This is a genomic window from Lachnospira sp. CLA-JM-H23 (assembly GCF_040096425.1).
Classification (GTDB): Bacteria; Bacillota; Clostridia; order Lachnospirales; family Lachnospiraceae; genus Lachnospira; species Lachnospira rogosae.
In genome coordinates, this window is sequence record NZ_JBBMET010000004.1 from 57,672 (window position 1) to 115,342 (window position 57,671).

General features: G+C 36.5%; 49 protein-coding genes and 2 pseudogenes (2 of these 51 cut by a window edge). 5 read left to right on the forward strand and 46 right to left on the reverse strand.

Annotated features, from left to right (window positions below; genetic code table 11):
* The 3 genes from aspS to WMO42_RS06370 form a co-directional block, all read right to left on the reverse strand.
* Positions 1-863, reverse strand: the 5' end (the start) of a protein-coding gene (aspS, locus tag WMO42_RS06360; protein WP_055176069.1) for an aspartate--tRNA ligase. The gene continues 931 nt to the left of window position 1, outside the view; the window shows 863 of its 1,794 coding nt (coding positions 1-863); the start codon lies at positions 861-863; its stop codon lies off the left edge, out of view.
* 73 nt (positions 864-936) lie between these two features.
* Entirely contained in the window at positions 937-1,569 is a 633-nt protein-coding gene (locus WMO42_RS06365) for an HD domain-containing phosphohydrolase (protein ID WP_055176072.1), read from the reverse strand.
* Positions 1,570-1,697: 128 nt separating this feature from the next.
* The gene (locus WMO42_RS06370) at positions 1,698-3,050 is read right to left on the reverse strand and encodes a DUF438 domain-containing protein (protein WP_349191808.1); all 1,353 of its coding nucleotides are present in this window, start codon (positions 3,048-3,050) and stop codon (positions 1,698-1,700) included.
* A 349-nt stretch (positions 3,051-3,399) separates the two neighbouring features.
* Here WMO42_RS06370 and WMO42_RS06375 point away from each other — a divergent pair, with 349 nt between their 5' ends.
* The gene (locus WMO42_RS06375; RefSeq protein WP_349191809.1) at positions 3,400-4,773 is read left to right on the forward strand and encodes an FAD-dependent protein; all 1,374 of its coding nucleotides are present in this window, start codon (positions 3,400-3,402) and stop codon (positions 4,771-4,773) included.
* A 288-nt stretch (positions 4,774-5,061) separates the two neighbouring features.
* Here the strand turns inward: WMO42_RS06375 and WMO42_RS06380 are convergent, their stop codons facing one another.
* From WMO42_RS06380 to WMO42_RS06405, 6 genes are all read right to left on the reverse strand, one after another.
* Positions 5,062-5,988 (reverse strand): NifB/NifX family molybdenum-iron cluster-binding protein, encoded by a 927-nt coding sequence (locus WMO42_RS06380; RefSeq protein ID WP_349191810.1) that lies wholly within the window; start codon positions 5,986-5,988, stop codon positions 5,062-5,064.
* Positions 5,989-6,139: 151 nt separating this feature from the next.
* The gene (gene hemZ / locus WMO42_RS06385) at positions 6,140-7,555 is read right to left on the reverse strand and encodes a coproporphyrinogen dehydrogenase HemZ (protein ID WP_116443868.1); all 1,416 of its coding nucleotides are present in this window, start codon (positions 7,553-7,555) and stop codon (positions 6,140-6,142) included.
* Between the two features lie 14 nt (positions 7,556-7,569).
* Complete coding sequence (locus tag WMO42_RS06390) at positions 7,570-8,199, reverse strand: MBL fold metallo-hydrolase (protein WP_055306710.1); 630 nt, start codon at positions 8,197-8,199, stop codon at positions 7,570-7,572.
* A gap of 87 nt (positions 8,200-8,286) precedes the next feature.
* On the reverse strand, positions 8,287-10,587 hold the full coding sequence (locus WMO42_RS06395; RefSeq protein ID WP_055306711.1) for a bifunctional (p)ppGpp synthetase/guanosine-3',5'-bis(diphosphate) 3'-pyrophosphohydrolase: 2,301 nt from the start codon (positions 10,585-10,587) through the stop codon (positions 8,287-8,289).
* Positions 10,588-10,598: 11 nt separating this feature from the next.
* Complete coding sequence (locus WMO42_RS06400; RefSeq protein ID WP_055176085.1) at positions 10,599-11,435, reverse strand: sugar phosphate isomerase/epimerase family protein; 837 nt, start codon at positions 11,433-11,435, stop codon at positions 10,599-10,601.
* A 192-nt stretch (positions 11,436-11,627) separates the two neighbouring features.
* Entirely contained in the window at positions 11,628-14,036 is a 2,409-nt protein-coding gene (locus WMO42_RS06405; RefSeq protein ID WP_349191811.1) for a hypothetical protein, read from the reverse strand.
* 192 nt (positions 14,037-14,228) lie between these two features.
* Between WMO42_RS06405 and nrdG the strand changes: the two genes are divergently transcribed.
* Positions 14,229-14,756 (forward strand): anaerobic ribonucleoside-triphosphate reductase activating protein, encoded by a 528-nt coding sequence (gene nrdG / locus WMO42_RS06410; RefSeq protein WP_349191812.1) that lies wholly within the window; start codon positions 14,229-14,231, stop codon positions 14,754-14,756.
* Between the two features lie 79 nt (positions 14,757-14,835).
* Positions 14,836-15,279, forward strand: a complete 444-nt coding sequence (gene dut / locus WMO42_RS06415; RefSeq protein ID WP_022502263.1) for a dUTP diphosphatase — start codon at positions 14,836-14,838, stop codon at positions 15,277-15,279.
* A gap of 157 nt (positions 15,280-15,436) precedes the next feature.
* On the opposite strand, the gene WMO42_RS06420 is transcribed toward dut, so the two are convergent.
* From WMO42_RS06420 to WMO42_RS06545, 26 genes and pseudogenes are all read right to left on the reverse strand, one after another.
* Positions 15,437-15,862 (reverse strand): N-acetyltransferase, encoded by a 426-nt coding sequence (locus tag WMO42_RS06420; protein WP_055306715.1) that lies wholly within the window; start codon positions 15,860-15,862, stop codon positions 15,437-15,439.
* A gap of 41 nt (positions 15,863-15,903) precedes the next feature.
* Positions 15,904-16,167 carry a hypothetical protein gene (locus WMO42_RS06425; protein ID WP_172678521.1) on the reverse strand — a complete coding sequence of 88 codons (264 nt, stop codon included), beginning with the start codon at positions 16,165-16,167 and terminating at the stop codon, positions 15,904-15,906.
* Positions 16,168-16,199: 32 nt separating this feature from the next.
* Complete coding sequence (locus tag WMO42_RS06430; RefSeq protein ID WP_055306716.1) at positions 16,200-17,543, reverse strand: MATE family efflux transporter; 1,344 nt, start codon at positions 17,541-17,543, stop codon at positions 16,200-16,202.
* A gap of 136 nt (positions 17,544-17,679) precedes the next feature.
* A pseudogene (rhuM, locus tag WMO42_RS06435) lies at positions 17,680-17,790 on the reverse strand (RhuM family protein); the annotation flags it as partial.
* Between the two features lie 626 nt (positions 17,791-18,416).
* Positions 18,417-19,280 carry an AraC family transcriptional regulator gene (locus tag WMO42_RS06440; RefSeq protein WP_349191813.1) on the reverse strand — a complete coding sequence of 288 codons (864 nt, stop codon included), beginning with the start codon at positions 19,278-19,280 and terminating at the stop codon, positions 18,417-18,419.
* A gap of 8 nt (positions 19,281-19,288) precedes the next feature.
* Positions 19,289-20,611 carry an MATE family efflux transporter gene (locus WMO42_RS06445; protein ID WP_349153579.1) on the reverse strand — a complete coding sequence of 441 codons (1,323 nt, stop codon included), beginning with the start codon at positions 20,609-20,611 and terminating at the stop codon, positions 19,289-19,291.
* A 700-nt stretch (positions 20,612-21,311) separates the two neighbouring features.
* A complete protein-coding gene (locus tag WMO42_RS06450; RefSeq protein ID WP_349153578.1) occupies positions 21,312-21,530 on the reverse strand; it encodes a hypothetical protein in 219 nt (72 codons plus the stop codon).
* 39 nt (positions 21,531-21,569) lie between these two features.
* Positions 21,570-22,292: a transposase gene (locus tag WMO42_RS06455; RefSeq protein WP_349153577.1), complete on the reverse strand. Its 723-nt coding sequence runs from the start codon at positions 22,290-22,292 to the stop codon at positions 21,570-21,572.
* A gap of 32 nt (positions 22,293-22,324) precedes the next feature.
* A pseudogene (locus tag WMO42_RS06460) lies at positions 22,325-22,651 on the reverse strand (recombinase family protein); the annotation flags it as partial.
* Positions 22,648-23,385, reverse strand: a complete 738-nt coding sequence (locus tag WMO42_RS06465; protein ID WP_349153576.1) for a hypothetical protein — start codon at positions 23,383-23,385, stop codon at positions 22,648-22,650. The pseudogene WMO42_RS06460 and the gene WMO42_RS06465, both read right to left, overlap by 4 nt.
* A 99-nt stretch (positions 23,386-23,484) precedes the next feature.
* Entirely contained in the window at positions 23,485-24,318 is an 834-nt protein-coding gene (locus tag WMO42_RS06470) for a hypothetical protein (protein WP_349153575.1), read from the reverse strand.
* A gap of 49 nt (positions 24,319-24,367) precedes the next feature.
* Positions 24,368-25,819, reverse strand: a complete 1,452-nt coding sequence (locus WMO42_RS06475; protein ID WP_349153574.1) for a toll/interleukin-1 receptor domain-containing protein — start codon at positions 25,817-25,819, stop codon at positions 24,368-24,370.
* Positions 25,820-25,861: 42 nt separating this feature from the next.
* Entirely contained in the window at positions 25,862-26,506 is a 645-nt protein-coding gene (locus tag WMO42_RS06480; protein ID WP_349153573.1) for an RloB family protein, read from the reverse strand.
* Positions 26,507-26,508: 2 nt separating this feature from the next.
* A complete protein-coding gene (locus WMO42_RS06485) occupies positions 26,509-27,771 on the reverse strand; it encodes an ATP-binding protein (RefSeq protein ID WP_349153572.1) in 1,263 nt (420 codons plus the stop codon).
* Positions 27,772-28,028: 257 nt separating this feature from the next.
* Positions 28,029-28,223: a hypothetical protein gene (locus WMO42_RS06490; protein ID WP_349153571.1), complete on the reverse strand. Its 195-nt coding sequence runs from the start codon at positions 28,221-28,223 to the stop codon at positions 28,029-28,031.
* Positions 28,224-28,692: 469 nt separating this feature from the next.
* Positions 28,693-31,347, reverse strand: a complete 2,655-nt coding sequence (locus tag WMO42_RS06495; protein ID WP_349153570.1) for a DEAD/DEAH box helicase family protein — start codon at positions 31,345-31,347, stop codon at positions 28,693-28,695.
* Positions 31,348-31,350: 3 nt separating this feature from the next.
* Positions 31,351-33,270, reverse strand: coding sequence for a site-specific DNA-methyltransferase (locus WMO42_RS06500; RefSeq protein ID WP_349191814.1), 1,920 nt, complete (start codon positions 33,268-33,270; stop codon positions 31,351-31,353).
* Between the two features lie 82 nt (positions 33,271-33,352).
* Positions 33,353-33,598, reverse strand: a complete 246-nt coding sequence (locus WMO42_RS06505; RefSeq protein WP_349153568.1) for a hypothetical protein — start codon at positions 33,596-33,598, stop codon at positions 33,353-33,355.
* 12 nt (positions 33,599-33,610) lie between these two features.
* On the reverse strand, positions 33,611-35,266 hold the full coding sequence (gene rlmD, locus WMO42_RS06510) for a 23S rRNA (uracil(1939)-C(5))-methyltransferase RlmD (protein ID WP_349191815.1): 1,656 nt from the start codon (positions 35,264-35,266) through the stop codon (positions 33,611-33,613).
* Between the two features lie 188 nt (positions 35,267-35,454).
* Positions 35,455-35,718 (reverse strand): hypothetical protein, encoded by a 264-nt coding sequence (locus tag WMO42_RS06515; protein WP_022502282.1) that lies wholly within the window; start codon positions 35,716-35,718, stop codon positions 35,455-35,457.
* A gap of 72 nt (positions 35,719-35,790) precedes the next feature.
* Entirely contained in the window at positions 35,791-38,298 is a 2,508-nt protein-coding gene (locus WMO42_RS06520; protein ID WP_349191816.1) for a UvrD-helicase domain-containing protein, read from the reverse strand.
* A 265-nt stretch (positions 38,299-38,563) separates the two neighbouring features.
* Complete coding sequence (locus WMO42_RS06525) at positions 38,564-39,625, reverse strand: FKBP-type peptidyl-prolyl cis-trans isomerase (protein ID WP_055176180.1); 1,062 nt, start codon at positions 39,623-39,625, stop codon at positions 38,564-38,566.
* A 209-nt stretch (positions 39,626-39,834) separates the two neighbouring features.
* Positions 39,835-40,191: a 50S ribosomal protein L20 gene (rplT, locus tag WMO42_RS06530; RefSeq protein WP_022502285.1), complete on the reverse strand. Its 357-nt coding sequence runs from the start codon at positions 40,189-40,191 to the stop codon at positions 39,835-39,837.
* A gap of 42 nt (positions 40,192-40,233) precedes the next feature.
* Complete coding sequence (rpmI, locus tag WMO42_RS06535) at positions 40,234-40,431, reverse strand: 50S ribosomal protein L35 (protein ID WP_021867234.1); 198 nt, start codon at positions 40,429-40,431, stop codon at positions 40,234-40,236.
* 43 nt (positions 40,432-40,474) lie between these two features.
* Positions 40,475-40,969 (reverse strand): translation initiation factor IF-3, encoded by a 495-nt coding sequence (gene infC / locus WMO42_RS06540; protein WP_055176183.1) that lies wholly within the window; start codon positions 40,967-40,969, stop codon positions 40,475-40,477.
* Between the two features lie 249 nt (positions 40,970-41,218).
* Positions 41,219-42,484 carry a peptidoglycan-binding protein gene (locus WMO42_RS06545; RefSeq protein WP_242858642.1) on the reverse strand — a complete coding sequence of 422 codons (1,266 nt, stop codon included), beginning with the start codon at positions 42,482-42,484 and terminating at the stop codon, positions 41,219-41,221.
* Between the two features lie 102 nt (positions 42,485-42,586).
* Here WMO42_RS06545 and WMO42_RS06550 point away from each other — a divergent pair, with 102 nt between their 5' ends.
* Positions 42,587-43,594, forward strand: a complete 1,008-nt coding sequence (locus WMO42_RS06550; RefSeq protein WP_349191817.1) for an N-acetylmuramoyl-L-alanine amidase — start codon at positions 42,587-42,589, stop codon at positions 43,592-43,594.
* Positions 43,595-43,718: 124 nt separating this feature from the next.
* Here the strand turns inward: WMO42_RS06550 and WMO42_RS06555 are convergent, their stop codons facing one another.
* The 10 genes from WMO42_RS06555 to WMO42_RS06600 all read right to left on the reverse strand — a co-directional run bounded on the left by WMO42_RS06555 (position 43,719) and on the right by WMO42_RS06600 (position 54,308).
* Positions 43,719-44,762, reverse strand: coding sequence for a hypothetical protein (locus WMO42_RS06555; protein WP_055176189.1), 1,044 nt, complete (start codon positions 44,760-44,762; stop codon positions 43,719-43,721).
* Positions 44,759-45,316 carry a sigma-70 family RNA polymerase sigma factor gene (locus WMO42_RS06560; RefSeq protein WP_349191819.1) on the reverse strand — a complete coding sequence of 186 codons (558 nt, stop codon included), beginning with the start codon at positions 45,314-45,316 and terminating at the stop codon, positions 44,759-44,761. Before WMO42_RS06560 ends, WMO42_RS06555 begins: the two co-directional genes overlap by 4 nt.
* Positions 45,317-45,421: 105 nt before the next feature.
* A complete protein-coding gene (locus WMO42_RS06565; RefSeq protein WP_349191821.1) occupies positions 45,422-46,408 on the reverse strand; it encodes a hypothetical protein in 987 nt (328 codons plus the stop codon).
* On the reverse strand, positions 46,371-46,883 hold the full coding sequence (locus WMO42_RS06570; RefSeq protein ID WP_022502292.1) for a dihydrofolate reductase: 513 nt from the start codon (positions 46,881-46,883) through the stop codon (positions 46,371-46,373). The genes WMO42_RS06565 and WMO42_RS06570 overlap by 38 nt, the downstream gene beginning before the upstream one ends.
* A complete protein-coding gene (hflX, locus tag WMO42_RS06575; protein WP_022502293.1) occupies positions 46,880-48,121 on the reverse strand; it encodes a GTPase HflX in 1,242 nt (413 codons plus the stop codon). Before hflX ends, WMO42_RS06570 begins: the two co-directional genes overlap by 4 nt.
* An 82-nt stretch (positions 48,122-48,203) precedes the next feature.
* Positions 48,204-49,922: a phosphoenolpyruvate--protein phosphotransferase gene (gene ptsP / locus WMO42_RS06580; protein ID WP_055306730.1), complete on the reverse strand. Its 1,719-nt coding sequence runs from the start codon at positions 49,920-49,922 to the stop codon at positions 48,204-48,206.
* A 49-nt stretch (positions 49,923-49,971) separates the two neighbouring features.
* Complete coding sequence (locus WMO42_RS06585; protein WP_349191823.1) at positions 49,972-51,780, reverse strand: glycerophosphodiester phosphodiesterase family protein; 1,809 nt, start codon at positions 51,778-51,780, stop codon at positions 49,972-49,974.
* A 15-nt stretch (positions 51,781-51,795) separates the two neighbouring features.
* Positions 51,796-52,431 carry a putative ABC transporter permease gene (locus WMO42_RS06590; protein ID WP_318255809.1) on the reverse strand — a complete coding sequence of 212 codons (636 nt, stop codon included), beginning with the start codon at positions 52,429-52,431 and terminating at the stop codon, positions 51,796-51,798.
* Positions 52,403-52,999 carry a CDP-alcohol phosphatidyltransferase family protein gene (locus WMO42_RS06595; RefSeq protein WP_349191825.1) on the reverse strand — a complete coding sequence of 199 codons (597 nt, stop codon included), beginning with the start codon at positions 52,997-52,999 and terminating at the stop codon, positions 52,403-52,405. The genes WMO42_RS06590 and WMO42_RS06595 overlap by 29 nt, the downstream gene beginning before the upstream one ends.
* A gap of 100 nt (positions 53,000-53,099) precedes the next feature.
* A complete protein-coding gene (locus tag WMO42_RS06600) occupies positions 53,100-54,308 on the reverse strand; it encodes an NADP-dependent isocitrate dehydrogenase (RefSeq protein WP_022502298.1) in 1,209 nt (402 codons plus the stop codon).
* A 320-nt stretch (positions 54,309-54,628) separates the two neighbouring features.
* Here WMO42_RS06600 and asnB point away from each other — a divergent pair, with 320 nt between their 5' ends.
* Positions 54,629-56,470: an asparagine synthase (glutamine-hydrolyzing) gene (asnB, locus tag WMO42_RS06605; RefSeq protein ID WP_055306732.1), complete on the forward strand. Its 1,842-nt coding sequence runs from the start codon at positions 54,629-54,631 to the stop codon at positions 56,468-56,470.
* 223 nt (positions 56,471-56,693) lie between these two features.
* Here the strand turns inward: asnB and WMO42_RS06610 are convergent, their stop codons facing one another.
* Positions 56,694-57,671 carry the 3' portion of an FtsX-like permease family protein gene (locus tag WMO42_RS06610; RefSeq protein ID WP_090140061.1) on the reverse strand. It continues 1,305 nt past the right edge of the window, so the window shows 978 of its 2,283 coding nt (coding positions 1,306-2,283); the start codon falls outside the window, past its right edge; its stop codon occupies positions 56,694-56,696.

The following is a 57,671-nucleotide window of genomic DNA, read 5'->3' on the forward strand; positions in this document are numbered from 1 at the left end:
ATAGCTTCCTGCCATGTCATACGCTGGATTGGAAGCTGTACATCAATATCTAATACCTCTTTGAAAAGATATGCTAAAAGTCTTTCATTAACATCAATTACATCATCAACGTCAACAAATGACAATTCCATATCTATCTGAGTGAATTCCGGCTGTCTGTCAGCTCTTAAATCTTCATCTCTGAAACATCTTGCAATCTGCATATATCTGTCATATCCAGAGCACATAAGCATCTGCTTAAAGAGCTGTGGTGACTGTGGAAGTGCATAGAATTTTCCTGGATGAACCCTGCTTGGCACAAGATAATCTCTTGCTCCTTCCGGAGTTGACTTAGTAAGCATAGGTGTCTCTATTTCAAGGAAACCTTCATTAGCAAGAAATGCTCTTGTAAGAGTGGCAACCTTGCTTCTCATAATGATATTAGACTGAATATCAGGACGTCTAAGATCAAGGCATCTATATTTAAGTCTTATATCTTCTTTAGTATTAATATTATCCTCAATTGGAAATGGAGGTGTCTCTGACTCAGAAAGTATTCTTAATGATTCAGCCGCAATCTCAATATCACCGGTCTTAAGATTGTCATTAACTGCTCCACTTCTCTTAATAACCTTACCTACTACAGCTATTACGAATTCATTTCTTAATGTATATGCCTTGTCAAATCCTTCTTTGCCGATAATATTCTCATCAAAAAGAATCTGTAAAAGACCGCTTCTGTCTCTTAAATCCACAAATATAAGTGAACCAAGATTACGTCTTTTAGCAACCCAGCCCATAACTGTAACTGTACTGCCAATATCTGCACTTGAAACTTCTGTGCATCTGTGTGTTCTCTTTAAGCCAACCATTGACTCTGCCATAGTTAATTACCTCATTCTTCTTAGCTGTATTAACAGCCTGTTTTATTTGCCCTAAGGCATAATTAGGTTACTCCTAATCCTGACTGATTTTTAGTATATCACTTATATCCAAATCATCAATATCTAATCTGCTATTATTAATCAATTCTATAGTCGAATCTTCGTGAATAAGCCTCTGGAATAAAAGGAATACTCTGATATCCATATTCTTAATCTCATCTATCATAATTGTAACAGCAGTGTCTATATCAAATGCTTTCCTATATGGTCTGTCTGATATAAGTGCCGCAAATTCATCTGCAACCTTTAATATTCTTGCTCCTAATGGTATCTGCTCACCAACAAGCCCATTAGGATATCCGCTTCCATCAAAACATTCATGATGTGAAAGAACGACATCCATTATATTATCTGAATAATCGTATTTTTTCAATAGATCATGGCTTATCTTTGAGTGCATACTCATATACTGCTTCTCATCTTCCGGAAGTGCCTCATCGGTTCTTCCATACAGATATTCTGAAAGCTTTAACTTTCCAACATCGTGAACCATCGCAGCAATCTTTAATTCGTATGCCTCATCTTTAGACAAACCACACATCTGTGCAAGCTCATATGTCAGATTGGCAACAAGCACTCCGTGCTTAATTCCACTTTTAAAATCATTAATCATATAATCAATGAGTTCATTATTGTTATTCTTCATAATTCTACCATATCAATATACTTAATGCTGAATCAATTCCATTCAGACAATATTATATTATATTTTTATGTGAAAGAAATGTCAATGTCCTTATCGGCTATATTTAAAGAGAAACCTTGTATACACGTTTATTTAAGCTTTACAAAATGTTCTTTAGCAAATTCCATATCCTGAACCGCCTCAAGAGTTCCAACATAATTTCCCTGCTTGTCCCTTACTGCAATATATTTAACAAGCATAGTCCTTCCTTGTTTATCCATCCAGACAGGTACTTCATCAAGTGTTCCTATCCTGAATTCTTCTATAATTCTTCTGACCTTTGCCTCAATCTTTGGTGGGTGGCACGAGAATACCTCCCTGTCAATTGCCATAACAGGTCTTTTAAATACCTTTGACCCTTCATTAAAATATCTGTTGATATTATCTTCATCAACAAATGTTATCTCCATTGGTATTGCATTAAGCAGTGCCTCAAGCTGCGAAAGTGTCATATGTCCGCCTGCCATATATAACTCATTCTGAACATCTTCTTTCTTATCAGATTGTTCTGACACTTCAGGTTTATACACATTTTCTACTTCTTCTGCTTTCTCCCATCTGTCTGATACTGTATCAAGGCACACGGCATAATCTTTGGAATCGTGATATATTCCAATCCACTCAGCTTCCGTAAAATTAGCGGCACAGTTAGGATACAATATATTATCTTCCTTATATATCATCTCCTCTGCCCTCTTTATAACATTTTCTATTCTTTCAATTAATTTACCGTCCAGACTTTTACCATTATTGTTATCCGCACTGTTATTATTGTCTGCTTTGCTACTGTTATTACCGTCCACGTAATTTAACTGCTTTGCTATGTCTGACAGCTCATCTCTTATCTCATCATCAACTGTCCACATAACCGCCGAAGGTCCGCTGATTTTATATCGTACATTAAGCACCGGATATAACAAATCCCCTTTCTTGGCATAATGAATTGATAACTCCCTGAGCTTATATATCTTCTCTTTCAGTGCCTTTATATCAATATGTCCGCTTGTAATATTTTCTTTAATATCATCAATAACCTGCTGGATTGCCTTATTTTCTTTCACAAAAGTATTTAATGGGTGGCCGCTTATCATAGCCAGTTTATTAAAAATGCTTTCTCTGTCTTTACGCATATCTGCAATGGCACTCTTAGTCATACCTTTCATTGTGTCATCATAGTACTTTTTCATCTCTGATATTTCATTTTCCGCCTTGGCTATTCTTTCTTCCTTAGTCGCACCGTGAAATAATGCTGAGTGAACATCACACAGCTTTGAAACCTCTGATATAGGTGTTCCCTCTGCTATCAACGCCTGCTCCGCTTCCATAATCTCTATTGGATTGACATCATTGAATTCCTTAACAAAATCTTTCTTAACATTCTCAAGACTTTCACCATCACCAAGTCTTTTAAGATAGCCTTTAATCTGTTCTGTCCTGTTCATATAATTCCTCCATTATTTTTATTATATTTTTCAATCTATCTGCTGGTAATTTATCAGCTTTATATATAAGCTGGCTGTTATGCTTATATGTGCATCATATTATAATCTGCTTTATTATCTTGTAAGCTTACAGTCACTCTTACCTGTATATCTTGTAAGACCACAATTACACTTATCTGTATGTGGATTATTAGTATGTCTGGATTGTAACATCTTCATTCCGCATTAATATGTTGTATTTACAACACTTTCAAGGTTAATATTCATATCTTAATTGTTTTGCTTGTTAATAATCCTGCTTTTATAATATAATACTTAGGACGATTAACGATTGTGGGGTGAATATTTTATGAAATATGATGTAATAATTATAGGTGCTGGTCCGGGCGGAATATTCTCTGCTTATGAGCTTATGAAGAAAGCTCCTGATCTAAAGGTTGCCGTATTTGAAGAAGGTAATACTTTAGAGAAGAGAAAATGTCCAATTGACGGAAAAAATATAAAATCCTGTATCAAATGCCCAACCTGTGCCATTATGAATGGCTTTGGCGGTGCCGGAGCATTTTCTGATGGCAAATACAACATTACTAATGACTTTGGTGGTACTCTTTACGAATATATCGGCAAGGAAGAAGCTATTGGCCTTATGAAATATGTTGATACCATCAATACTTCCCACGGCGGTGAGGATACGCATATGTACTCAACTGCCGGTACTAAATTCAAGACTTTATGTATGCAGAACAAATTAAAGCTTCTTGATGCTTCTGTAAGACATCTTGGAACTGATATTAATTATATTGTCCTTGAAAATATGTACGATGAAATGAAGGAGCATATTGATTTCTACTTTAATACTCCTGTTACTAATATTGAAATAATCGATAATAATTACCGCATATATTACAAAGATACCTATATGGACTGCAACAAATGTATTGTGTCAGTTGGAAGAAGCGGAAGCAAATGGATTGAAAAAGTCTGTCAGGACTTAGATATTCCAACCAAATCAAACCGTGTTGATATCGGCGTAAGAGTTGAGCTTCCTGCTGTTATATTTGCACATCTTACAGATGAATTATACGAAAGTAAGATTGTATACAGGACTGAAAAGTTTGAGGATTTAGTCCGCACCTTCTGTATGAATCCTAACGGTATCGTTGTTAATGAGAATACGAACGGCATTGTAACTGTTAATGGACACAGCTATGAAGGCAGTGATAAACAGACTGAAAATACTAACTTTGCCCTGCTTGTTGCAAAGCACTTTTCTGAACCTTTCAAGGACAGCAACGGATATGGTGAAAGTATTGCACGTCTTTCTAATATGCTTGGCGGCGGTGTAATTGTCCAAAGATTCGGTGACCTTATACGAGGCAGACGAAGCACAGATAAAAGAATCGAAGAAGGACTTGTCAGACCTACTCTTTCTGCTACTCCAGGCGATTTAAGCCTTGTTCTTCCTAAGCGTATACTTGATGGAATAATAGAGATGATTTACGCTCTTGATAAGATTGCTCCGGGTACTGCCAATGACGACACTCTTTTATATGGTGTTGAGGTCAAATTCTACAATATGGAAGTTGAGATTGACAACAACCTTGAAACCAAGTACAAAGGTCTTTACATAATCGGTGACGGAAGCGGCGTTACACATTCATTATCACACGCTTCTGCAAGTGGTGTATATGTTGCAAGACGAATAATTGATGAGGAAGAATAATTCCATATTAAAATAATTCTCAATATTTAATATTAAGAATAGGTCAATATATTTTAATGAATACGCTCTAAACATTTCACAAGTAAAGATTAGAACAATAAACCATTTATATATAATAATACTTAAAGCTGATAAAATCTCCCTATAACTTATATCTTTCCTAAGCCTTTGCTTCCGGATATAAGTTACAGGGAGATTTATTCTTAATAATCTATCTAGTTCGATGATTAAAATCTACCATAATATCTATTAGTATCTATTTTATTAAGTTAATAATCTACTCAAGTCTTATTTAACTTCTACAAGCTCAATCTTAAAGTTAAGTTCTTTTCCTGCCATCTCGTGGTTAGCATCAAATGTTATGTCATTCTCTGTTAAGGCTGTTACCTTAGCTGGAAATGGCTGTCCATATACATTCTGAAGATATACCATATCATCAACCTTAAGTTCTTCTGAACCTGCAAGCTCGCTGATTGGAACTGTGATAATTGCATCTGGGTCTTTCTCTCCATAAGCTTCTTCTGGCATTAAATGTACATCTATTATATCTCCTACATTCATATCAGCTACAGCCTTATCAAAGCCAAGTATCATCATACCTGCACCACAGGTGAATTCAAGAGGTTCTCCTCTGTCATAAGATGAATCGAACTGTGTTCCATCGTTAAATGTTCCTTTGTAGTGTACTCTGCACACCTTGCCTACATTAGCTCCATCAAATAAAGGTGCTCCTCCACCACAACCTGAACAACCGCCACAGCCTGATGTTTCATTACTTCCACAGCCGCAGCTTCCGTCATCTGTGTCACTTCCACAACCACAGCCACAGCCGCAGCTTTCATTTTCTGTATCAGCAGCTCCACAGTTCTGTTCTTCTTCGTGTGAATGATGACTGCAATTAACACCCTCTGATATCAATTCTCCATTAAGGTATGCCTCTAGTGCTTCATCTGCATAGCCTGATACACCTGAATATACTTCTATGCCTGCTTCGCCTAATGCATTGGCAGCACCACCACCGATACCACCACATATAACAGCATTAATATCAAGACCTGCAAGAAGTCCTGCCATAGCTGAATGTCCAGAGCCTTCACTCTCTATAACTTCTTCTTTAACAATGTTCTGTCCATCTGTTTCATAAATCTTAAATTGTCTTGAATGTCCGAAATGCTCAAAAACATTTCCATTCTCGTAAGCAACTGCTATCTTCATATTATCCTCATTTCTATATTTTCTATAATAAGTGTATATCCTGATTTCAGGACACTATATTCTTTTAAATATAATTTAATTCTATCTATCCTAAGGAAATTATTACCAAATAATAATTCCTTTCAAATTGTTATTTCAATAACTATTATTTCTAGAAATTATTTTCCTCAAAGAATTTCTTCTTTCGATCAATCATTTCATCAATTCTTTGAATATAATTACGAACGTCTTTTACATTTTCTATTCTCTCAATTCTGACTGAATGATTATCATCTGCTTCATTATGAAATACTACCTTGCTGGAAGCTCCTGCACCACAGGCAATTATTGTCTGCTTTTCCTCCATAATAAGAATGTTATATATACATTCAAGTCCCTCAACTGAGTAACCGACATTCTCAAAATTACCTGCCATATTCTTCTGACGATACATATAATAAGGCTCCATTGACAGTCTTTTGGCTGTGTCCTCTGTCATTCTTATTATCTCATCTGTATTATTGGTAGATAACTGCTTATATTTATCTCTCCATATATTAAGTGCCGCCGCTCTCTTTATTGCAAGAGAATGTACTGTAAGGCTCTCAGGCTTCATCGCCTCAATCTCTGATAATGTATGAGCCACCTCATCAACATCTTCACCGACAAGTCCAAGAATAATATCCATATTAATATTATTAAAACCTTCTTCCCTTGCCATAGAATACACATTTTTAATCTGCTCTACAGTGTGCTTTCTTCCTATAAGGTCAAGTGTCTGCTGGTTCATCGTCTGCGGATTAATAGATATTCTTCCAACATTATGTGCCTTTAACACCTTTAACTTATCCCTTGTTATGCTGTCTGGACGTCCTGCTTCAACTGTAAATTCATGACAGCCGTCAATATCAAAAAGCTCCTTTAAAGCCGTTATGAGCCTGTCAAGCTGTGCCGCACCAAGTGTTGTTGGTGTTCCACCGCCAAAATACACTGTATCAAGTCTTCTGCCTTTCATCGCCCTTGCTACAAAGGTCATCTCCTTAATAAGTGCATCAAGGTAATCATCCACATAATTCTTATACGCATCAAGTGCATATGATGAAAATGAGCAGTACAAGCATATACTTGGACAAAATGGTATTCCAATATATAAACTGTAACCATTCTTATAATCTATCTTATTAAGAATGTCCATTTCTTTCTTTGCTACATTTATTGCAAGGCTGGCTTTCTTCTCACTTGCCTTATGCTTATCCATAAAATGCTTCTTTATAGTCTGCTCATCTTCGCCATCTTCAAGCATAACATATGCAATCTTGCTTGGGCGCACTCCTGTAAGATAACCCCAGGGCAGTGTCTTTCCTGTCATCTGGCTGAGCCTGTCATATAAATATGACTTGAATTTATCGTGCATTTCGCTCTTGTTAAGTCCTGTCATATCAGGTACTGTTATATCAATCACTTTATCAGCTTCTGTGGCAACTGTATCCTGCTTATATGCCTTTACCTCCATTCTTGGGTAAAATGAACGCACAAGAACTATTGCATCATCATAAAATGTATCGTTATCAATTTTAATATATATCATACTGTTCATCTTTCCTACGCACCTATATATGGGTTATGAACCCTCTCATATCCTATGCTTGTTCCCTCGCCGTGTCCTGTATACACCTTGGTATCATCTGGAAGTACCATTAACTTGTCCTTAATTGAATGCACAATGTCGCTCATACTTCCGCCTGGGAAATCTGTTCTTCCAACTGACTCACAGAAAAGTGTATCACCTGAGAATAACACGCCGATTGACCCAATATAATAGCACGTTCCGCCCTCTGTATGTCCCGGTGTGTGAATTGCCTTAATATCAAATCCTGCAAGCTTAAGTATATCACCGTCATTGTGCCATACATCAGCCTTCACAGACAGGTTCATTCCATAAGCCTCACCAAGATTAATATGAGGTGTACTTAATGTATTCTTCTCCTCTGCTGAAGCATACACCTTAACATTATACTTATCCCTCACTTCATCTGCTGCCATAATATGGTCAAAATGTCCGTGTGTTAAAAGTATTCCCTTTAACATACAGCCAGACTGCTCTATCATCTCGCTTATCTTTCCAGCATTATCCGCAGGGTCTATAAGCACGCACTCCTTAGTGTCTGTATTACAAAGCAGGTAGCAGTTCGTTCCTACCATTCCTAATACTCTTACATCTATTTTATACATTATAATCTCCAATCCCTGTGTCAAAAATGCTGCCGCACGAAGCAATATATAAAATATCTTAACTTCGCACGACAGCAGTTATAAATATCAGCCTGTAGCTCTCTCTATATCTGTCACTCCGTCAATCTTTCTTAAATTGTCAATTAATCTGTTAAGCTCTTCCTTACCAGATACAACAAATCCAAGATTGATTGTTGCAAGCTGTTTCTTATTAACACGGCTGTTCATAAATCTTACATCTATATTGGCTTCCGTAAACAGACGTGAAATATCAACAATAAGTCCTTTTCTATTGCCTGCATATATATTAATCTCTGCACTGTACTTCTCATCTTTATTCTCTGTCTGCTCCCACTCAGCTTCAATAAGCCTTGCTCTTTCATTAGCTGGGAAATTAAGAATATTAACACAATCTGTTCTGTGAATTGATATTCCTCTTCCTCTTGTAACAAATCCAACAATCTCATCACCTGGCACTGGATTACAGCACTTAGAGAAACGGACTGCAACATCATGTATTCCTTTTACAACAATACCGCCTTTGCCCTTCTTCTCCTTTTCTTTTTCCTTGCTCTCACTTGCCACAATGCTGTCAAGTACCTGCTTGTCAGTTATCTCAGCCTTCTTAGTCTTCTGATATTCCTCATTAAGCTTATTGACAATCTGGCCTTCCTTTAATGCACCGTGTCCTACTGCCGCAAGAACAGCATTCCAGTCTTTGTAACCATATTTTCTTAGTGCTTTCTCAACAAATTCAGGCTTATTAATCTCAGAAAGAACAATTCCCTTACTCTTACAGTAATTAGATATAAGTTCCTTGCCCTTTATAATATTGTCTTCTTTAAGCTCCTGCTTAAACCACTGGTTAATCTTGTTACGGGCCTGTGTTGACTTAACCATCGAAAGCCAGTCACGGCTTGGTCCTTTGGAATTCTGTGATGTTATAATCTCAATTCTGTCACCATTCTTAATCTCATAATCAATATTAACAAGCTTGCCATTGACCCTTGCACCAACCATCTTGTTACCTACAGCACTATGTATGCTGTATGCAAAATCTATTGGATTAGAACCTGCTGGAAGTGTCTTAACATCACCTGTAGGAGTGAAACAGTACACTGAATCAGAAAAAAGGTTAAGGTCATTCTTAATTGATGATAAGAATTCCTTGTTATCAGACATATCTCTCTGCCATTCAAGAATCTGTCTTAGCCAGCTAAGCTTAGCTTCCTCACTCTTATCAGACTCTCCTGTCTTGCCTTCTTTATACTTCCAGTGGGCAGCAATACCATATTCAGCAATTCTGTGCATTTCATAAGTTCTTATCTGTACCTCGAATGGCTGTCCGTTAGAAGCAATAAGTGTTGTATGAAGCGACTGGTACATATTAGGCTTAGGCATTGCTATATAATCTTTAAAACGTCCCGGTATTGGCTTATACATTTCGTGAATAACACCAAGTGCCGCATAACAATCCTTGACTGTATCAACCTTTATGCGAACGGCAAATATATCATATATCTGGTCAAGTGTCTTATTCTGGTTAACCATCTTTCTATATATTGAGAAGAAATGCTTAACTCTTCCGTCTATCTCAGCTTCAATTCCAGCATTGCTAATGTGCATACCTACTTCTTTGATAATGCTCTTTATAAATGCCTCCCTGCCCGGTCTGTTAATATCAACCTGCTTTACAAGATCATTATAAGTATCCGGCATAAGATACTTCATTGATAAATCATCAAGTTCTACCTTAATCTTGGATATACCTAACCTATGTGCAATAGGTGCATATATATCCATAGTTTCTCTTGACTTTTCTACCTGCTTGGCTGGTGACTGATACTGCATTGTACGCATATTATGAAGCCTGTCGGCAAGCTTTATCATAATAACTCGTATATCCTTTGCCATTGCAAGGAACATTTTTCTTAAGTTCTCAGCCTGAACCTCAATCTTATCGTGCTGGTAATTAAGCTGTGTGAGCTTTGTTACACCATCTACCAAAAGTGCTACTTCATCACCAAATTCCCTAGCAACATCTTCACTTGTCATAACCGTGTCTTCCACAACATCGTGCAAAAGACCTGCAATAATAGATTCCTTATCAAGTTCAAGCTCTGCTAATATAATGGCAACACACAGTGGGTGAATAATATATGGCTCTCCAGACTTTCTAAACTGTCCTTCGTGTGCCTCCTTAGCCACTTTATATGCTCTCTCTATATCAGATAAATCTGATGAAGGATGATACTGCCTGATTGTTTCTATAAGCTTATTATAAAGCACTTCAGGACTTGTAAAATCTGCTGGAGTATCAACCGACTTGTCCACCTGACTTGTCTTGATATTGGTATTGCCTGCTAATTCTATATTATTCTCTGGCATATAATCTCTCCCTACACTTCTGAATATAGTTTTTCCATAAATTCTCTTGTTGCTACTGCATTTTCTGGTACAGTATTCTCAAGTGTACAATGAACATATGGCTTATGTTCCTTAATCTTCTTAAGAAGAAGCGGATAATTAAGTCCGCCTGTTCCCGCCGCTATTGATTTAAGCTCATCACCTTCAACTACATAATCTTTGCAGTGGACAACTGCTATATCCTTTAATAATAAATCAAATGCCTGATTAATTATCTCATCCTGCTTATCTATATTACCCACATATAAAAGGTTGACTGGATCAAATATAATCTGAAGATTAGGTGAGTCTATCGCATCAAGAACCTTTCTTGCTCTCTCAACTGTATTAACAATATGCTTCCATACCGGTTCAATCGCAACTATAACGCCGAACTGCTCTGCATATTTAACTATTGGTCTTAAATTATCTATAAAGCACTGTAAAGCTTCCTCTGAATGGTTAGCTGGCTCATACTTGTACTCCTCATTGACAGCACCTGTCTCTGTACCAACTACGCCACAGCCAAGTATACTTGCAAATCTTATATGTGCCTTATATTTCTCAACTATCTCCTTGTGCTTCTCCTCATTAGGATTGCAAAGGTTAAGGTAACAGCCAAGTACTGCTATATCAACCTTATTCTCTGCACATAATTCTTTAATATACATTGCAAGACCTGGTGTCATAGTCTCTACTCCAGGCTTGAACTCCTTAATAGACTTGCTTAATGCTATGTGCATACAATGAAATCCCTGATTATGTATATTAGGAATAAGTTCATTAAGTGGTGCATATGCCACATCGTGTGCTCTTATACCGATTCTCATAATTAACCTCCTTAGGCTGTTACTCTGTGTTATGATTATTTAACCCAAACAGCCATATCAGTATATTCTTTCTGATATGGCTGTCTGTTTCCGGTGTGCTGTGCGACCCAGTAAAATGACATCTTTCATTACTGAAATGCCATCTTATGCCTCTTACACATACATCATAATATTTATTTTAACACATTATTGTCAGAATGTCATATTATTTTCACTAATTGCATTATAATAAGTTGCAAGTGGTATGAAACTCTGTGCAAATCCTTTTCCTGAATTGCCCTGACATATTACCGAATCATCTATAATAGTCTTGACTCCTACTGCTCCCTTAGGCACTTCATTCACAGCACTCCTGAACGTATTAATTCCATATTCAAGATACTGTTTATTACCTGTAAGCTCATAGGCTATTGCAAGTGCTTCAAGAAGCAGGGTATTATTGCCATTTCTTGCAAGACTTGGAAGCTCCTTATAATAGAACAAACCATTATCCATATAACAGTTCTCTGTCAGGTCATCAACTGCCCTTAATATCATCTGCCTGATATCTTCTCTTGGGAATATTCTGTAATATCTCATAACGCTTCCTACCGCTATTGATATCATAAAGCCTACTCTTATGGCTGTATTATCTGTGTAAGGTGATAACCAGTCGCCATATTCTTCTTCCCACTTCTTAAAATTATCAATTATCCAGTCACATTTTACTAGCCATTTATTATCATTAGTCTCTACATAAAGGGCTGTAAGTGTTCTTAGTGCCCATCCGGTTTCCCTTGCATTGGCTTCACCCGGCACCTGATACATAGGCGTTTCAAGAAGTTTTAATACATTTTCTCCTATTCCAATGGCTGTATCATAGCCTCTCTTATCACCTGTAAAATGGTAATAATCAAGCAGACCCTCGACCCACTCGTGAGAGCATACCATAACACCATTCTTACAATGTCCTGCCGTGTGCTCCCACTGTCCGCCAATTCTAAGAGGATTACTGCTGTAATGGCACACATCTATATCCATCCAATGCTTTGCTGACACAATCAGATAATCCATAAATCTTCTGACACCGGTTCTTGCATACATAAGTGCACACGCATGTGGATAATCGTATTCATTATTGCTCCAAACAGGCTTTCCACCGCCACGTCCCTGAACAGTGTAGCCCTGATCTACCGTGTCGCCCCAGTTAAGCATACCATAGCACCTTGAATGTCCGTCTGCTTTTGCCATAAGTGATATCTCAAAATCATCATTATACTTTACAGGGAACACATCAATCATAACCCCTGCCCTCTTAAACACTTCCGGTGCTATATATGGTCTGTCTGGCATCTGGTATATAAGACTTCTGTTGTCTATCTCCCACAGCTTCATAGCAGGACTATGAAAATGTATCATAAACTGCTGTTCTTTTGCCATTCCTGACTGCATAGTAATCTCCCCGACATTCTCAGGAACAAGCATAACAGCCACACCTTCCCTGCACGACTTCACTGCCTTAGGATAATTCTGCTGTGCCTGATGAACCGTAACACTAAAGCCATCTTCACCATCAGTATAATCAGCCATAAATGTTCCATAAAATACCTCTGCAAAATGCTCATTAGCCTCTTTCACAAGATATTTATCATCAATTACCTCATTGACCTCCTCGCCATTCTTACCAATTATAAAGCTTGTCTTATAATTAGAAGTTGCAACAACAGTTCTTATATTATTGACATCAGCCTTCTTTTCAATCATATCAAGCTCTGTTGTACCTCTTGTCATAAATACAGGACCATCATTATGCGAATTATCTGTACGGATATCACCACAGCCTGTTGAATCGTTACCTGCTGCAATTTTAAGAGGCTTTAACTGCTCTGTAATTACACTATCTTCTGATTTCTTAATATAAAATACAAGCGACTTTATCTTTAACTCATCATCTGATGTATTAATAATTCTGTATGTAATATTAACCCATGGCTTTCCGGCATAACCAGTGACTTTAATAACTGCCTTAATATTTTTGTTCTCAATATTCCCTACTGCGATATTACTGCACTCAGCTTCTACGCTTGCAGTAACTGGTCCGGCCTCAACAACCTTCCACTCTCCAATCTTAAGCTTATAAGCATTGCCATCTTTATCCTTAAGATATGGACCTTCAAAATTCTTATCTGTATATACTTTCCTGTAATCATTAAGCTGCCTGAATATTGAACTGCTGTTGTTGGCAACCTCATATTCCAGACCGCCGCATTTTATTAAAAAGCCATTATTAACCGGTGTTACGCTGACGGTGCCATCTTGCTTAGCACACTCTGATTGTCCGTCTGCTATAAGATTAGCTAACTCCTGTTTAGTAGTTGTCAATACTGCCTTTGCCGACTTATTAGCTGGTAAATCTGCCATAAAATCGACAAAAAGATACTTTATACTACCATCATCATACTCTGCCGTAACCTTTGGCTGGATAATACATTTTCTCTTATTCTGAACTATGCTTATATTATCTGTATTATATAGTTCCCCTTTAGCAAATGGAACTGCTATGCTAACACATTCATTAATTCTTGGATATCTGTATAACTTGTCAAAAAATATATCAACCATATAAAGCCTCTTTTCTGTTATGCATTTTACATATGTAGTGTCTGCTATACTATTTCTATTACGTTATGCGTTAAATCTTTAACTATTGTTATTATAATATTAATTGCCACTTCTAACCACTGTTATATTTGTCCAATTTATGATATTATACATATTAATTTACATATAAGGCACATAATCAGGAGGAATATTTTGAACTACGCTGAAATTAAATATAACGACATCGCCAATGGTCCTGGAGTACGTACAAGCATTTTTGTAAGCGGATGTACACACCACTGCAAAGGCTGCTTTAATGAAATTGCGTGGGATTTTAACTATGGTACACCTTTTACTAATGCAACCATATCTGATATAATTAATTCAATGAAGCCAGATTATATTGCTGGTCTTACACTGCTTGGCGGCGAACCATTTGAACCAGCCAATCAAAGGGGACTTATTCCGCTTCTAAAGGCTGTAAAGGAAAACTATCCGGCCAAGGATATATGGTGCTTTACCGGTTACCTTTTTGATGAGGATATTATGGATAAAATGTATGACAAATATCCTGAAACCAGAGAAATGCTTTCATATATTGACGTATGCGTAGATGGCAGATTTGTTGAAGAATTAAAAGATATGATGCTTAAATTCAAGGGTTCATCAAACCAGCGCACAATACTTGTACAGCAGTCCTTAAAAGAAGGCACTGTAATTACTGCTGAGGAATATCAATAATCAGTGGAAAATCTATATAAAAAATTTAGGTATTAGTCAGTCACCTGAATATCAATAATATTAAGGAGAATAATCATCAATGAAACAGACAGTTAAATTTAAAAAGCTTACACCAAATGCAATAGTTCCAACTTATGGTACAGAATTCTCTGCCGGTGCGGACCTCTATTCCGGAATGACTGAACCAGTGATAATCAACGCTGGTACTACAGAATTCATCAAGACAGGGATTGCTATGGAAATCCCAGAAGGCCTTGTTGGTCTTGTATACGCACGAAGCGGTATGGCGTGCAAAAAAGGTCTTGCCCCAGCCAATAAGGTCGGCGTTATTGACTCTGATTACCGCGGCGAGCTTATGGTTGCATTACACAACCATTCACAATCCCCTGTAACCGTTGAACCTGGCGACAGAATTGCACAGCTTGTACTCACACCTTATATCACTGCTGAATTCGTTGAGGCTGAGGAATTAAGTGATACAGTGCGAGGTGATGGAGGATTCGGGTCTACTGGGACTAAATAATATTCAGCATATTACTGTCATTATATACAATAGCAGCTTCTACCGAAGCTGCTATTGTATATTTATATTTATCCTTCTTCATAAGCATACAATTGAATATTTCCCCCAGCGGTCAATAAACCGCATTTCCCATTATCCATTTTATATACTTAAACTTCTATTTCCGCTGCCATGCCATTACATATTCCTTTTCTCCAGTAGCTTCATCTAAACCACTATTCTGAACATCAAATCCTTCTCTTTGATAAAAAGATATTGCTCTTGTATTTTTTTGATATACATTCAAAAGCAATTTACTCCGTTTATCTTTTGCATAATTCAACAAAGCTTTACCTATACCATGCGATTGCATTTCGTCAGAAACAAAAATACCCTCAACATATTCATCGTTTAGACCTATAAAGCCCCATATTCCTTGATTATCTTCATAGACATAGACAGTTGTCTGTAATAATAGTTCTTTCACTAATTCAAAATTATTTTTCCAATATTGCACAGATATAAAATAATGTGCCTTTATATTAGTGTCCAACCATATCTTTGCAACTCTATTTACATCTGCTTTTCGTAATTTTCTAATCACAATGGTAGTTCTCCTACAAATTCCTATTGAACAAAATTTTTTTATTTCTCTTGAAGCATCTTAAAATGCTTCAGCACCTCCACAATTGCTCTCTCACTTATCTTGCAGACACTGTGGTTGCCGGAAGTTCCAGACATCCATCCTCCCTTAAGCATACAAATAAGATTTCGGTGTAATCCTCCGGCACATTTTCTGTCATTTTCAAATGGTAATACTCGTAATGCACCCGATTCTTTTCCATTACAGTAGCCCCATTGTAGCGGACACTCCTGCGTACAGTTAAATACAACACATTTGTCGTTCATACTATAAATTCATCCTTTTAAATTAATTTAGGCTATCGGGATTGCGCCTCTTTATCAGTCGGCCATGATCTCCGAAGAGCCACATAGGATATTAAAAAATTGGCAAACCAACCTGCCGGTACAGCAAGCCAGACAAATACAATGCCAAAACGCGGTGCACAAATCAAAGCAACCGACAGGCGGATTGCCAGATTCACCATATTTGCAATAAGGAACGGACGCATGATTCCAAGACCCCGAAGAACCCCATCGGTTGCCATTTTGATTCCCATAAAGATGAAGAAGTAACCGAGCCATCTCATATAACCCCCGGATACCTGATAAGCCAAAGCAGTTCCATCTTTACCAAGGAATAGCGAGGAAATCTGAGTATGCAATGTTTCAATAACTATAAAAGCAAGAACTGCAAAACATACATCTAACACCAGTGCAGCGTGATATCCTTTTTTGATCCGTTCAATTTTCTTTGCACCAAAATTCTGGGAAACATATGGGGAAACCGCATTGCCAATGGATACAAAAATCAATGAAAAAACATTCTCTACCCTCATCGTCGCCGCATACCCCGCAAGTGCCTGTGTACCGAAAGGATTTACAACAGCCTGTACGATCATCATACCGATAGACACTGTAGACTGCTGAAGAACCGAAGGTACAGCAATTTGAAGCATGGAATATAAATCCTGCCTGTCAAACCAATAAAAGCGACTTTTATATCGACGCATCCGGCTGAGGAACAGAAAAAGTGAAAACACTGCAGAAATACCCTGTGCTATAAGAGTCGCAAGGGCTGCACCAAACACACCGAGACCAAGTCCGGCCACCATCCAAATATCCATAAAAATATTTAAGATTGACGAGAATACCAAGAGTCCCAGTGGGATTTTTGATTCACCAATGGAAGTGAACATGTTGGAAAGAATGTTATACATAAACAGAAATGGAAAGCCCACAAAATAGACCCGCAGATATAACACTGCATCATTCAGTATATCGCCAGGGGTTTGTAATATCCTCATCATCGAGTGGGAAAAGCAAAAGCCAAAAACACCAAGAACTATGCTTAGAATTAAAAAGCTAAACAAGGACGTTGACACGATGGTCTTCATTTTTCCATATTCTCTGGCACCGAAATAGCGGCTCACGAGCACACCGGCACCGACACCTGCCCCCAATGCCACACAAATGAAAACATTGGTCAGCGCTGCACAGGCCCCGACAGCTGCAAGTGCAGAGGAGCCAACAAATTGTCCGACGATTATAGAGTCAGCCATATTGTATATTTGCTGAAAAAAACTGCCCAAAATCATTGGCATTGCAAAAACTGTCAACGCTTTAAGAGGCGTATCTGTGATCAAATATTCATCTTTTGACATTATCATATTCCTCCATAGCCTTTATAATTTCACTTATTCTTTCCTTCTCCGGAATTTATTCTATGTAATCAAAATGTAAGTTTTAAATTACGTTGCGAAGCCATTATATGTAGTTACAGCCGCTAAGTCAAGCCAGGGTTCCAAAATCTTTTAACCGCTCATCATCCATATCAAATCCCTTAACTGTATATTCCTCAATTATATGATTTGCCCACTTTCTGAACTGGATAGCTGCTGAAGAACGAACAATGCTAATTTCACGCTTGTTATCTTTCATCTTGTTACCTCAATTTTTAATCGACTAAATTGCTTTATAAAGATTCATATATCTGTCTCTCACATCCGGTATGCTTCTTTAGTAAATTTATCATCGAGATACATATCGGTCAATTTCTTTCTTTTTCTGGTGCCTGCAGTTCAAAAGCAATGTATCCGAAGATTCCACGAAGGTCTATCTCGGCCTGATCTTAAATCTCGATATCATAAATCATAAACTGTAATCCTTGCGGATATCAGCAAAAACAGATTTTGCTGATCTAGTACGACCAGCCTGCATATCCGCATATCCTTTCTCTAGTTCTGCATTCATCTGTGCTTCTGATAATGCACTAATGTCTACAGGACGAGCGGATGGCATTTTCACTTCAAAAATTAAAATTCGCCTCCCGTAAATCTTACTTTTTCTCTCTTTATATGTGCATTCTTTTGCTGAAAAGGATTACAAATTGGCACTTTAAGAGAAGTCATTTATTTTTAAATTACATTTTACGGAAACTCAAGAAATAATAATAAACGCAGGGAAAAGTTCTATTGCTCTTCTCTGCGTTTGTGTACAAAAGTACGGTTTTCTCATACTGGACCATCGGTTTTGCTTTAGCTGTTTTCATCAGACTTTCTATATTTCAGTGGTGAAACTGTATAGGCTTTTTTGAAACTTCTGATAAAATAGCTTACATTCTGATACCCACTCTGCAAGGCTACCTCCGTAACCGGCATATCGGTATCCTGTAACAGCTGTTTTGCATGCTCCAACCGTAAATATGTAATATATTGCGACAGTGTAATATGAAAATGTTCCTTGAAATACCGTGATATATATTTTTCTGAAAGATGAAACTGTTCTCCAAATTCCTTTAGGGATATCTTCCCTGTAAAGTTCTGCTGTATATATGAAACCATCTCTTTTTCCACAATATTTCTGCCATTTGTATCATTTTCTATTACAAGTCCCTTTTCCCACATTTCAAGAATAAATTGTAAAAGAATTACCTTTGTCTTTATCTGTGCAGCTATTTTTGACTCACTTTCATCCATTTTTGCCATATATATATCAATCAGCTGCTCACACAGTTCTTTTGCCGTATCTTTTACTCTTGGACATATCATCAGATGACCGCTGTTTAACGGTTCAAGCAATTTATCGTCTAACATGTCATCTGTGAAAAAAGATATATATTTTAACGGAAATAGAAAAGTAAAATAATCCACAGTGCCGGTTTGTGAGCCCATGAGATGCAGACTTCCCGGCGATACCACAAATGCGTCCCCGGCTTTTCCAATATAACTCTCCCCCGATATACTTACCGTCAGAAAGCCACTTTTTACATATATAATTTCAAGTTCATCATGCCAATGTACGGGTATCTGAAATGACCGACCTTTATTCTTTATGTGATAAGTACTAAATGGGTCGTCCTTTGTACCATGTGGTTTATTTTCCTTTAATTCAAAATACATAGCCGCTCCTACAATTCTACAAGACTCTTACTTTTCCATTTTCCGCTTTTCCATCTAAGCACCATCCCAACAGCTCTTGCACACTCATCACCTGCCATTGCAATATATGCGCCTACTGCCTGAAGTCCCATATGTATTCCAAGAAAATACGTTCCGACAACCGCAAACAGATACATAAATATCGCACCCATTATAACCGGAAAAATTGCATCTCCACTCGTTTTTAATGCCTGACCATACACAAGATTTGTCACCCTTCCAAATTCAAGGAATATATCTACTATCAGTAACTTTACTACAAGATTAATCATCTGTGTATCATCCGTAAATATATGCACGATAAAATGTCCGGATAATGCAAACGCCACAGAAAAGCACGTCGCTGTTATGAGACCATATAGCACCGCTTTTCGTGTACCCCTGTCACATTCTTCAAACTCTTTTGCTCCAATTCTCCAGCCAGTCATAATAGCGTTAGCCTGCGCAAGCGCAGCGCCTACACAATACGAGAAATTTGCAATCTGCATCGCATACGAACGTGCTGTAACATTCATTCCGTCCGCATCCATCTGGTTCATAAAACGTACCACAAATGTCATTGCTACATTATAAAGTGCTGTTTCGAATGCAGACGGAAAACCTATTTTAACAATCTGTGCAAGTATTTTTCGTGGCTGTGCACGCTCAGGACTTTGCTTTGCTTTTATAAGTACAGCTCCCATCGCTGCTACAATAATAAGATTCACAACCTTTGAAATAACTGTTGCAACAGCAACTCCCATTACTCCCCAGTGAAACACAAACAGAAATACTGAATTGAGTATAATATTAATGACATTACCAACAACCGTCCCTATTAAGGAATGTTCTGTATATCCAAACACTCTTAAATAACTGGAAAAAATAGGAATCAGTGCATTTAAAAAACTTGCACCTCCAACAATTTTAAGGTATGTTTCAGCAGGTTCAAGCAAAGCCGGGGCAATACTTACTATTTTGAGTATTCTACCAGAAAAAATGGCAAGAATACCAGACATCATGATACCTGTCAATGCATTAAATATAAGTCCAAGCTGTCTGGCCTGATATGCAATTCCAGGTCTTCCCGCCCCGATATTTTGTGACATAACCGCTACCATACCAGATGATATTACCCCGAACATAATGATAAAAACACCGATATATGTATTTGCTGTTCCGACAGCCCCCACAGCCTGGTCACTTACAGATGATAACATAAGTGTATCGACCATACCTGAAAGCATATAAAATAAAGTTTCTAAGCATATTGGCACGGACAGTTGTGCCAATGTTTTTCTTTCACCTTCCATGTTTTCCTCCCTAAATACTAATATAACATATATTATCAATAATATGATATATTTCCACATATTTCTTGTATAATATCATGCAAAAATTGCACTATTTCTACTTCTATTTACGAATGGAGAAAAACACAGTTCTAATTTGCTGTATTTTCTTTCATTTTCCATATGCTGCACCGTGCCAGTGTTTTACTTCTGCAGCAATGTTGAAAACCTGACGGCTTTTTGTTGTTTATATTTATCACAAGATACCATTAAACTTTGTGATTGTATCACTCTGTTATGAAGTGACTTTTGTCAAGAGTTAATTTCAAGAAAATATTTCTTAACTCCGGTCACATTTGTTTTCCTGACAGCATTGGAAAAGAGCCCTAGTTTAACAGTCCCCGGCAGTTGGCCACTCTGTTATACGTGGATTGGTTACCTACAGGCTAATGGTCCGCCGTTGGGTTCTACGATCTAAAAGCGTGGATCACAGTGTTTCATGTGCGCACATAGAGTGAACGCAGATAACCCAGACCTTACAGTGACCACAGCTCTTTTCTAATACTGTCAGATTGTTTCATTGTTACATTGTGGCAGAAAAAGCTGCACATTGCTTCTTTTTCTGCTTGACTGCCCTTTTATCATAGACAGCTGATTGTCAAGGGCTTAGCCGCCACAGCGGTGCCTGCACCCTTGACTGGCAGATGACTATGATACATCTCTACGCTGCTTTCATTTCGATATTATCTGTCATCATGCCCCATACAAAACATGCCAGTTCTCTTGCTATTGCAGCCACTGCCACATTTCTTTTCTTTCCATGTCGTATGAATTTATAGTATCTGCTCCGCAATCTCGTATTCGCCTTATCAGCATACGCAATTACCTCTGCTGTATTACCATTCTGCCTTGCTCTTAATTCTTTTGATTTGTGCCCCACAGCACCCTTGCAGATTCCGCCAGATGCCTCTATCAGAAGCTATCCCAAATGACTGTTTCCTGCTTTGGTTATTCCAAGGCGGTGTATGCTGTCTGAGCTTGAGTTTTCTCCAGGAGCAAGTCCAAGATACGATGCATACTGGTTCCCTTTTGCAAATCTTTCAAAATCTCCGTTTTCAACAATCAATGACAATGCTGTATGCGTCTTGATTCCAAGAAAACATTTCAGTTTTTTGACTTTGTCGTAATACTTTGTCTGCTCCGCGATTTCCTCGATCCGCTTATCATATCTCTCAATCTTGGCTTCCTGTTCTTCGTATGATGCCATGTATTCGTCAAGTGTTTCTCGATATAGTTCATTTGTGATTTCTAGTTTCTTCAGCCAATTCAGATGTGCCAGAGTCCATTTTGTCCCATCATAGCAAAATCCATGTCTGATGCAGAATGCGTTGATCTGCTGCTTGATTTTCTTTAAGGCAAGTTTATGATCATTTCTCATGCGAAGATATTCTTTTACCGAATCATCAGCCTCAGTCGGAATATAAACAGCATGATAACCACCGTATGACAAACACTGGGCAATCATATATGCATCACGCATATCTGTCTTAATTCTCACACCTTGCGGTGTAAGCATAGTAGTTGGTGCAAGTATCACACATTTGACTCCCGCGGCTGTCAGTTGATTATAGAGCGAGTAGCCCAGACATCCTGCCTCGTATCCACACTGGATATCGTATTCATCGTTTAATCCAAGTTTCATTCTCAAATTTTCAATAAACATCAAAATATTTTTATGATATTGACACCAAAATCCTGCATTCTTTGCAAGGAAGATAATACATCAGCTGCGTTACGACCGAAGCGGGATAATTTGAACACAAGGACGAAATCGACATTATCTTTACCGATTTCAATGTCAGCAAGCATCTGTTGAAACTAAGGTCTGCCTTCCACACTTTTTCCGGACTTGCCCTCGTCGGAATATTCTCCGGCAATTATCATGTCTTGATAGTCGGCATATTTATGTAATTTATCTTTTTGTGCATCTAAACTGTAACCATCTACCTGCATGGAGGTGGATACACGGGTGTAGACGTAGCATTTTTGTTGTTTTTTCATAGTTCATTACCTTCTTCCAATTCAATTGGCTTTTTCCTTATTTTTCTGATAACAAATCTCACAGGATTCACAATTACCTTTTTGATACACATATGTATGATTGAATAAATAACAAATATTGGCGGCTTTATAATACAATTCCACAGCCACACTGTAGGCAAATCTTCATCTATCTTTGCTGCAAAAATCAAAATTTTAAATACCATTTTTCTATATTTAAATTGATAATACTTCTTTCTATACTCTGGTTTTGTAATATCATTTAAGATAAAAAACATTATATCGGGAACGTCAACATATTGTGTAGCTGTATTCAGACCAATCTCTTTTCTCATGATTTGATACATTTCTCCCCATAAAAATATCAACATATCCTTATCATAATACTTAACCTTCTGCCAATTTTCATTAACAGCAAGCTCCCTGTATAAACAATAAGTTTTATATAATTTTTTCGAACCAAAAATAGCCAATGAAGAACCAACATTGTAAAATTCTTTTTGGCTCATAGACTTTGCAATATCTTTCTTGTCTTTTACACCACTAAAAAGTTTTTCGAATAGACCAATCAATTTCATATACTCTGATTTTTTTGTTTCATATATTTTCAATCCATTTTCTTTTTTCTTGCTAAGAAAAAAGAGCAGTAAAGTAGCAGCAACTGATAACAAAGCCGCATTGTCTGCCATCCATTGCACAATATCTTTCGCACCTTCTATATATTCATCCAACACTCTACACCTCCTATCTTTCTATCCCAACACAATTATATATTTGTTCCAACTTTATTTCAAGAAAAAATCGACAGTGCAGATGTCTGCCAATTTTATAACCTATAATCTAATAATTAATGCAGACAATACACCTGAGATACACAAAAAACTTAATACTAGCAAAAGCAATCCAAATGATATATAAAACTTTACACTCTTGCATAATCCCATTGTTTTTATGTAAAACCACTCCCACATCTTACCAAAACGATTTTTTAACACTAAATTAATCATAGATAAAACATGTATCATTCCTACTAAAGTAAATATCATAAAAACTATTAAAATGATTACTCCCATTGCTTGATATAACAAAAAACCAAATACTTCTACATCAAACAAAGCGGTAAATATTCCTTCCTCTTGCATTTTATTAAGCATTGCTTCTTTATCAAAATCCGGACCCATAATTGGCATTTTTATGAAACTTACCAAAATGGGGATACATATTGTCGCCAAAATATTAAACAGCAATATATATTTAATGGATTTATCAATCCTATATCTTCTTGTTATTATGTATTCAGCCACCAGAAAAGCCACTTCTAAAAAAACAAACAATACTAAAACAACTGCACAAATTATTTTTTCGTATTTCAAAAACCAATAAATCAAAAATAAAGCTACCAATAGAAAGACCACAACTATCTCAGTTCCATATGAACTTTCACTTTTGTATGTACCCTTAGAATTTACACATTGATTTCCCGAATTATTAATTATGTATTGTTTTTGTTCAATATGGATTTGCGAAAAAACAAGTTGTTTATCAACTTGAATGTCAGTTGTTTTCTTTTCATCTTTTAACAATTTAGGAATCAGAACTCCAAATAGTGCTCCTAAAATTGCAGAGACAACAGCAAGCACTAAATCATATCCTATTTTTTCTATCATAATCTCCACCTTTCGCTTTTGTATGTTTCTATTCTTTATCTATGACAACTTAATTCAATGTACCTATTTCTTCTACTTTTACATAGCTTAATATTGCTGGAGCAGCATTCCAGCTTCCGGAATATTTCATCTCTCTGTCATATACGCATTTTCCAACAACACTCTTTAATTCTTCAAGACTACTCACCCCAAACAATACCATCATTTTCTGACAATACTGTCTAGATTTCATTTTCATCCATTCTATCGGAGCGTTTTTAGCATATACATAACATGTAGGAAACCAGTATGATTCACGCCAACTATTTTCATCTTCAGCAAGTTCATATGCATTACATACTTGATACAAAAACAAATCCGCTTCAGCTATAGCTTCACTTGTAAAAATTGGCAATTTTTCTCTTTGGTTACATATTGTATCTCCCATAAGTGTAAATTTATTTTTCATATCTGTGCTTGGTTTATATCGTTCTTCAACTACACGACTATGATGTCTAAATGCAGTATAATTGTTCTGCTTAATAGCCCCTCCAAATATGCTAGTCTCCAAAAAATATGTGTGTGTTAACATTGTATTTATAGCTGAGTAATCTTTTGTATGACGCATAAAAACTATCACACAAATAAATAACTCCCACATAAGATTTCTAAACACATCCAAGTCATCATCCGAAGCAGAACCCGCTTTAGGTTCAAATGTTTTAATACAAGTTAATTGGTTATACATCGTTTCAAAATAGTCTGCTAATACTTCTGCATAGTTGCACTCTGTTTCAGAAATAACTTCTACGAAATCTAAAAATATATCCCTTATAATCTTTGTATTCAGAAACAATTCATATTGTCGTTCTGAATTCGCCCCTTTTTCATAATATAACTTCAAGGTAGCAATATACTCTGTTTGAAACCTAGATATACAACTTCTGCGCTTAGCATCAGTATTACTTCCACGAATTTGACGTATCAAATCCTTTATCAGAAAAAAATCTGTCTTTGCATCATCTATCCACTCAGGTCTTTTACCTAATTTAGGTTTAACAAACTGTGGCTTCTCATAAATATTTCTAAGAAGTTTTTCATATTCAACCTCATATGTTTCTTGGTTCGATAAATCAATGTATATTCTTGTTTTGATATATGTAGGGGCATAAGGTTGTCCTTCCTCATCTCTTTCAGCAATAATTGGAATAAACTTTTCCTGCTTCGTATTTCCATATATCTCACTAGAAATAATAACAGTTTCATCTCCTACCCCACCAGTACGCTCATTAGCTTTTTGAGCATATGCTTTATCACAGATAATAAGAACCTTAGTAATTTCAGAATCATTTACACATCTTTCCATAAACGCATATTTATCCTGTCCTTCTTTTAAATCCCATTTATCCAAAACAACATCTACTCCATGTGACACTAATCTTTGTGCTAATTCAAGTACTAAATCACTACTTCCCCAAGCATATGAAATAAATATTTTAGGAATCCCATCTTCTTGTAACATATGTGCACCTCCGAACCATTACTCAATTTGTTTATTAAAATACTATCTTACTTTTCCCTTAATCTCTTCCACCAATTCATGCACCGTGGTACACGGACACATCTCTGATGGCTTTGTTTTACCTTCTCGTTTACACTGCTCCAATTTTTGCTGTGCTATCTGAATTGCTTTTTTCTCATCACCAGCTTTGCAGAGTTTTCCATACATCTGCTCATCAGCCTTGGAATACTTCTGTCCGGTCTTGGTTTTATATACTCGTCCAAATTCCGAACAACAAGTCCATGAGTCTTGGATTGCCGGCATGGAACCAAAGTAAGCATACATCCATATCTCAAAACACGGATTTGACCAGCCCACTTGTATTCCTTTATCCTCTGCCTCTTTTATAATCTCATCAAATCCTTGCACTTGGTCTCTATCAAACACAATCCAAGGAATACGATATTGCGCATCGTAAGCAGTGAGTTCCAGACATTTATCAATCATGGCACGAGTCTTTGTCTCTACCACCTTTATTACAAGCTTGTTTCTCACATCTTCCGGCAATGTCTGATGAAGTCCAGTGAAAAAACAACGCTCTGTAGCTTCTGTATCCGTAACAATCAAGTAGTAGCCTAATTCTGGCGCCTTAAATTGTTTTCTCTGCTCTCGTGTTTTTCTATTACCCGTTCTGTCCTTTTTCGCCATACTTATTCCTCCTTAAATATATCAATGCTCTTTAAGGTAGGAATCGCCCCATACTTTCCAATCAGGTAATTCTTCTCATAGCTTTCATCCTTGCGGATACGGGAGCCATCTTCATCCACAAAATCAGCCAATGAATAAAGTGTAGAAACTCCTCGATCATCCTTTTCTACAAACCAGATTTCATCACGACGCAACAACTGATTAGACAACTGCCATGTATCATGAGTTGTAAATACAAGCTGAGCATGATTTGTATTGATTTCCGGATTCAAAAATGTTAGTAGGAAATTCCTTACGAGCAACGGATGCAGACGAGCATTTAATTCATCAATGAAGAATACACTTCCCTTCTCTAATACTTCCTGCAATTCCGGATATAATGCAAACATCTTTAAAGTTCCAGCAGACTCCATTCCCAAAGGAATTTCAGCCATTTCATCAGAATCAATCTTCTTATGGAGTGCGTTAATCTTGTATCTTTCTTCCTTAGATTCTCCCTCCTGTGGAACCTTTTCAATTCTGAAATCTTTGATATGCTCATCAAAAGATGCAAAATATTCCACCACCTTCTGCTGAACATTCTTATCTTCCACAAATCCCTTAGGCAATCTGCGTGACATAAAGAAATTAGTAAAAGGATCACCAAAATCAGCAAACTCATTTGCAATGAACCAATCCCTAATCGCCTTACACTTATTAACCTTCAACTTCGCTCCCAAAGAGACAATAAGTACCTGCTTTTCCAGTGCTACCTGAATATTATCCCTGCTACTCTTAGGAAATCCTGATAAATCAAGCTCCTCGTCCGTAGTTCCACGATAAAATACTGTACTGTACTTTCTGGCAGTCTTCGCCTTGGAATTAAGCCACTCTTCCGTTACACCTTCCTTATTGATACAGAAACCATAGTTATATGTTCTCTCCGACTTATCTCCTGGTAATGTGAAATAAATCTCAAAGCTGGATTCTGCATCAGCAGATGTGGAATCAAACAAGAACGGAGTCGGTCTGAACTCTTCAAACTTTTCTTCCTCATCTCCGTACTTAAAAGAATCTGCAACATAATCAGACATATATTCAAAAGCATTGTATATGTTAGACTTTCCGCTTGCATTTGCACCATAGATGGCAGCAACCGGCAAAATCTTCTCACTGCCAACAGTCACCACTCTGTCTGAAAACTCAGTCATCTTCGCCGCAGACAAATCCAAAGTAGCCTCTTCTCTGAAAGATTTAAAATTTTTAAAATTAAATTGTATTAACATGATTGCTACCTCGCCTTCTTTTCTATTTTCTATTATATACAGTTTTTCTTAAAATTCAACACGCAAATGAGGTTTTTTCTCATTTTGTTGTGTATTTGTGCCTTGATATTAAAAAATCACCTAACCTGCACCTTGTACAAATTAAGTGATTATACATTATTTGATATCATATTATTATTTTAAATCTTAAATTTCGTTATTAACTTGAACGCTCTTTCTATGTATCACATTCCACTCTCGCAGGATGCCGATGTTTCTTATGCTGCCCTTAAATACTGCTTCATAAATCGTCTTGCATAAGCTTCGCACCGTAGTCGTTTTCCTTCTGCATCAAATTCCCAAGTCTCCGGATCAAACTGGATTGCTGTAGCTATGTCTCGCATAACCTGTACTCCGTACTTCTCCATCATCTCAGCCAGGAATGTGCAGTAGCGTTCAAATTCCTTATTCAAAGCTTTCCTCCTTCCCTTCACATACCGCAATACCACCATCTGTATCAAATACATCCGCACTGGGTGGTATGTTATTCCTATCCCTAATATACATCTTCACGGATAAAATAACAAGGTTTCAAAAGAGAAAAAACTTCCGCTGTTAATTATCAAATTTTCATTCGTTTATCGATACACTACCTCAGTCAATGTCAGAAATCTTGACACACTCACCTTTTCCCAAATATCTTACTTAAAACAGCATATTTTTTGATGTTGTAAAAAAATCTCTAGGTGGCTTTTGCTAGATACGCATTTTGGATATCCATCTCAAAATGCATCTAGTTAGGGAAGAAATCCCCTAACCCCCCCCCTGATATTTATATAGGTGCGTCACTTTTTGGAGCACCTTTTGAAAAGGTACGCAACTTTTTGACTCACCTTTTCGGAAAGGTGCTGCACTTTTTGACTCACATATGAAATAACTTTACTAATTTGAATTGACTATTCCTTTAGCATAAGCATTTAATACTTTTAAATGATCTTCCGGTTTTTGTAGCATCTCAAAATCAGCACTAAATTCAGCTCCTCTCACATCTCTATTAAAGAAGTGAAAGCCCCATATATGATAATTATTATCATCAACAAATGTTTTTATTGGAATTGCATTTTCTTTCAATTGCAGAAGAAAATCTTCCTTCCAACCATCTGATTCCAACAGATGTGTGCCCTTTGGCTCAATGAACACTTGCATTTGTTCAAATCCGTCTGCATTATCCTTCTGTAAAAACAACACATAATCAGGCTCAAATCTTTCACCACCATCAAATGAATAGATGTGCATCTGTCTTTCATTACGCACTAAATAAACTTTACTATAAATAGATTTCAATTCATCTACATGATCACGAAAATAAGATACAAATGCTTTTTCTTCAGATGTTCCATAATTATCTGTAAATGCAAACCAATCTTCTCCTTTTAAGTCGATACGCATTGTATCCGGCACGGTATCATCATTTTGAGACACTCCAATTCCACCATCCACAATATTAGTATAATTTACAGCTTTATCCCGGAAAACATCATGTATATTAACTGCACGGAAATCCTTAGTACCCTCGTATTCTTCCTCAATTGTAGAAATAGATGCCGCTATCTTTGTGAGTACACTTGTAACAACCGTTGATAGAATAGTCACCAATGGCACATCATATTTGCTACGAATATCAATTTTTATATTTCCTAGATAGCTACCACTTGTTATAAATTCTCTTGTCGACTTTAAATTTGGAAATCTACTTTTTAAAGTATTAAATTTATACACCGGAATTTTCGCAAGCGCCTTATTTACAATAGCATAATTTATATTTGCAATTTTTCCAATTGTAGTGGTATATAACTTTGTTTTTGTCTTACCATCAACCGCAACACTCTGTTCATTATCAAGAATAATATCCTCACCAGATTGCCCTGTTGCTAACGTCACAGAATAGATTTTATCCCTTATCGACGGAAGTAATTCTTTAACTTCAGAACGACTCTTAACTACTCGATCATTCAAAAATATTAAACCTGTTTTATAAAGATCATCCTGTTTAAAATCATCCTTCAAAATATAATGCTTTGTAATTGTTTTATCTGGTTCAATACCTATTTCACGTAGTGCATTATGTAGTTCACCTATATATCTACTATCATTTTGACAATGGTAATACAACTCCTCACAAATACGAAGCTCATTTTCCACATCATTATCATATTTGCGTTGAAACTTTGTCTGTTCATCATTTATTTTAAACGGACAATATCTAGCACCACGCCCTATAAGTTGCGCTTCTGACACAGTTGCAGAAGATATTGATTTACCACCTGACTGTCTTGTTTCATACAAACGCACTATATCAAAAAGATTTAATACATCCCAACCTTCATCCAGTTTCTTTACTTCAAAAATTGCTCTATATGGATTTGAAGCATCTTCCAAAGAATTGAGCAAAATTTGTTTCATATCCGCTTCTTTATCATCATTAACGGATACACAATGTTCTTCTGAAAAATCCTCGCGAAGTTCCTGTGCAAGCATATCAAAAGTAATTCCCGAAGCTGAAAAATAATCATATGCTTGGTGCATTGTTGGATTATCAATTAATGCAGAAATTCTCTCTATTGTAGAACCATTAAGCTTTTTCACAGCCTCTATAAAAGCTGCCATAAACGCTTTGCTGTCTGCAATTTTGGCAGACTTAAATAACACAACTGGTTTGATGGATAAATGATTGTCCTGAAAAACTTTTAATCTATACTGGCTCAACACCAAAGCCTGAATAGCCCTGTCCATAATATCCATATCCGAACGAAGCGTTTTAATCTCTTTTGAATAAAGATCCGCACGGAATTTATGTAATGGGTAATCAAATATAATTTTATTTTCGTACTCTGCACGAATCTGAGGATTAGCAAGATCACAAGTAGCAGTAAACTCTAACAGAACATTCTCGTTATTTCTGCCAAAAATACTCTTAACTGTCTGTTCCCAAGAATGATAGTTTTCTTTTTCTTCTTGACTAGGTCTCTTTGTTGTTACATTTAAATGATGAGCTTCATCAGAAATAAGCACAGTTTTGACATCATCAAAATCATCAAAAGAGATGCCATTTTCTTTAGTAAACCACATATCCGTATGCAAACCTTGAGTTGTAGAAAAACAAATATTAATAGCATCTGGATCTGTTGATTGAAAATTATTAACTTTCTTTATCGGTATACGTTCTCCCTCTAACACAATCTCATCTGCAAATAAATATTTACTTGATGCAGCATTTAGGAAATTGTCTTCTGTCTTCTTTACTATAGTTGACAAGTTTACAAAGAACAGAAAATTTCTGTAGCCTTTTTTATATAGGTAAAGCATAAGTCCAGCCATAATCAAAGTCTTTCCACTTCCTGTTGCCATATGAAATAGCACCTGCGTTGGACGTGGACATTTAGGGCTTTCAAAATGTGTAATAAAATTCTCGAATGCTGCAATCTGATATGGACGCAATTCAAAAGCTGGATTTAAGTTGTTCGGAATGTATGATGGCATCTCAGAAATATATCCATATTCACGTAAATCATCCATTTTTGTATACAGAAATGCCATAGATCACACCTCCCCATAGAAGCTTCTTGTAAATGCCTTATCATCTTCGCTGATACCGTATTCTTCATCGTCTATATCACAGTAATTTACATACAACAAATTTTTATCAAGTAATTCCATAAGGAAACGCTTCTGGTCATCAATAGATAAAGAATAAAAATCATCTACATTTGCATCAATGTCTTTCGGATTTACCTTACTGCTAATAAATCCTGTTGCTATGATACGATCATATATATCTTTAATTTCATCAATAGTTGTAGCAGTTTGAATTTCATCCACGAAATTTTGATTAGCTTTTGCGAGCTCACAATATATAAAAGAACCTCCACCTTGCCAATCTACATCTGCAGATATTCCTCCATTCTCTCCATCAATAACCTTTTTAATTCGTTCAACCGCTAAGCGTTCTATATAATCCATCTGATCTACACCAATATAGCGACGGTTCATTTTATGAGCAACAGCACAGGTCGTACCAGAACCCAAAAAGAAATCCATTACTAAATCTCCTTCTTCTGTAGAAACCTCCAAAATATTTTTAATAAGATTCTCAGGCTTAGCATAATCAAATTCATCTCGTCCGAATAGGTCATCTATCTGTGAGTTGCCATCCATATTTTTACAATCACAAAGAAGTTCCTTAAGAAAATCTTGAATTAAAACGTCTGAAATTACAGCACTCAATTTTCCACTATTATCATCAGATTTGAATTTCCTTGCATATGGTTTAGATATATTTAAAAATTCATAATCATCTGGAAATACAATTGCTCCTAGATTATAGTAATATTCAAAAGTATCTTTTGTAACTGCCCAGGTTCTTTTCTCGCTTGCCGGATATTCTTTTCCTGTTTTAGGATCAATCATCGTAAAATAGGAATTGGGGCGCTTACTTGCAGGTTGTTGTGAAGTTAAATCTGCAAGTCTCCATGGATTTCCTGGATAATCAGGTGTTTCATAATATTTTCTTTCTACTTTTCTGCCAACAATCTTTTCATTATCTGATACATTAGTATATACAAGAATCCAATCAAAATCCTGAGAAAAATTAAATGGTACATCAGACTTCCCGCTCCTTGTTCTACGAGGAACAGTCCCAACAAAATGATCCGCACCAAAAATATCATCTGCCATCACTTTAAGATAATGCATACCATCCTCGTTAATACTAATCCAAATAGTTCCACCTGGTTTCATAATTTTTTTAGCTATTGAAAGTCTATCTTTCATAAATACTAACCAACTTGACAAATGAAAATTTGAATTATATTTGAATGTATCTGTTGCTTTATTTTCCCTAAAGAAATATGGCGGATCTATATAAATGCATTTAACTTGACCTGCATACTTTTTCAATAGAGAAGAAAGCGCCATCAAATTATTGCCTTTAATAATCATATTATCATTAGGAGAAAAAGTGTTAACCGTTTCAACACCAGTTAATGAATATTTTTTTGCATTTATCAGCACTTTCGGATAGAATAATCTATCGACTTCATCAGGTGCCAAAGTTTCATTATAGAAAATTTCGCTACGTTTTTGCTCATCCTTTGTTTGCCCACCTTCAAGTACACAATCCTTGTACGGGAAAACTAATTCAACAGTACCTTTGGAAGAAATTATATCTCCATTATCATCAGCAAGTCCAATTTTATTCTTAAATCGTGTATAACTATCCGGCAAAAACTCTTTGTTATTCACAACCCATCCAAACTCCACTTTATCAAAAACAGATATACCATCTACATCCTTAAAAAATTGTTCCTTTGTTACCTCATTAGACAATAACAGACGAATAAGCTGAGCATCCATCTGCATAGTTGCCTCGTATACAGCATTTCTCAAGAGAATTCCTTCTTCAGAAAAAAATCTATTATCCTGTTTAAGTACATCCAATACTGCTTCATAAAACTTAGTCATATTGTCCGCTCCTTCACTTGTACTTATTATGATTGGCTTCAAATTTCATCCCAATAAACAATTCGATTAGGAAATATCTATATCAATTCAACTCATTCCAAACATCCACATAATCCTGCAATCCACCCGGACGCATAGCAAAGCTTACATAACTTGTAGGCTCCTCTCTTGCAAGTCTGGCAAGGATTCCTGCATCCTCCGGGTCATCAAACACAACCTGCGTTTCTGTCTTATCACAGTCAATCACAAGCTCCTTGCCATCCATATCTGTCATAACAACTGCGTTCTTGCTGCTATCATACTGATACACCGTATAGTTTAATACCATGTGCTCACCTCTCTAAATCATCCCAAAATGCTTCAGTGCATCCTTTATCGCCATTTCCTTCTCCACCGGACATTGCGGCTGTCTGCTATCCTCCGATTTAGGCAGATTATAATTCACCCCAACCTCTATACCACATTTTCTTTTTTCTTGTGAAATATACAGATTAGAAACCTTTAATCCGTACTTCTCCAGCACATATTCCTGTATTTCTTTATAAGTCGCCTTACTGTCCGCACTAGTTAAATCTAACTCATCCAGTTCTATCTCAACCTCAATCCTGTCATCTGGCTTTTGTTGGGACAAAAGAACTACCGTCTCTACATGTCCAGTATTTGGAAACATATCTATACAACACCCTTTTTTTACCTCATACCCACTCTCCTGCAACATAACCAGATCCCTTGCAAGACTTGTAGGCTTACAGGAAATATACACCATAGAATCAACACCAAAATCAATTATCTTCTTAAGTGCCTTAGGATTGATACCATCTCTTGGTGGGTCGAGGACGATAAAGTCCGGCTTGTCCTTAATGTTATCGAGAGCATTAAGCACATCATCTGCGATGAATTCGCAGTTATCAAGTCCATTTATGCCAGCATTAATCCTGGCTGCTTCGACAGCTTCTGGTATTATCTCAACGCCGATGACTTTCTTTGCAACCGGGGCTAACATCTGTGCAATTGTTCCTGTTCCACTGTACAGATCGAATATGACCTTGTCTTTTGTTGTTCCGACATAATCTCTTGCCTTTGAGTACAGTACTTCTGCACCAAGTGAGTTAGTCTGGAAGAATGAAAATGTTGTAATCTTGAATTTAAGTCCAAGAAGCTCTTCTTCAATATAATCCTTTCCGAATACTATCTCTGTCTTTTGGTTGATTACCGCATCGGCAACACTGTCATTGTAGGTGTGCAGGAAGCCTGTTATCTCTCCATCAAGTGACAATGCTTTTAATCTGTCTGCAAGCTCGTCCATAGGGATATCATTAATTGTAGTTGTCACAATGTCCACAAGGATTTGTCCTGTCTTTACGGCTTTTCTTACAAGCAAATGTCTAAGATACCCCTCGTGCTTCATTTTGTGGTAATAAGTGAGATTTTTCTCAAGTGCATAATCATATACACACTTGAGTATTTTTCTGTAATCATTATCCACAATCTTACAACCTGTTACTGTTACTATGTCATACATACTGTTTCTCTTATGTAAACCGAGAGCTATCGGACCATCTTTTACCTCATCGCCAAATGAAAATTCCATTTTGTTACGGTATTCACTTGATACAGGGCTTCCAATTATTCCCTCCCACTCATATTCTGTATTAATAACAGGAGCAAGAAGCTTCTTCACTGCATTTTCTTTCATCTTTAACTGTTCTTCGTACTTCACAGTCTGGTATACGCAGCCACCGCATTTGCCAAAATGCTCACATCTTTCGTTAGTTTCTGTATCTGCCTGACAGACAACTTCAAGAAGCCTTCCTTCACATTTGCCGTGCTTCTTCTTATTTACCATAAATTTAACTGTCTGTCCCGGTATTGAATTCTTTACCACAACCTTTTCCTCTATAGTCTGTCCGTCTTCCTCTGTCTTAACTATTACATTTCCCTTATTAGGAAAATCCACGCTTTCTACATAACCTGTATATATGCCGCCTTTTTTCATCTTTTATCTCCAATCCTTCTATATAATCAATCAGGAAACTAACCCTGTCCTTATTCTTTATCAATTTTTTATACGAACCAACCACCAGCTAACCAGCCTTCCTCCCACATCACCGAACATCTAAAAAACCACTGGCTGTAAGCCAGCCAGTGGTCTTTGTCTTAATCATTCTTTAATTGGCAGAATAATTAGTTCTCGAATTCATCATCATCTTCAAAGTCTTCATCAAAGTCGTCATCATCAAAATCATCATCAAAATCATCAAGATAATCTGGTGTGAAGTATCTATAGATTGCATATACGATAGCTGCTAATGCTGCAACCGCTCCAATAACTGCTAATACTATGATAATTACATTACTTTTCTTCTTGCTCTCTTCTACATCTTTCTTGTGAAGAAGTTCATTGAGCTTGCTTGCCGCAATAAGCTCTTCAATCTTATCCTTATTCATAACAACCGCTCCTTTCAAAACACTTTTAAAGTAAATATATTGTATCACAACATATTTTATTTGTCACCATATTTAGGCTTTTTTAAGCTTTGCAAAGCCTGCAAGCATTTTCTTTAAACCATACTCATCAAATGTTACAGTTACCATATAATCTCTTGTGCCATTATCAATTGAAATTACTTTTCCTTTTCCAAATTTGGCATGAACCACGGTATCGCCAACACCATATCCAAGTCCAGATGTTCCACCAGCACTGCCAACAGAGGCAGTCAAACCCGCTGTGCCATATGAAGCACCTGCATAACTTCCGCCTGATACAGATTTTCCACCTGCTGTCAATCTACCGCCAGTTCCACTGTCTCCAGCTCCAGCAGCCTTCGATGACTTCTTTAAGTCAAATATATCCATAGGAAATTCTTTACCAAAACCAACCTTAGTATTCGCCTTTCTCACAGAAGACCTGTAGCCTGCTGAAGTTGAGCCGCCGATTGATACACGTTTTGGTTCTTTATAATTCACATTGCCTGAACCGTATCTGTTAAGAGCGGCTTTGGCATTGGCTCTGATATTATACGAACGTGTTTCCTCTGAGTCATCTTTTCCTCCATATGCAATCTTACCTTTATTATATCCTGAACTATTATTTTCTATGTGCATATATTCTTCGGGAATTTCTTTAATAAAGCGTGATACTTTATTCATCTGTGTTTCACCGCGTACCATACGCATCTTCGCGCTGCTTAAGTTAAGTATCTTCTCTGCTCTTGTTATTCCTACATAGCAAAGTCGTCTTTCTTCCTCTATCTCTGCAGGGTCATCTGACACTATTGTCATATAACTTGGAAAAAGGCCATCTTCCATTCCTGTCATATACACAATAGGGAATTCAAGACCTTTGGCACTATGTAATGTCATAAGCATTACCTGCTTATCTGACTCATTAAGATTATCAATATCTGCTATGAGTGCAACTTCTTCAAGGAAACCGCTTAATGTAGGAGTTTCTTCCTTCTGTCGGCAGCTCTCCTCATAGCTTACTATTTTGTTAATCAATTCATCTATATTTTCCTGTCTTGCTTCTATTTCTTCTGCTGTTTCGCTCTCTGCAAGACATTCTATATATCTTGTATCACTTACAACAGTTTCGGCAAGTTCTTTTATGCTCATAAATTCCTGCTTTGCCTTAAGTGAACCTATAAGTGTAACAAATGGCTCTAACTTTCCAACACCTCGTTTTATCGTATCGATATGCTCAGCATCGCACAGAGCCTGCCAGAATGTTATGTCATTCTGGTCTGCATATTCCTGAACTCGTTCAATTGTTGTCGCACCAATTCCACGCTTTGGAACATTGATAATACGTTTTACTGCCTGTCCGTCCATACCATTGTCTATAGTCTTTAAATATGCAAGTATATCTTTTATTTCCTTACGCTGATAAAAGCTTATTCCGCCATATATACGGTATGGTATATTCTTTAACATAAGCTTTTCTTCCAACGCTCTAGACTGTGCATTAGTCCTGTATAATATGGCAATATCGTTGTAATTCCAGCCGTCCCTTACCATAGAACTTATGCTGTCAACAACACCCTGTGCCTCATCATATCCATTTTCATAAAGTGTATAATTAACCTTTTCACCCTCGCCATTCTCTGTCCACAGACTCTTTGCTTTTCTTCCTATATTATTGCTTATGACCGCATTGGCTGCATTAAGAATTGTCTGTGTTGAACGATAATTCTGCTCAAGCTTTATTACTTTAGTTCCTGCAAATGTATTCTCAAAATTCAATATGTTGGTAATATTAGCACCCCTGAACTTGTATATTGACTGATCATCATCCCCAACCACGCAGAGATTGCCATATTTGGCGGCAAGCATTGATATAAGCTTAAACTGCGATGTATTAGTATCCTGATACTCATCAACCATAATATACTTAAATCGTTCCTGATAATAATTAAGTACTTCAGCATCATTTTCCAATAATTCTACTGTCTTGTATATTAAATCATCAAAATCAAGTGCATTATTAAGCTTTAATGTCTTCTGATACTCCCTGTATACATTGGCAATTCTCTTGCCGTTGTAGTCACCACCTGCCTCAAGCTCCATCTGATCCGGACTCATAAGCTCATCTTTGGCGTGCGATATCGCATTCATAATTGTTTTTTCCTTGAGCATCTTCGTATCTATATTGAACTTCTTACATATATCCTTTATAACACTCTTGACGTCATCTGTATCATATATTGTAAATGTATTGGAATAACCAATTCTATCTATATAACGCCTGAGAATCCGCACACAGGTAGAGTGGAAGGTGCTTACCCACACTTCGCCAGCCTGCTGTCCTACTGTCGCATCAACTCTCTCTCTCATCTCCCTTGCCGCTTTATTAGTAAATGTAATAGCAAGTATATTATATGGTGCTACACCACAATCATCTATAAGATAGGCTATCCTGTTAGTAAGAACTCTTGTCTTTCCAGAACCTGCTCCCGCTATAATAAGAAGCGGACCATCTGTCCTTTTAACCGCTCTTTTCTGGCAGTCATTTAAACCATCTAAATTCATATACGCTCCAATCCAATGTGTGATTATACTCACACTATCTCCACTTTAACTTACATATGCACTTAACTAAAATCAACAGTACATCTAAACTTAACCTTCACATACTGTGCATACACAATATCATAATTTAGTATAACAAATGTTCGATAATTTTAAAAGCAAAAAATCAGAAACCATTGTCTGAATTAGTATATCATTAAATATATTTATCCAGCTATGATTTCTGATTTATAGTGTATGTTCAACAAATGTATTCTTATATATCCTACTTCTCTGTTATGACTGCACTATCCATTACTAAATTCTGTGCCTTCTTAACAAGCATAGACTTAACAATAGTTTCTTTGTCATATTTATCTGTAAATGTATCTACCTTTGAATAACCGCTGTCCTTAGCGAACTGCTCAAGGTCATCCTTGTATTCATAATCTGTAATTGCAAGTCCTTCCTTTTCTGCAATTGCCTGATATACAAGCTGCTGTCCTGCTGATGCCTTAACGAATTCATCAAATGTCATGCCATAAAGGTTCTGGCAATATTCATCATTAGTCTTTCCCTGAAGTGTGCTGTAAAAGCTTATTGATTCCTCAAGCTTTGATGACTGCTGTGCAAGGAATTCCTCTGGATAACCTGTAACCTTGCATTTGTCAAGGAGCTGGGTAAGTATTGCTTCATTCTTAGCTTCTGTTATCTTAGTTTCTATTGTTCCACTGACATCATTCTTAACATGTGCCTTATATGAATCAACTGTTTCGCAGTTGAACGCACTCTTAACAAAAGCATCTGTAAGCATAGGAACATTAGCCTGCTGTACATAACTCATTGTAAGCTCGAATACAACTCTCTTGCCAGCATAATCAGAATACTTTGAATTCTCTGGAAGTGTGATTGTTATTACCTTAGTCTGTCCTGCAACCATTCCATATAATTCTTCATCTAAGCCAGTTCCTGCAACAGGGAAAGCATCCTTACCAAGTGTCATACTATAATCAGAACCAGTAAAATCATCTATTGAAAGTCCGCCTGATGTACCAGTATAACCAAATGTAACCTTATCGCCTTTCTGTGCTTCCCTGTTAACATCTGTATATGTTGTCTCACTTTCAAGCTGTTCTGCAATCTTATCATCTATAACCTGATTAGTTATGGCTGTTACATCAACCTCAGCCTGAATTCCCTTATAATCTCCAAGCTCTACATAATCAGTTGGATTGTATCCATAATCTACCTTTATCTTACTGTTACAGGCTGTTGTCATCATAACTGACATAACCATAGCTGCTGTAACAGCATATTTTACAACTTTATTCTTTAATACTTTTCTCATAACCTGTCTCCACATTAAATATTGCCGTAACACCGACTTATAAACTATACCACAATATCACATTTAAAACCAGTATTATGCAAATGTTTCACAATATTATCACAAAAAAAGGCAAAAAGCCCAATCTGATATGCTCCCGAATTACTGGAACACATCAATTCGCTTTCTGCCTTTTATATAACTGGTATTAATACCAATATAAATCTTAATTAAGCAAGCTTAGCCTTAGCTACTTCTGCTAACTTAGCAAATCCTTCTGCATCGTTTACAGCCATCTCAGCTAATACCTTTCTGTTAAGGTCGATGTTAGCTAACTTTAAACCATACATAAACTTGCTGTATGAAAGACCGTTCATTCTTGCTGCAGCATTGATTCTTGCAATCCATAACTGTCTGAACTGTCTCTTCTTCTGCTTTCTACCCTTGTAACTCTCTGTAAGAGCTCTCATTACAGACTGCTTAGCAACTCTGTACTGCTTAGATCTAGCTCCTCTATAACCCTTAGCGAGCTTTAATACTCTGTTATGCTTCTTCTTTGCGTTCATACCGCCTTTAATTCTTGCCATTTCTTAATTTCCTCCTAATAATCAATCACAGACATCCATATCTTATAAATATGGCATAATCTTCTTCATTGTCTTTACATTAGTTGCATCTGTCATAGCTGCATGTCTAAGATTTCTCTTTCTCTTAGTAGTCTTCTTTGTAAGAATATGGCTCTTGTAAGCTTTCATTCTCTTTAATTTACCTGTTCCAGTTACTTTAAAACGCTTTGCAGCTGCTCTTTTTGTCTTTACCTTTGGCATAATAATCCTCCTAATTTAATTCTCATATGGAATAAATAATATTTTAACGTTTTTCAGTTAAAAACATAGTCATGCTCCTGCCTTCTAACTTTGGAGCTTTGTCTACTACTGCAATATCACTTAACTTCTCAGCAAAATCTTCTAATATATGCTTGCTGGAATCGATATGTGCCATCTCACGGCCTCTAAATCTTAAAGATACCTTTACTTTATCGCCTTTCTCGATGAACTTTCTTGCTGAATTACACTTAGTATTCAAATCATTAACATCTATGTTAGGTGACAAACGAACTTCTTTGACTTCTATTGTTCTCTGCTTCTTCTTAGCTTCCTTCTCTTTTCTGACAAGTTCATACTTATACTTGCCATAATCCACAAGCTTACATACAGGTGGCTTTGCAGATGGGGCAATCTTTACTAAATCAACCTCTGCCTCTCTTGCCAGTTTCATAGCATCCTTAGGAGACATAACTCCAAGCTGCTGTCCTTCTTCTCCAATAACACGAACTTCCTTATCACGGATCTGCTCGTTAATCATTAATTCGCTAATAGTAGTGCACCTCCAAAATCAAAAAAAGTGGATAGTCAGACTATCCACTTTTTAATCATAATGCATCTTAATTGCTGTTTATCATGCACATTCTTAAAAATATAAACCCAAGTCGCCCGATTGCGCTAAGGTGAGAGTGGATACTCTGCTTTGTTTAACAACTATTAGAGTGTATCACTAATAATTATAGCTGTCAACTAATATTTTATATAATTATGAAAATAATTGTAGAAATTTTCAATTAAGCTCTGCAATTCCTGACAGCCTTACATATCTGTCCGATATTCTGTACCAGGTTGGGAAATCCACGACACCAGTCTGCGGCATATTATTAATTCTCTGAAACTGCCTTACTGCCTCAGCTGTACGCTCTCCATATATCCCGTCAACCGTCAGTGCCGGTATTGCTGTGTAATAATCCCCTATAAGATTAAGCTGTTCCTGCAGCTGCCTTACCTTCTGCCCTGATGAGCCTATATCAAGATCTGCACCAGGCCACGATGACGGAATACCCTGTATCTGTTCAGCCGTATTAATGTACATATTATCTCCATAATAATATCTTAATATATCTATTGAGGAATATCCCTGATCACCCAGATATTTACTTCCCCATTGTGTCATCCAGTCAGGACAGCTCGATTTCTTTCCATCACAATACTGTGTTAATATCGGCTGTTTTACATTCGGTCTTGACAGATAATTATCAAATATTTCATCCACAACCTGTGAAATGCTTTCAAATATATTACGTCCGTTGACCCATTTGTGGTCAAATGCAGTTGATGAGGTTATCGTAAAGTTGTAATTCTGGTTTCTGTACCACTCTGTATACACTCTGTTTAAGGTAAAGGACATAATCGCTAAAATATTAGCTTCCAACGTCTGTCTTGGCCATGTCGAATATATTTCACTGCTCGCTACATTTTTAATATAATCCTTGTATCTCACATAATAATCAAGTGCTGTGGAGTCTGTAGGAACACCATCGTGCACAACTATTGTTTCTGGTATTACAACGCGGCTTAACACAATCTCCCCCGACTGGCGTACCGGCTTAATCTCAGTCTCTGGTATCTTGGCAGGATAGCTGCCATACAGCGTATTAACCGGAATTACAATATTATTCTCTGGAATCTCCCTGTTATCTTCATTCAGATACACATTCTGAATACTTGTTTCCCCTGAGAATACATCAATACCGGATATATTAATCTCCTCGTAGCCATCTGCATTAACATCAATAGTGTATTCCGAAAATGGCTGGTTCTCACCTGGTTCCATACTATACTCCACCGGTGGTGTGAGAAGATCATCAAGATTAACTGCTCCTTCTGAGTCAGTAGTTATCTCATTGATAATTCTTTCAGGATTTCCTGTATATGCAAGTGAAATCCTTGCATCTGCCAATGGTGTGCCCTGCTGTTTATCATATACGTTAATGCGCATTTTCCCTTTATCTATTGCATCGGCAGGAGTTTCCATTGTATGTACATACACCATAATCTAATTCCTCTTATATTATTCATTATATTTTTGATTATTATATGTATCTTTATGAAATTTTATGAATAAAATAAACTGATATTTCCTTTAGGAGGATTTATGGCTGATTATAAAATCGCCCTTGATGCCGGACACGGTGGAAGCGACCCCGGTGCTGTATATAAGGGTAGACAGGAAAAAGAGGACACTCTCGACCTTACTTTAGCTGTCGGTGACATACTTAAAAAAAATGGCATAGATGTATATTACACAAGAACTACTGACGAATACGAAACTCCATTTAAGAAAGCAACCGATGCGAATAATTCCGGTGCCGACCTTTTCGTATCAATACACCGCAATTCCTCAGAAAATCCTAACCAGTATTCAGGCGTTGAAACCCTTGTATACAGCGATACTGGTTTAAAGGCTGAGGTGGCAAGAAATATTAATAACCAGCTTGAAGATGCTGGCTTTAAAAATCTTGGTGTAGACGAACGCAAAAACCTTGTTGTCCTTAAACGTACCAAAATGCCAGCCGTTCTTGTTGAAGCTGGATTTATTAACAACGATAAAGACAATTATCTATTTGATGAAGAATTCGACAGCATTGCACAAGCAATCGCAGACGGAATATTAGAAAGCATACCATCAGGCAGGCCCGGAAATACCACTTCCAATAAAAGCAATCGCACTGACAACAATAATAATAGCAACAACAATAGTAACAACAATAATAGCAGCAACAGCCAAATGAATAACTCTGGCAGAACTGCTTCTGCCCCAATTGACAGCACAGCTATGGTTAATTCCATCCCACCTGATAACGAGGTGTTTTCTGTCCCTGTCAGTAGTTCAAATATTATGCCACAATGTCCTTGTGACAATAATGATTATGACACAGAAAATGAAGCACTTTACCGTGTACAGGTTGGCGCATACCGCAACAAGGATAATTCCGATAGAATGCTTAATTCACTTTTAATGGACGGCTTTCCTGCATTTATAATATATGAGGACGGCTATTATAAAGTCCAGGTCGGTGCTTACCGTATTCTCTTAAATGCTATTAAAATGGAACAGCGTTTAAGAAGATTCCGCTACAGCACATACATTGTATATTCATAACAGATTGCTATTTAATTAACAAACATTTAAAACCCTCCAAAAGTCAGAAACAGTGTCTTACTTTTGAAGGGTTTATTTTAGGTTATTTTACATTTTAGGAGCTGTAGTTATTAATTATAGTTTATTATTCTGCTGAATATATTGTTACACCATGCCACTCAATAGATGCAATATTATCAACACTGATAACCTGTTTTAATGCAAATGATATATGCATAATACCTGCTTTGGCACTTAAATCAGAAGTTTTATTGTCAATACTAACAACTGTGCCATCTTTAAGATGTACTACAGGTGCATATTTACCACTCATGCCAAACCACTTAAAGTCTGCATTTCCTGTTCCATATATATCAAGTACGAATCCATCACATTTAAGTGTATCTATATTGATAGTCTGGTCTGCATTACAAGATGATGTAACCGATATATTAGGAGTTGTACTAAGCACACCTGTGCTGCTACTCTTAAGAACTGTTTCAAAAGACCACTCCCCTGTTGCTAAGGTTCTGGTTTCTCTTGTTTTATTATCTTCACCATTTCTGTACGTACACTTAAGATCCTTAACATCAATCGAAATGTTATGATTAACAATATCTCTTGAATCAGCATTAACATATATTAATTCTGCATATATTTCTGAACCATCATCTGACATACCATTATAATTAAGATGGTATAATGTACCTGTTGATTTGAACTGGTCTGTTTCATCACTTATTTTTATTACAGTATCTGCAAAATCAAATGTACCAATTATTGGACTTAAGGTATCATCATTAGGTATAATCGGACTTCCGTCTTTTGACTTTATAGTCAGTTCAATATAAAATCTTCCACCATTAGCAACATATTTTCCCCATTCCACGTCAACATTAGATTCTTCTGTAGATGTAACATTACCTGTATTATAGACATTAACCGAACTATCCCCGCTTATATGAGATTCAAAATTGACATTACTCTTTGGGACAAGATACTTCTGGTACGCGTATACACCAGTGTAAGTTAATCCCGAGATTGCAATCACTGCGGCTGCCGCTGCTGCTATATTTCTATATATTTTTGATCTGGTTCTCATTATGACAGGCTTATTAGCTGGCTTTGCCTGCTCAATCCACTCCTGATTAATATTGTTCATTGACTTAAATAATTTCTCACCATTCATACCAAAACGCCCTCACTTTCCAAAAACTTCTTTAAATCTTTCCTTAATCTGTGCAGTGCAACCTTAACTGAACTTTCGCTCTTTCCAAGTTCTTTTGATATAACTTTAACAGGTTGTGAATACCAGTATCTTTTGATAAATATATTTCTCTTATCAGTATCCAATGTTTTAAGAAATGTATTAATCAATTCTCCTACCATATGTTCATCACCCTCAAGTGCTTTATCAGGCTTGCCGATACACTGTTCCATCTCGGTTGTAAGTTCTATAACATTAGAGCTTCTTTTTAATGCATTGTCATGGTCTATTCTCTTGCAGATTATATGTCTGCATATAGTAGCTGAATATGCAAACAAATATTGCGGTCTGTTATCTGGAACTGATTTCCATACTTCATAAAACGTATCATTAACACATTCTCTTGCATCTTCCTCACTGTCAAGCATATTCATTGCAAGCTTCATTAATGGTCTTTGATACCGCTCCATTAATTCACGCATTCCAGATTCATCTCTGTTTGCTATTAAATCAATTATTTTTTCTTCGCTGCACACTTTATTAAATCGTCCTTAATTATTTCTTTTTGAAAGCTTTCACTTATAGAGTACGCTTTTTTCAGGATTGGTTACAGAAATGTAAAATAATTATTTTGCAAAGACTTATTGGATATTAATATTTCCTGATGCCTTAAGCTTTAAACTGTGATTCATAAAATGTATATCTGCATCGGCTGACACTCCTATTACATTATCACTTTGCATATCCATCTGTATTACCGAATTCACATATTCAGCCTGTGAATATTCAGCCATAATATATAGCGTCATATTATCCAGTCCATCAAAATCAATAACCATATTACAGACAGCGTTTTGATTGTAATATACTACAGCACTCACCTTTACAAGGTTATTATCCCTGTCAGCCTCTATATCAAGCACTACATTGCAGTCCTTTACTTCCGTGGCAAATTCAGATTTAATACTGTCCTTTTTTATGCCATATACATTTAACAACGAAATATATGGAAGAACCTGTGAATCTTTATATAATTCATCCACAAATGTATTAAAGCCATTAACTAAAGCTGTTTCATCTATATTAATATTATAAGTGTGTTTTCCTGTTTCGCTGACTGTATTCACGCAATCCATTGCCATAACTTCATAGCCCTTCACAAAGTCAGCTAATGCAGCTTTTAAAACAGGCTTAAGCTGATCTGCATCTATATTAATATATCTTGATATATCAGCTTTAGATATTAAAAATGTATCATTAGTCAATTCAGGTATAACTACATTTATTCCATTATTATCGATATTAGCTGTAATGGTATATTCTGCACTATTCTTACCCTGCATATAATCAGCATTATCATATATCAACTCCGATATATTAATTTTTCCAGTATAGTTATTGGCACTTACATCTATGTTGTTTATATATTTTTCAACTGTGCTTTGTAAAAGTTCTCCAGATTTCAACATCGTTTTTAAAGCTTTTTTCTCTGGAGAAGCATACATTTGTGTAACGCCATATGCCGATAATATTATTGCTATTACGGAAAGAAATATTATACCAGCCACAGCACGCTTTACATTTTTCTTTTTATTCTGGCATTTCATCAGCCTTACCCTTTCTTTCATACCTTACAAACTCATAACATATATCAAAATATGTATGTTCATCACTCTGTCCTGTAATTCTCCAGTCTTTAAGCTTATCAAAATCACTTATATAAGTATCTGCTTCGTAAGAGTAATCAACCTTTGTAATATGTGCTGTATCACAATATGGAAGGAATTCTTTGTATATCTGTCCACCACCGATGACATATACATCCTTACTATCCACATTTTTTACCTTCTCAAGCACATCTTCAACACTATGGCATAAACATACGTCTTTAGCTTCATAATCTTTATTTCTTGTAAGAACAATATTCTTTCTTCCAACAAGTGCTGACTGGTTAGGAAGTGCTTCTAATGTCTTTCTTCCCATAATAACAACTTTTCCATAAGTTTCTTCACGGAACAGCTTCTTATCCTCTGGAATATCAACAAGTTCTCTTCCTTTATTAGCTATTCCCCATTTTTTATCAACAAGTGCAATTAAATTCATAGTTTGCCTCCTACCCAGGCTGGCACATATCCTTTGACACTTATGCCCTCCTGTGTGTATTCCTCACTTTCAAGCTGTCCGTATTCTCTTATAAGCTGGATTTTGCCTGCATCGCTGTAAGGAAATACTCTTTCTATTCTAATTCTGCTCTTTAATATAATATCCTGCACATCTTCCAGAAATTCATCTATTCCCACACCCGTCCTGGCTGAAATATTCTCAACATAATCAGCTTTGCTGTCCTTGAGTATAGGAAGTTCGCCGTATTTATCACATTTATTAAAAAGTGTAATTATCGGCTTATCACCTACATCTAACTGCTTCAATGTCTCATATACTGTTGCCATATGTCTTTCGTAATCATCATTAGAGCAGTCCACAACGTGAATTATCATATCTGCATATTTCGCTTCCTCAAGTGTACTCTTAAATGCCTCTATAAGATTATGTGGAAGCTTTCTGATAAATCCAACAGTATCTGTCATAAGCACTTTTTCCTTGTTAGGAAGTGTAAGTGCCCTCGTTGTAGGATCAAGTGTTGCAAACAGCTTGTCCTCAGATAATACACCTGCATCGGTCAGCCTGTTAAGAAGTGTTGACTTACCCGCATTAGTATAACCTACTATAGCCGCTACTGGTGTAGAACTGTCCTGTCTGTTCTGTCTTTGCACATCTCTGTGGCTCTTAATCTCCTTTAACTCACCTGACAAATGAGCAATCCTGTCCCTTATTATTCGCCTGTCTGTTTCTATCTTCTTCTCGCCCGGTCCTCTTGTTCCTATTCCACCACCAAGTCTTGAGAGTGTTGTTCCAAGTCCTGCAAGTCTTGTTGACCTGTATTTTAACTGTGCCATCTCAACCTGTATTTTACCTTCACTTGATGAAGCTCTTGCGGCAAATATATCAAGAATAACCATTGTTCTGTCCATAATCTTAGTATTAAGAACATCTTCAAGATTTCTTAACTGTGCTGGAGACAGCTCATCATCACATATTATTCCTGTTGCACCAAGCTCATCTATCATAAGCCTTAATTCTTCAAGCTTACCCTTACCAATATATGTTGCAGGGTGGAAGCTGTCACGCGGCTGTATCATCTTTCCTACTGTGACCGCTCCGGCAGTCTTAGCAAGCTCTGCTAACTCCTCTAACGACTTCCCGCAGTCGTCAAGAGGATTTAACTCTACGCCGACAAGTACAACCTTTTCCTGCTCGTCATCTGTATCATATAATGCCATATTTTCCTCCAATTAATTCTATTATGCCAGAAGCAGATGTCTTAACATATCAATCATCACAAAGCATTTATTATATAATAATCTATTCTTTTGCTATGCAGTCGCTAAGATAGTTAGATACTTCCTTTTCTTCCGAATAATTCATAACATTTTCTGTTATCTCTTTTACTTCCTTACTGCTCCACGAAGCTATCTCTTTTCTAGTTTCAAGCACCCTGCTCACTGTAACAGAGAACTCATCAAGTCCAAAATTAAGAAGAAGTGGTATCATTCTTTCATCTGCCGCCGCTTCTCCACACATTCCTGCTTCTATACCTGCATTATGTGCACACTCAATTATGTGTTTAATACTTCGTATAACGGCTGGATTGAGTGCAGAGTAAAGATAAGCAACATTCTCATTGCCTCTGTCAACAGCAAGTGTATACTGTGTCAAATCATTCGTACCGATTGAGAAGAAATCAACCTCATGTGCCAGTACATCTGCCATTATTGCCGCGGCTGGTGTCTCTATCATAACACCTATCTTTATGTCCTTATCATACTTAATGTCTTTCTTGTCCAGATCCCTGCATATACCATTTATAATCTTCTTAACTGCCTGCACCTCTGTAACAGAAGTTATCATAGGAATCATAATTCTTATATTGCCATATGCACTTGCCCTTAATACAGCCCTTAACTGGGTTGTAAATATATCTACCCTGTCGAGGCAGAACCTTATGGCCCTGTATCCAAGAAATGGATTTAACTCCTTTGTGAGTCCCATATAAGGAATATCTTTATCTCCGCCAATATCAAGCGTTCTTATCGTAAGCTGTCTGCCATCAAGCACAACTGCTGCTTTCTTATATTCGTTATACTGCTCCTCCTCTGTTGGGAGTGCCTGCTTGTTCATAAATAAGAATTCCGTCCTGAAAAGTCCGACACCCTCAGCTCCAGCCTTTACAGCTTTAGCAGCCTCATCAGCATTGCCTATATTAGCAGCAAGCATTACTTTTCTGCCATCCCTGGTAACAGTCTGTTTATCTATATATTTTTTAAGTTCCTTAACTCTTTCATCATATGCTTTTTTCTTTTTATTATATATCTTAAGAGTTATAGGTGTAGGATTGACGAATACTTCGCCGTAAGCTCCATCAACTATAACCTCCTCACCCTCTGCTATTTTACTGCATATATCCTTAACACTTAATACAGCAGGGATTTCTAATGCTCTTGCAAGAATTGAAGCGTGTGATGTATCTCCACCTTTCTCTGATATAATACCGGCAATATGCTCTGTATCCATATTAGCTGTCATAGATGGATGGATTTCATCGGCAATAATAACAGTATTATCAGAAAGCTTAGTAAGATCAATATGCTTCTGTCCCTGCATTATTGCTATAAGACGCTGTTTCATATCTTCAATATCGGCTACTCTCTGTGTCATCGTATCATTGTTAAAGCTTAAGAATATGTTCTTTAACATCTCACAGGTATCTTCAACCGCAGCTTCTGCATTAAGCTTGTCATTAGTTATAGCACTTATTACACCACTGGTAAACTCAGGATCTCTTATAAGATATTCCTGATTTTTTAATACAAGAGCATTCTTATCATCACCATTAAGCTTCTGTGACAACTTATCCACAAGCTCATTAGTCTCCTGTATGAACTTTTCCACAGCCTCATTGAACTTATCAACCTCAGCTTCTGTATCCTTAATCTTAACACGGCTGACAGCATTCTTACACTTATGGATAATAAGTGCTTTTCCTATACCAATTCCCTTAGATGTACCTATACCTCTTAACATATAGACCCCCGTTTCCGCGTACATTTACGCATATATGTTACCAAGCTAATCACTGGTTAAATACATACTTTATCATATTAATCAATGTCTCACTTGTATCTCTTGAATATATAACCTCTCTTGCCGTTACAGGTTTGTCAGTTATTATATTATCAACACCTTTATTAGTAAGATTCTTTATAGAAGCGTCATTATTAACAGTCCACGCATATACCTGCTTTCCTGAATTATGAATAGCATCAACAACTCTCTTAGTAAGGAACGAAGCATTGACGCTAAAGAAATCCACGTCATCTATCTCATAGAACTTTCCATAGGCCACCGATAATATATACCCGACTTCTATGTCCTCATCATAAGACCTAACAGCCTGCAATGCACTATAATCAAATGAGGTGATAACGCACGAATCCTGCATTGAATATTTCTGTATAAGCTTTACAACCTTCTTTGCTACCTCATCACTGTTATCCGCCGTTTTAATCTCTATATTAAGTTTAATCTTTCCTTTGGCAAGCTGCAATACTTCTTCAAGTGTTGGAACTTTCTCGCCCTTGTACTCCTCTGAATACCAATACCCGGCATCAAGTCTTTTAACTTCTCTTAAAGTAAACTCCGTAATATTCTTTAGAACACCTGTAGTCCTGTATGCTGATGTATCATGCATAACAACAATATAGCCGTCTTGGGTCATCTGGACATCTAACTCTATAACATCAGCCATATCTTCAATCGCCTTACTGAATGCCGCAAGAGTATTCTCAGGTGCATCTACTGAAGCACCTCTGTGGGCAGTTATATCCGTATTGTGGAATATAGCCACTCTCTCAAACGGATTATTATTAAATGACCCAATTATATATATAACATCAAGCACTATGGATAATGCCAGCACAACTGCATATATTATCCTGTTGACCCTTGCTGAACCTTCGTCAATATCCACGAATTCAAATTCAATATCATCCAGATCGGAATATTTATAATACATATATGAAATCATTGAGAATGAACAAGGTATTGATATAAACACAAGAAAAATCTTCACACCGGCCCTCAATTCCCTAAGAACTGATAAATATACCGCACTTCCAAGATAAGCCATATCCAACAGCTTAACACCGCCTATAAGTATAAGCGAAATAACTGTATAGAACACTGCTATAGCTGCAAATATTGCAAGATTATATACAATAACAGACATAATTACCCTTAATCTGTTATTTCTTACAATCTGTGAGCTTTTCTTATATGACTGTCTGAAATTCTTCCCCTCCATCATATATATATTAAATGAGAAAATGCCTCTTATAACATAATAATATATAAGAACCATAACTATTGCCACAAGCATATATATCATATACCTGTTTCTTCTCATCGTACTTCCGATAAGATTGATCAATGTATCTGAATATATAAGATTAGCGACAATTGTAACATTTATAAATATAATCGAAATAAAGAAAAATAAAAAAAGCGGTATGCTTTGAATTCGGATTAAATTTTTAAGACGCAGGTACGCATTATATATATTATCAATTATAGATGCGTTATTACCTTTTCTCTTAGTTTCAAAGCACACAGCCAAATATGCCATCTCGTAAATGCAGTAACCGACAAACAGTATAATGCCTGTAAACAAAGCTATAATAACAACAGGGTTTGTCAGTGCCTTTACAATATATTCATTTGTTAAATATCTGATTCCTGCAACCTTCATACAAAGATTAATGGCGGCAGTTAATATAGGATATATAACTGCTACTGCCAGTAACTTATATGTCAGTTCAAACAGAATTACGTGTCGTTTGCTCCTGCGAAGCAGCCTGACATTATTCTTAAGACTTTCTAACATTGTCCACCCCGCTGATTATCTATGAAAAAACCTCTGAAGGCTGCCAGCACTTGAAGCCTGTGCAACTACACTTTCCATTTTCTTATTAGCAATTCTCTTAGTAAAATGGTAAGAGAAATCCACAACATATGATATAACAAGCACAATTGATAACACTGTAGTTACCCTCATATCCATACTGAATACAACACGTTCTACCATTTTATTGAATACACTAAATATAAGAACTGCTAATAACCCCCAGCCAAGAGTGCTTTGAAGGCATATTATTCCTTTATAATTAAATCTTAGATGGTCGTAATTCCACCATACTTCACCGAAAAGCTTCTGCATAAGTCTTGCTGTCATATACTCAAATATTGTCGCACATATAGCACCAGCAATGTATAAAGCAGGGTAATTACCCTCAATTGGTGCAAATATATGAAATGCTATAAACACGCCAAATCCATATATAACGCAGAACGGAAGCTTGGCAAAACCCCTGTTCTCCCAATATCCAAGCTGTTTTCTTATGACTATACATTCCATAGCCCAGCCAAAAAAACTATATATAAAAAACCATACCGCTAACTGGTTAACATTCATTTCCCTAAATGTAATATCAAATATATTATACATATTAATACAACTTTCTTTCATCATTACCATAATGGTTATCTTTTAACATTATTATATATATTCTTATATACATAATAAATGCAAATGTCAATACTGCTGCACACACTATCATTATAACATATTGAAGATTAACCTGCATATGCGGAAATGCAACTAAAGCAAGCATACACACATACAATACTGCTGTACATACCTTGCCATACCATTTAGCACCATCTAATCTCCTATTCGCCCTTTTCATAACTACAAGACCCATAAGTGCCATAACTACCTCTTTGACAATAAGATATACAGCAAGTATGCACATATATGGAATATTAATAGCCAGAGTAACTAACATTGCAAGCTGCATAAGCTTATCTGCTGCCGGATCAATAATCTTACCCAAATCAGTTATCATATTACAACGTCTTGCTATCTGCCCATCAATAAAATCTGTTATCCCCGAAAGCATTACAACAAGTGTCGCAACATAATAATCCACTGGTTCTTCTGCCGTAAAATAAAGATATACAAACAGCGGAACCAGTGCAATTCTTATATAACATAAAATATTGGGGAGTTTAAAAAGATCTTTAACCTCAAACTTAAACTTCATTCAAAATCCTCAATTCATACGAATATCTATAGATATCACAAGTGAAATCCAACACTTCTATATATAATATCCTATATAATAATACCCTTTATTGGCACAATTATAAAAGACTTTCAAGTGTCTCCTTAACTGCCTTAATAAAACCTTGTGTATTAAGTGTTACAGGATTACCTAATGTAGTAATAAGTGCTAAATCCTTAGTCATCTTACCATCTTCTACTGTCTTGATGCAAGCCTTTTCAAGTGTATCTGCGAACTTTGAAAGTTCTGGAAGTGAGTCGAGTTCTCCTCTCTTTCTTAAAGCTCCTGTCCATGCAAATATAGTAGCAATAGGGTTAGTAGATGTTTCTTCTCCCTTAAGGTGCTTGTAATAATGTCTTTGAACTGTTCCATGAGCAGCCTCATATTCATAATATCCCTGTGGAGATACCAGAACTGATGTCATCATTGATAATGAACCAAATGCTGTTGCAACCATATCTGACATAACGTCACCATCATAGTTCTTGCATGCCCAGATATATCCACCTTCTGAACGGATAACTCTTGCAACTGCATCATCTATTAATGTATAGAAATACTCAATTCCTGCTTCCTTGAACTTATCAGCATAATCCTTATCATATATATCCTGGAATATATCCTTAAATGTATGATCGTACTTCTTAGAGATTGTATCCTTAGTTGCAAACCAGAGATCCTGCTTAGTTTCAAGTGCAAAATTAAAGCAGCTTCTTGCAAAATTCTCAATAGAATCGTTAAGGTTATGCATACCCTGAATAATTCCTGCCCCCTTAAAGTTATGAATAAGCTCTCTTGATTCGTTACCCTGCTCATCTGTGTATACAAGCTCTGCCTTGCCAGCTGCTGGAATCTTCATCTCTGATGCCTTGTATACATCACCATAAGCGTGTCTTGCTATTGTGATAGGCTTTTTCCAAGTCTTAACATATGGCTCAACACCCTTAACAATAATAGGTGCTCTGAATACAGTACCATCTAATATTGCTCTGATTGTTCCATTAGGGCTTTTATACATTTCCTTAAGGTCATATTCCTTAACTCTTGCTGCATTAGGAGTGATTGTAGCACACTTGACAGCAACACCATATTTCTTAGTTGCTTCTGCTGAGTCAACAGTAACCTGATCATTAGTTTCATTACGATGGACGAGTCCAAGATCATAATACTCTGTATTAAGGTCTACATAAGGTAAAAGCAGTTCTTCCTTAATAAGCTTCCACAATACTCTTGTCATCTCATCTCCATCCATCTCAACGAGTGGTGTTGTCATCTTAATCTTTTCCATTACTAATCCTCCATATTGTGCATTTAATATTGGAACTATATCCAAGCTATTATTAAAATTTGCCTACAATTATAAAATATTTTTATTACTTTGTAAATGCCTGTTTTGCCATAACAATTATCTTGTATTAAATATCCCAGTTTGCTATAATTACATAATTGATTTACATAGGGTTTGCCATTTACGGTGGCTGTTATTCTAAATACTGCCGTATATGTTGTAATATTCGTGTAAACATTATTAATATGCAGGTTTTATTGTGCCTGTATTTTAAAGGATTATAGTAATAAATCACATTTAAGAAAGGACGGTTTTGTAATATGTGCGGATTTGCTGGATTTACAGGATACCTTGAAAATGGTAAGGATGTACTTACTGATATGATGAATAAAATCATCCACAGAGGACCTGACAGTGCCGGTCAGTATATAGACGACAAGGCTTATATGGGCTTTAGAAGACTTTCAATCATCGACCTTGATAACGGAAGCCAGCCTATGTTCAACGAAAATAAAAAGATTGTTATCACATTTAATGGTGAGATATATAATTATCAGGATTTAAGAAAAGACCTTATTGAAAAGGGGCATATATTTGCGAACAACTCTGATACAGAAGTTCTTATTCACGCTTATGAAGAATACGGTGAAGATATGTTAAATAAGCTTCGTGGTATGTTTGCATTTGTTATATGGGACAGTGAGAAGGAAACTCTCTTTGGTGCAAGGGATTTCTTTGGAATTAAGCCTTTCTACTACACTGTAGTTGACGGCAACATTATATATGGTTCTGAGATTAAGAGCATATTGGCACACCCTGCATATAAGAAGGAAGTTAATGATGTTGCTCTTGAAAATTACCTCACATTCCAGTATTCAGTGCTTCCTGAAACATTCTTTAAGGGCGTATACAAGCTTATGCCAGGTCACTGCTTTACTTTCCATAATGGAGAAATCAACATAAAAAGATACTGGGAGCCTACATTTGAAGCTGATGAGAGCAAGTCTTTAGATGAATTCGTCAAAGAGATTGACGATGCTATGCACGACTCAGTTGAACACCACAAGATTAGTGATGTTGAGGTTGGTTCATTCCTTTCAAGCGGTGTTGACTCAAGCTATGTTGCCGCTACATTTAATGGTGACAAGACATTTACAGTTGGATTTGACTACGAAAAATATAACGAGATAGATTACGCTAAAGCCTTATCTGAGAAAATCCAGATAGACAATTATTCTAAGCTTGTATCAAGTGAAGAATACTGGGCAGCTATCCCTAAAATCCAGTATCATATGGACGAGCCTTTAGCTGACCCTGCTGCTATTGCCCTTTACTTTGTAAGCCAGACTGCTTCTAAGTATGTTAAGGTTTCAATGTCAGGCGAGGGTGCTGATGAGTTCTTTGGCGGATATAACATTTACAAAGAACCTCTTGATACAGCAGGCTATAGAAAGCTTCCAAAGGGACTCCGCAAGTGTCTTGCCAATGCTGCACAGGCTGTTCCATTTAAGTTCAAGGGCAAGAATTTCCTTATAAGAGGAAGCAAGGATATTGAAGAACGCTTTATCGGTAACGCATTTATGTTCAACGAAAAAGAACGTGCCAAGATATTAAAGAACCCTACTGGAAAGTATAACCATAAAGAACTTACTAAGCCATTTTATGACAAAGTTAAAGATAAAGATGATGTAACTAAAATGCAGTATATAGATATTAACTTCTGGCTTATCGGTGATATTCTTCTTAAGGCTGATAAGATGAGTATGGCACACAGCCTTGAAGTAAGAGTTCCTTTCCTTGATAAGGAAGTATTCAATGTAGCAAGAACTCTCCCAACTAAGTACAAAGTTAATAAATCTAATACTAAATACGCTATGCGTAAAGCTGCTAACCAATATCTTCCTGATATGGTTGCTGAGAAGAAGAAGCTTGGTTTCCCAGTGCCAATCAGAATATGGTTAAAGGACGAGAAATATTACAATATGATTAAAAAAGCTTTCACAAGCGAAGCTGCTAACAAGTACTTCAACACAGATGAGCTTGTTAAGTATCTTGATGAACATAAAGAAGGCAAGGCAGATAATTCAAGAAAAATCTGGACAGTATATATGTTCCTTGTATGGTACAATGACTTCTTTGGTGACTCAGAATATGCGGCTTAACTACAAGACTGCGGTTATAACTGTAATTTTTCTGAAATTCAGGATTTGAGAGAAATTTCAAGAATTAAATATAAAAAATTTCAAGAAATTCAGTATTTTAAAGAAAATCAAAAGAAAACATCTTAATTATAAATAAAAAAATGTCCTGTTTAATGATTAGATTAATATGAGCTAATTATATCTGCTCACTTTATCCAATTCATTAAACAGGACAGCTTTTTTATTACTCTACATTCTTTAATGCTTCATCCATAGGTATCTTCTTTATCTTATACATCATAAATACTGAAATCAGAGCATACACACCGATATTCAGCACGAACATAACTACGAACAGATATGGTGCATAGTAGCAGGAAATCCAACCGGACATTTTCTCCATAAATACCCTGAACAGGCTATTCATAATTACAACTGATAATGCAATATTGATAACAACTGATATGACAACCACTATTGTTGTTGAGGTGACATACAGCCTGCTTATCTCACTGTTGGAATAACCTAATATCTTAACCATAGAGATTGATGTTGAATTCTTCTCAACAATAAGCTTAGTTAACAAGAACATTAATACTGCAAATAATACAACTGCAAAGACTTTAATAATTCCAAATACTTCTCCCATAGAACGGTCAAGCTGTCTTGAAACCTTAGTTAAATCATCAAGTGTAATCTCTGTTGCAATATATTTCTCATCAATATCAAGCTTCTCTGATGATAAGTAGCCTGAATAGTAATCATCCTCTTTGTCGAATAGATTTTTAAAATATCCTTCATCCATAAATACTGCAAATGCTGATGGATAATCATACATATCCTTAACTGTAAATGTATATTCCTTGTCCTCATATTTCTCTTTGAGCGTTATCTTATCACCCTTATTAATCTTGAACTTTTCAGCATAGCCGTGTGACACATACACTTCACCATCTTTAAGTTCACTACTGTTAATGTCAACATATTCGCTGTCATCAGCAATTCCGTATATCAATACATCTTCACTCTTTAAACGTCCCTCAAGTGTTGAAAGTGTCCTGACACAGTATTTCTCTGCGGCCTCATTATCCACCTCGACCGGAACTTTCAATACATACTGATGTTTAGCTATAAGTTTGTCCTGTATCTCATTCTGGTAATGGTCAAGAAGCGGGGTCATCATAATACCGAACAGAAGGAGTATATTGGCAAATAATATACC

What these genes read in the sequence shown, in the direction of transcription:
- WMO42_RS06365 (WP_055176072.1), bottom strand. Translation starts at nt 1,569, where the DNA reads ATGAAGAATAACAATAATGAACTCATTGATTATATGATTAATGATTTT.
- WMO42_RS06370 (WP_349191808.1), bottom strand. Translation starts at nt 3,050, where the DNA reads ATGAACAGGACAGAACAGATTAAAGGCTATCTTAAAAGACTTGGTGAT.
- WMO42_RS06375 (WP_349191809.1), top strand. Translation starts at nt 3,400, where the DNA reads ATGAAATATGATGTAATAATTATAGGTGCTGGTCCGGGCGGAATATTC.
- WMO42_RS06380 (WP_349191810.1), bottom strand. Translation starts at nt 5,988, where the DNA reads ATGAAGATAGCAGTTGCTTACGAGAATGGAAATGTTTTTGAGCATTTC.
- hemZ (WP_116443868.1), bottom strand. Translation starts at nt 7,555, where the DNA reads ATGATATATATTAAAATTGATAACGATACATTTTATGATGATGCAATA.
- WMO42_RS06390 (WP_055306710.1), bottom strand. Translation starts at nt 8,199, where the DNA reads ATGTATAAAATAGATGTAAGAGTATTAGGAATGGTAGGAACGAACTGC.
- WMO42_RS06395 (WP_055306711.1), bottom strand. Translation starts at nt 10,587, where the DNA reads ATGCCAGAGAATAATATAGAATTAGCAGGCAATACCAATATCAAGACA.
- WMO42_RS06400 (WP_055176085.1), bottom strand. Translation starts at nt 11,435, where the DNA reads ATGAGAATCGGTATAAGAGCACACGATGTGGCATATGCACCACTTAAT.
- WMO42_RS06405 (WP_349191811.1), bottom strand. Translation starts at nt 14,036, where the DNA reads ATGGTTGATATATTTTTTGACAAGTTATACAGATATCCAAGAATTAAT.
- dut (WP_022502263.1), top strand. Translation starts at nt 14,836, where the DNA reads ATGAAACAGACAGTTAAATTTAAAAAGCTTACACCAAATGCAATAGTT.
- WMO42_RS06425 (WP_172678521.1), bottom strand. Translation starts at nt 16,167, where the DNA reads ATGAACGACAAATGTGTTGTATTTAACTGTACGCAGGAGTGTCCGCTA.
- WMO42_RS06430 (WP_055306716.1), bottom strand. Translation starts at nt 17,543, where the DNA reads ATGTCAAAAGATGAATATTTGATCACAGATACGCCTCTTAAAGCGTTG.
- WMO42_RS06440 (WP_349191813.1), bottom strand. Translation starts at nt 19,280, where the DNA reads ATGTATTTTGAATTAAAGGAAAATAAACCACATGGTACAAAGGACGAC.
- WMO42_RS06445 (WP_349153579.1), bottom strand. Translation starts at nt 20,611, where the DNA reads ATGGAAGGTGAAAGAAAAACATTGGCACAACTGTCCGTGCCAATATGC.
- WMO42_RS06455 (WP_349153577.1), bottom strand. Translation starts at nt 22,292, where the DNA reads ATGAAACTTGGATTAAACGATGAATACGATATCCAGTGTGGATACGAG.
- WMO42_RS06470 (WP_349153575.1), bottom strand. Translation starts at nt 24,318, where the DNA reads ATGATAGAAAAAATAGGATATGATTTAGTGCTTGCTGTTGTCTCTGCA.
- WMO42_RS06475 (WP_349153574.1), bottom strand. Translation starts at nt 25,819, where the DNA reads ATGTTACAAGAAGATGGGATTCCTAAAATATTTATTTCATATGCTTGG.
- WMO42_RS06480 (WP_349153573.1), bottom strand. Translation starts at nt 26,506, where the DNA reads ATGGCGAAAAAGGACAGAACGGGTAATAGAAAAACACGAGAGCAGAGA.
- WMO42_RS06485 (WP_349153572.1), bottom strand. Translation starts at nt 27,771, where the DNA reads ATGTTAATACAATTTAATTTTAAAAATTTTAAATCTTTCAGAGAAGAG.
- WMO42_RS06495 (WP_349153570.1), bottom strand. Translation starts at nt 31,347, where the DNA reads ATGGCATTTCTGTATACAAAAATGGATGATTTACGTGAATATGGATAT.
- WMO42_RS06500 (WP_349191814.1), bottom strand. Translation starts at nt 33,270, where the DNA reads ATGACTAAGTTTTATGAAGCAGTATTGGATGTACTTAAACAGGATAAT.
- WMO42_RS06505 (WP_349153568.1), bottom strand. Translation starts at nt 33,598, where the DNA reads ATGGTATTAAACTATACGGTGTATCAGTATGATAGCAGCAAGAACGCA.
- rlmD (WP_349191815.1), bottom strand. Translation starts at nt 35,266, where the DNA reads ATGAAAAAAGGCGGCATATATACAGGTTATGTAGAAAGCGTGGATTTT.
- WMO42_RS06515 (WP_022502282.1), bottom strand. Translation starts at nt 35,718, where the DNA reads ATGAATAAGGATAAGATTGAAGAGCTTATTGCGGCAAGCAAGCTCAAT.
- WMO42_RS06520 (WP_349191816.1), bottom strand. Translation starts at nt 38,298, where the DNA reads ATGAATTTAGATGGTTTAAATGACTGCCAGAAAAGAGCGGTTAAAAGG.
- WMO42_RS06525 (WP_055176180.1), bottom strand. Translation starts at nt 39,625, where the DNA reads ATGAGAAAAGTATTAAAGAATAAAGTTGTAAAATATGCTGTTACAGCA.
- rplT (WP_022502285.1), bottom strand. Translation starts at nt 40,191, where the DNA reads ATGGCAAGAATTAAAGGCGGTATGAACGCAAAGAAGAAGCATAACAGA.
- rpmI (WP_021867234.1), bottom strand. Translation starts at nt 40,431, where the DNA reads ATGCCAAAGGTAAAGACAAAAAGAGCAGCTGCAAAGCGTTTTAAAGTA.
- infC (WP_055176183.1), bottom strand. Translation starts at nt 40,969, where the DNA reads ATGATTAACGAGCAGATCCGTGATAAGGAAGTTCGTGTTATTGGAGAA.
- WMO42_RS06545 (WP_242858642.1), bottom strand. Translation starts at nt 42,484, where the DNA reads ATGGTGTATGTACATACAATGGAAACTCCTGCCGATGCAATAGATAAA.
- WMO42_RS06550 (WP_349191817.1), top strand. Translation starts at nt 42,587, where the DNA reads ATGGCTGATTATAAAATCGCCCTTGATGCCGGACACGGTGGAAGCGAC.
- WMO42_RS06555 (WP_055176189.1), bottom strand. Translation starts at nt 44,762, where the DNA reads ATGAATGGTGAGAAATTATTTAAGTCAATGAACAATATTAATCAGGAG.
- WMO42_RS06565 (WP_349191821.1), bottom strand. Translation starts at nt 46,408, where the DNA reads ATGAAAGAAAGGGTAAGGCTGATGAAATGCCAGAATAAAAAGAAAAAT.
- WMO42_RS06570 (WP_022502292.1), bottom strand. Translation starts at nt 46,883, where the DNA reads ATGAATTTAATTGCACTTGTTGATAAAAAATGGGGAATAGCTAATAAA.
- hflX (WP_022502293.1), bottom strand. Translation starts at nt 48,121, where the DNA reads ATGGCATTATATGATACAGATGACGAGCAGGAAAAGGTTGTACTTGTC.
- ptsP (WP_055306730.1), bottom strand. Translation starts at nt 49,922, where the DNA reads ATGTTAAGAGGTATAGGTACATCTAAGGGAATTGGTATAGGAAAAGCA.
- WMO42_RS06585 (WP_349191823.1), bottom strand. Translation starts at nt 51,780, where the DNA reads ATGTTAGAAAGTCTTAAGAATAATGTCAGGCTGCTTCGCAGGAGCAAA.
- WMO42_RS06590 (WP_318255809.1), bottom strand. Translation starts at nt 52,431, where the DNA reads ATGGTAATGATGAAAGAAAGTTGTATTAATATGTATAATATATTTGAT.
- WMO42_RS06595 (WP_349191825.1), bottom strand. Translation starts at nt 52,999, where the DNA reads ATGAAGTTTAAGTTTGAGGTTAAAGATCTTTTTAAACTCCCCAATATT.
- WMO42_RS06600 (WP_022502298.1), bottom strand. Translation starts at nt 54,308, where the DNA reads ATGGAAAAGATTAAGATGACAACACCACTCGTTGAGATGGATGGAGAT.
- asnB (WP_055306732.1), top strand. Translation starts at nt 54,629, where the DNA reads ATGTGCGGATTTGCTGGATTTACAGGATACCTTGAAAATGGTAAGGAT.